Raw genomic sequence first — 52811 nt, 5'->3', positions numbered from 1 at the left:
ACTGGATCGCCCGGTCAAGCCGGGCGATAACAGTGGAGTTTGGGGCTAGCGCCGATGACGAACGCACCAGAAAGCTCCGCCGAAGACTCCCTCATCGCGCACTATTTCAAGCCGCTGGCGACTGATCCCGGCGCGTTGGGGCTGGTCGACGATGCCGCCATCCTGCAGGCGCTCGGCAGCGACATCGTCGTCACCACCGACGCGGTGGTGGAGGGTGTGCATTATCTTGCCAGCGATCCGCCCGATACCATCGCGCGCAAGGCGCTGCGGGTGAACCTGTCCGATCTCGCTGCCAAGGGCGCCGTGCCGGCCGGCTTCGTGCTGACACTGGCGCTGCGCAGCAGGGAAGACGCCTGGCTCAGGCCGTTTGCGGACGCGCTCGGCGAGGATGCGAAAACCTTCGCTTGTCCACTGTTCGGCGGCGATACGGTGTCGACGCCGGGGCCGCAGATGATCTCGATCACCGCCTTTGGCCGCGTGCCGCAGGGGCGGATGGTCGGCCGCGCCGGCGCCCAGCCGGGCGACCGTATTCTGGTGACGGGGACGATCGGCGACGCCGCGCTTGGCCTCGATGTGCTCAAGGGCGGCGCGGTGGCGAATGCGCTGGCCTCCGATCCGCACGCGCGCGAGACGCTGATCTCGCGCTATCGCGTGCCGCAGCCGCGCAATGCTCTCGCGCACGGCGTGCGTGACCATGCAACGGCTGCGATGGATGTCTCCGACGGGCTTGCAGGAGACCTGACCAAGCTCTGTGCGGCGTCAGGCGTCTCGGCCACGATCGAGGTGACCAGCGTGCCGCTCTCGGTCGCTGCCGCCGGCCTGATCGCGGGCAAGGTCGTTTCCGTTGAGACGCTGCTGGCCGGGGGGGACGATTACGAGGTGCTGTGCACCGTTCCGCCGGCGCAAGGCGACGCACTGATTGCCTTGGGGCGGGCGGCCGGCCTTGCCGTCACGGCCATCGGCACGATCGTCGCGGGCCATGAGCGGCCGCGCTTCCTGGACGGGCAGGGCCAGGAGCTGGTCTTGAAGCGACTGTCCTACAGCCACTTCTAGGAATTGCGCCAAACCGGCGTCCGGGCTGCCAAGACCGGCTAAATACCTGCCGAGATCGGCTTTTCGGGCTTATCTGGCGTTGCACCCTCAATTTGATTTTGGCAAGGTCGTGACCGACTAGGGCCGCGCCTTCGGGCAAGGAGCGGCCTTGTTCAAAATCAAGGCGCCGCACCGCACGACGGAAAAACAAAAGGCGCCGGGGGTACGTTCATCAAGGATCTGAGGCAAAAAATCACATGACAGCATTATGGTTGATTGTGCTCTGCGGAGTGCTTTCCGTCGTCTACGCGATCTGGGCGACGTCTTCGGTTTTGAGTGCGGATGCGGGGTCTCCGCGCATGCAGGAAATCGCGGCTGCGGTGGCCGAGGGCGCGCAGGCCTATCTCAAGCGACAGTACATGACGATCGGCATGGTCGGCGTCGTGATTTTCGCCCTGCTGGCCTACTTCCTCGGCATGCTGGTTGCGATCGGCTTCCTGATCGGTGCGGTGTTGTCGGGCGCGGCGGGCTTCATCGGTATGAACGTCTCGGTTCGCGCCAATGTGCGCACCGCGCAGGCGGCGACGACATCGCTTGCCGGCGGCCTCGAGCTCGCCTTCAAGGCGGGCGCCATCACCGGCATGCTAGTCGCGGGTCTCGCACTGCTCGGCGTTACCATCTATTTCGCCTATCTCACGCACGGCATGGGGCTGAAGGCCAACGACCGTGTCGTCGTCGATGCGCTGGTGGCGCTCGGCTTCGGCGCCTCGCTGATCTCGATCTTCGCCCGTCTGGGCGGCGGCATCTTCACCAAGGGTGCTGACGTCGGCGGCGATCTCGTCGGAAAGGTCGAGGCCGGCATTCCTGAGGACGATCCGCGCAACCCGGCGACCATCGCCGACAACGTCGGTGACAATGTCGGTGACTGCGCCGGCATGGCGGCCGACCTGTTTGAGACCTATGCGGTGACTGCGGTCGCCACCATGGTGCTCGCCGCGATCTTCTTCGCGACCTCGCCGCTGCTGGTGAACATGATGACCCTGCCGCTCGCCATTGGCGGCGTCTGCATCATCACCTCGATCATCGGCACCTTCTTCGTCAAGCTCGGCGCCAGCCAGTCGATCATGGGTGCGCTCTACAAGGGCCTGATCGCGACCGGCGTGCTGTCGATCGTGGGCGTTGCCGGCGTCATCTACTGGCTGATCGGTTTCGGCCCGCTGGAAGGCGTGAAGTATACCGGCATGGCGCTGTTCGAGTGCGGCGTCGTCGGCCTCGTCGTTACCGGGCTGATCATCGTGATCACCGAATACTATACCGGCACCGATTATCGCCCGGTCAAGTCGATCGCGGCGTCGTCGGTTACCGGTCACGGCACCAACGTGATCCAGGGCCTGGCGATCTCGATGGAATCCACCGCTGGTCCGGCGCTGGTGATCATCGCCGGCATTCTCGTCACTTACAGCCTTGCCGGCTTGTTCGGCATCGCGATCGCGACCGCCACCATGCTGGCGCTGGCTGGCATGGTCGTCGCGCTCGACGCTTTCGGCCCGGTCACCGACAATGCCGGCGGCATAGCCGAAATGGCCGGTCTTCCGAAGGAAGTCCGCAAGTCCACCGACGCGCTCGACGCGGTCGGCAACACCACCAAGGCGGTCACCAAGGGCTATGCGATCGGCTCCGCCGGTCTCGGCGCGCTGGTGCTGTTCGCGGCTTACAATGAAGACCTCAAATTCTTCATCGCCAACGCCGCGAAGTATCCGTACTTCCAGGGCGTACTGCCCGACTTCTCGCTCAACAATCCTTACGTCGTCGTCGGCCTCTTGTTCGGCGGCCTGCTGCCGTATCTGTTCGGCGCGATGGGCATGACCGCCGTGGGCCGTGCGGCCAGCGCGATCGTCGAGGAAGTGCGGCGCCAGTTCCGCGAGAAGCCCGGCATCATGCAGGGCACGGACAAGCCGGACTACGGCAGGGCCGTCGACCTGCTGACCAAGGCGGCGATCAAAGAAATGATCATTCCGTCGCTGCTGCCGGTGCTGTCGCCGATCTTCGTCTATTTCGTGATCTACGCGATCGCAGGTGGCGGCGCCGTCGGCAAGTCGGCCGCGTTCTCCGCCGTCGGCGCCATGCTGCTCGGCGTGATTGTGACGGGCCTGTTCGTCGCAATCTCCATGACCTCGGGCGGCGGTGCCTGGGACAACGCCAAGAAGTACATCGAGGACGGCCATTACGGCGGCAAGGGCAGTGATGCCCACAAGGCGGCTGTGACCGGTGACACCGTCGGCGATCCCTACAAGGACACGGCAGGTCCCGCGGTGAACCCGATGATCAAGATCACGAACATCGTGGCGCTGCTGCTGCTGGCGATCCTCGCGCACTGAACCAGAGGCAGCTTTCCTGCGACAAACCCGCGGTGCAAACCGCGGGTTTTTGTTATCCGCTTTGCGGGAGCGTCGCCATGAAGTTCGAGACGACCAGATGTATCCGGTGCGGCTGCGACATGTTGGCGGCCGACAGTGTTTGTCCAACTTGCGGCAAGACGCAAAGGGGCTCCCGGCAATCCGGGCCTCGCACAATGTTGGCAGTCGCGCTGGCGGCGGCCGTCCTCTTAGCCTTCAACTGGTTCAAATCCCCAGCGCCACAAGCAGGGCCTACTGCACGTCCATCTGCAGCCCTTCCTTCTGGATGATGCCGGCGAACTTCTTGGTCTCGGCGTCCACGAAGGCGGCAAACTGGTCGGGCGTGCCGTAGTCGGCGCGGGCGCCCATGGCCACGATGTTCTTCTTGATGTCGTCGCGCTCGAGCATCGCCTTCACTTGAAGGTTGAGCGCTTCGACAACGGCGGGCTGCACACCCTTCGGCAGGAACACCGAGAACCACGACGAGACGTCGAAAGCCGCAAGCTCCGGCGCGCTCTCGCGCATGGTCGGCAGGTTCGGCGCAAGGTCGCTACGCTCGGTCGTGGTGACGCAGAGGCCGGTCAGGGTGCCGTTCTGCACCTGCGGCAGGCTCGGATAGAGATTGTCGAACAGGATCTGGATGTCGCCGGCGAGCGCCGCCTGGAGCGCGGGACCGGCGCCGCGGAACGGGATGTGCGTCATCTTCAGGCCGGTGAGCTGCAGGAACCAGGCGCCGGTGAGGTGAGGGCTCTGGCCGACGCCGGAGGAGGCGTAGCTGAGCTTGTCCGGATTGGCCTTGAGATAGGCGACCAGCTCGGCGATCGACTTGATGCCGGTCTTGGGATGCGCCGAGACGATGTTCGGGATCCGGATCATGTTGGAGACCGGCTGGAGCTGGTCCGGCTTGTAGGTGAGGTTCTTGAAGATGCTGTAGGCGATCGCGTTCGGACCGGGATTGCCGATCAGGATGGTGTGGCCGTCCGGCTTGGCGCGGACCACCTCGGCCGTGCCGATCGTGCCGCCGCCGCCGGAACGGTTTTCCACCACGGCCGATTGGCCCCAGGCCGTCTGCAGATGCGCGGCAAGGAGCCGACCCATCACGTCGGTCGAGCCGCCGGCGGCAGCCGGCACGACGAGACGGACGTTTTCGGTGGGCTTCCAGTCCGCCAGGCTCGATCGCGGCAGGATCGCTGCGGCCGAGAGGGCGGCAGCACCGGTGAGCACGCGACGGCGGGACAGCAATTGTTTGGGCACGAATCCACTCCCTGCATCTTGTTTTGCAGGGAGCGTATGGAACAGGACGCGCAACGGCAAGCCGCACGAAGCCGCAGGCTGAAGGCTCAGTTAAAGCTGAGCAGCTTGAAGATCGGCGTGAGGTAGCTCATCTCCTGGCCCGACGTGGGCGTGGTGCGGCTGATGAAGTCGAAGATCTTGCCGTCCTGCAGGCCGTAATTCGCAAGCCGGCGCACGCGCCGGTTCTTGTCGAAATAGACCGCGATGACGCGCTGATCGACCACCTTCTGATTCATGAAGGCGACCATACGCTCCGAGCGCTGTGAGATGTAATAGAACACCTCGCCGTCGAGGGTTGCGACGGTGGAGGGGGTGCCCATCACGATCAGCACCTGGTCCTGGCTCGCGCCAATCGGGATCTGCTCCAGCGCGTTGGGCGGCAGGATGTAACCCTTCTGGAACTGCTCGCCGGTGCAGCCCGCAAGCGCAGCCCCAACCAGGGCCGCGGCCGCGAACAGGCGCAAGCCGCGCCAACGTGCTTGAAGGCCGCGCCGCTTGTCTGCACGCAGGCTGGTCTGGTTCGTTATCGTCATAGCGGAACTGATTCCGTCCCCTTGCGTCGCGCGAGGCGCTGAAGTACCGGGCGTAGGCTCTGAATGCAACACGCGCGCGCCCGCTTGCGGAAACCACAATGCTTTGGCCGTTCAATCACTTCAGGAAACCCCGCCTAGCCTCGCCGGGCACCATTGAAGCCATCTATGGCATGATCGTGACGCAGGCGCGAGAACCCATATTTTACCGAGACTTGGGCGTGCCGGATAGCGTTAACGGGCGTTTCGATCTGTTGCTGCTGCACCTCTGGCTGCTGCTGCGCCGTCTGCGCACGGTTCAGGGCGCCACCGAGCTGTCGCAGGCGCTGTTCGACCGCTTCTGCGAGGATATGGACGACAATCTGCGCGAGATGGGGATAGGCGACCAGACCGTGCCGAAGCGGATGCGGGCCTTCGGCGAGGCGTTTTACGGCCGGGTCCAGGCCTACGATCAGGCCATGGAAAGCGGCGGCGAGGCGCTGGCGTCGGCGATCTGCAAGAATATCTTGAATGGGGCCGGCATGGACCAGGCGCAGCGGCTCGCGGCCTATGCCAGGGCTGCCGAGGCCGACCTCGCCCGGACCGGCGAGGCCGCATTGTTGGCCGCGTCTTTCAAGTTTCCCCCAGCGCTCCCTGAGGATGTCACGCCATGAGCCGACCGATTACCGCATCCGGGCCCGATCCCTGGCAGGTGCCCGTCATCGTTGCACAGATCCCGGACACCGGCCTGCATCGCAAGCTCGAGGCCTCGGCCGCCGAGCGGCAGGCCATGGCTGAGACGGCAGGCTTGCGCGAGGTTGTTTCGGTCCGGGCTGATTTCGATGTCGTGCCGAAAAGCGGCAACCAGATCCAGGTCACGGGGCACGTCCGCGCCCGGATCGGCCAGACCTGTGTGGTCACGCTTGACCCGATGGAGAGCGAGATCGACGAGGAGGTGGACCTGATATTTGCCCCCGAGGCCGAAGTCCGCCGCCTGGCCGAGCTGATGGAGGAGGTGCACGACGATCAGGAGCAGGTCGCCGACCCCCCGGAGGCGATCGTCAATGGCATCATCGACCTCGGCCGGCTCGCCACCGACGCCCTCTTCCTGGCGGTGGATCCCTATCCGCGGAAGCCGGGGGTGGTGTTTGAGCCCGAGGTCGCCGCCCCCGATCCGGAGGATCATCCTTTTGCGGTGCTGAAGGCGCTCCAGGACAAAAAGAAAGACCAATAGGTGCCGTCTTTCCCAGAGGACCGCTTTGCTACGGGGCGCGAGGTGTTTGCGATCGTGGTTTGAAAGGTCGAATTATCTGTTTGATTTTGATGTACTTCTTGTGAATTCGGCCGTCTGCGGCCGGATCGTCCCGAATGCAAAAGGCTGGGGGCAAGAGGTTGTTTCGGGATAACAAAACGCTATTGTCGCGCCCCGGTCCGGGTGCGGCGTGGCGCTTGACCGACCGCCATGTTCGTGGCGAACCCATTTGCGGCCCCGCTCGTTCAAGACCGCACCAGACCAGGTTTCCAGGACTTTTATGCCAAGCAAGGTTCGCATCGCGCTTGACGCCATGGGGGGCGACGCCGGCGCCGCGGTGGTCATCCCAGGCGCCGCCATCTCGCTTGCCAGGCATCGCGAGATCGAATTCCTGCTGATCGGGGACCGCGCCAAGATCGAGCCCGAGCTCGACCGCCACCCCGCGCTGAAGGCCGCCTCGAAGATCATCCATACCGATGTCGCGGTCAGCGGCGAGGAAAAGCCGAGCCAGGCGCTGCGGCGCGGCCGCAGGACCTCCTCCATGTGGCTTGCCATCGATGCTGTGAAAAAGGGCGAGGCGGATGTCGCGGTCTCCGCCGGGAATACCGGCGCGCTGATGGCGATGTCGCGCTTCCACCTGCGCACGCTGCCGGGCGTCGATCGTCCGGCCATCGCCGGCATGTGGCCGACCAGGCGCGGCGATTCCGTGGTCCTCGACCTCGGCGCCAGCATCGGCGGCGATACCCACCATCTGGTGTCGCTCGCCATCATGGGCGCGGCGATGGCCAGCGTGTTGTTCAACAAGAAGCGTCCCACGGTCGGCCTGCTCAATATCGGGGTCGAGGAGATCAAGGGGCACGAGGAGATTCGCGAGGCCGGCGAAATCCTGCGCGCCAGGAACCTCCCCGAGCTCGACTATCTCGGCTTCGTCGAGGGCGACGGCATCGGCAAGGGAGTAGCGGACGTCATCGTCACCGAAGGCTACAGCGGCAACATCGCGCTGAAGGCCGCGGAGGGAACCGCACGGCAGATGGCGGAATTGCTCCGGGACGAGATGAAACGGGGCTGGCTGTCAAAGCTCGGCTATCTCTTTGCACGCAACGCCTTCCAGGCCCTGCGGAACAAGATGGACCCCAACAAATCCAACGGCGGCGTGTTGCTGGGGTTGAACGGGATCGTGGTCAAGAGCCATGGCGGAATCGCTGCCGAAGGCTTTGCCTATGCGATTGATGTTGGCTATGAGATGGTCAAATTCGATCTCCTCAACAAGATCAATCAGATGCTCAACCGCGAAGGTGGTGCACTCAATTCCGTGCAAGCCGCGCAGGAGGCTGTTTCGTGACTCAAATTCGTTCGGTCGTGCTGGGCTGCGGCTCTTATTTGCCGGAGCAGGTGGTGACCAACGCCCAATTGGCGGCGCGCATTGACACGTCCGACGAGTGGATCGTGCAGCGCACCGGCATTCGCGAGCGGCACATCGCGGCCGAGGGCGAGTTCACCTCGCATCTGGCGCTCAAGGCGGCGCAGGCTGCGCTCGCCGACGCCGGCGTGGACGCGCAGTCGATCGACCTGATTGTGCTCGCGACCTCGACCCCTGACAACACTTTCCCCGCCAGCGCGGTCGCCGTGCAGCACGGGCTCGGCATCAACCACGGCGCGGCCTTCGACCTTCAGGCGGTGTGCTCGGGCTTCGTGTTCGGGCTCGCCACCGCCGATAATTTCCTGCGCACGGGCGCCTTCAAGCGCGCGCTGGTGATCGGCGCGGAAACCTTCTCGCGCATCCTCGACTGGACCGATCGCGGCACCTGCGTGCTGTTCGGCGACGGCGCCGGCGCGGTGGTGCTGGAGGCGCAGGAGCAGCCGGGCAATGCCGCGACCGACCGCGGGATCGTGACCACGCATTTGCGCTCCGACGGCCGTCACAAGGCGAAGCTGTTCGTCGACGGCGGCCCGTCCTCGACCCAGACTGTCGGCCATCTGCGCATGGAGGGCCGCGAGGTCTTCAAGCACGCGGTCGGCATGATTACCGACGTGATCGTCGACGCCTTCAAGGCGACCGGGCTCAATGCCGACAGCATCGACTGGTTCGTGCCGCACCAGGCCAACAAGCGAATCATCGACGCGTCCGCGCACAAGCTCCACATCGCGCCGGAGAAGGTGGTGCTGACGGTTGACCTTCACGGCAACACCTCGGCGGCCTCGATCCCGCTGGCGCTGTCGGTGGCGCGCAAGGACGGCCGCATCAAGCGCGGCGACCTGGTTCTGCTGGAAGCCATGGGCGGCGGCTTCACCTGGGGCTCCGCGCTGGTGCGCTGGTAAGCCACAGTCGATAAAATTTTGCCCGAATCAGATCGGATTATCGATGCGCCTGCATTGATGAGCGCTGTTGACCGCCGTATCGTAAGCTCATAATTTCAGACAACAATTGTTCGCCGTGATGTGGGGCAGGGCGATGACCGATCAAAGTAAAACCGTAACGCGTGTCGATCTGTGCGAAGCCGTCTACCAGAAGGTGGGGCTGTCGCGCACGGAATCGTCTGCCTTCGTGGAACTCGTGCTGAAGGAGATCACCGATTGCCTTGAGAAAGGCGAGACGGTGAAGCTGTCCTCGTTCGGCTCCTTCATGGTCCGCAAGAAGGGTCAGCGCATCGGTCGCAACCCGAAGACCGGCACCGAGGTGCCGATCTCGCCGCGCCGGGTCATGGTGTTCAAGCCGTCCGCAATCCTGAAGCAGCGGATCAACGCCCAGCACCGCACCAATGGCGACGCCAGCAAGGCGCAACCCGAGGCGTAATCCGCCTTCCGGATAAGGATTTGGCATTTGGACAAGGCGCCGGATGCGTTCCGAACCATCAGCGAAGTAGCGCAGGAACTCGACATTCCGCAGCACGTGCTGCGGTTCTGGGAGACGCGTTTCTCCCAGATCAAGCCGATGAAGCGCAGCGGCGGCCGCCGCTATTACCGCCCCGACGACGTCGACCTGCTCAAGGGTATCCGCCGTCTCCTCTACGGCGAGGGCTACACCATCCGCGGCGTGCAGCGGATCCTCAAGGAGCACGGCGTCAAATCGGTGCAGGGCCTTGCCGACAGCGCGGCCGCGGTCTCGTTCGGGGCTATCGAGGACGCCGTCGGCGCCAGCCTGATGGAGCCCGAGGAGGAGACCGGCGTCCGCGGCGCCCGCGATAGTGACGACGACGATTACCAGGGCGAGGAGGAGGAGGGCATCGACTTCCGCTTCTCCGAGACCGACGACGAGGAAATCCTCACCACCTTCCGCAAGGGCGGCACCCCCGCCGCGCCCGCAGGCCCCAGCGCCATCGACCGGGAGCGCCTCGGACGGGTGCTCGCCGAACTCATCGCCTGCCGCGAAATGCTGGATCAGGCGCTCAAGGACGCCTGACGCCGGATCTCCTCGGCTTTGGGGGCAGTTCCGGTGCCTTTCGGCAGAGGCACCAAAATCCAAAATGGTGTGACCTCGCCTTGCGCAAACCGGCGATCCTAGCTAATGGAACGACGTTCGGAGCGTGGCGCAGCCCGGTTAGCGCACTAGTCTGGGAGACTAGGGGTCGGAGGTTCAAATCCTCTCGCTCCGACCATTTTTCTAAATTGCATCAAGGTCAGTTCGGCGCCATCGACCTACGGCGCATCGCCTGTTTACAGCCGGTTTACAAATTCCGTTCAGCAAGCGTTCTGGGCACTCGGCAGGGAATATTGCACCTACCGTACCCAGCCACGATCTGTTAAGGCGAGTCAGCGCCACACCGCAATTGCTGATGGTGGAAGCGCTGGGGGGCTACGGCTGCAATGGCAGCGCACAAGTTCGATCACCCGCCGCTACTGGAGCCGGGGCGTCACTTTATGACGCTCCGTGAAATCGAGTCCCTTGCGTTCATCGATTTCATGGCCAAGCACGGCAGAGAAGAGAAAAGCTCTTCTATGCCTTGGAAGAGCTTGCCCAGGAGCTGCTTCGCGTAAAGCTTTCCTGCATAGCGTTCGTTGACGGCAGTTTTCTTTCAGAAAAACCAGATCCCGGAGACGTGGATGTTCTTGTAAATATTGACGACGATGTTATGCAGAACTTGCTCCCAGAGGAAAGAATACTTATCGATGCTTTGAATTTAGAACACCATATTGCATTCGTAGACGATCGCAAAGCAGGTGCCGGCAAGGACTCCCTGGATCAAATAGCTTCTTGGGACGAGCGTCGGCGTAAGTGCCGCCGCGAAGAACAATGCTCCCAACGCCAATCCGACCCCTGAGAGAGATACCACGTACCGCCAGACGATCTGCGCGAGACTCTTGACGATGTTCATTCCGCCACTCTCTCCGATGCTGGCTTATGATCGGGAAGCCCACGGCGGCAATGAACCTGCGCAGACGTGAATTGCGTGCGAGCAAGACCGGCAGCGCGCGAAGCATCCCGCCCAAGGATCATTTCGGACGAATGTCCTTGTAGATGATGCCGTCCTTCATGATCACGACGAATTTGTTCTCCGGGTCGGCGATGAGGCGAATGTCGTCCAAGGGATTGCCGTCGACGAGCAGGAGATCCGCCAACGCCCCTTCTTCGACCACTCCGAGCTTGCCGGGATAGGGATTGCGCGCACCGGAGAGGGCAAGCAACTCTCCGTTTGCTGAAGTCGCCATTGCCAATGCTTCCGCCGGGGTGAACCAACGTGTGAGATCCACGATGCCCTGACCCTGATGCTCAGCCAACGCCTTGGAGAAGAGAATATCAGTCCCGAAGGCCGTCTTGATCTTGTATTTTTTGACAAACCCGTACGTGGTGTCGGTGCCAGCAACCACTTGGCGCATCTGCGCTTGTTGCACGGGAGGAAGCATGGCTGCGCCGCCGAGGTCTACGAATGGCTGTGTGCTCAGCCAGATCTTCTCCTCCGCGAGGAGACGTGCGGTCGGCTCATCCATCAAATGACCATGCTCAATCACCTTGACGCCTGCAGCAACAGAGCGCCGGATGGCGTTTGACGTATAGGCGTGGGTCGCAACATAGGTTCCCCAATCGGTAGCTGCTTCGACGGCCGCCCGCAATTCAGCCTCACTGAAGGTGGTCACATCCAGTGGGCTGAAAGGCGAAGCGACGCCGCCGCCTGCCGTCAGCTTGATTTGCGATGCGCCCTGCATGAGCTGTTCGCGCGTTCGCTTGCGAACCTCGTCGGGGCTGTCGGCGATCATGCTTCCACCGAGCTGCTCGACGCGGCTCGTTCCGCCAAGACTTTGCGGCAGCTCCCAGAGCTCACGGAAGTCGCCATGCCCTCCCGTGACTGTGATGACGGCACCCGACGGATAGATGCGAGGGCCTACCACGATCCCCTCATCGATGGCGCGCTTCAGCGCGAAGGCAGGGCCGCCCATGTCCCTGACGGTGGTGAACCCGCGCATCAGCGTAGCAGTGGCTTCCGCGCCCGCGAGCAGCATCGTGTAACCCAAGTCGCTCGAAAGCATTTGAGCAGGGGTCGGACGAACCATCGTCGCATGCCAATGCATGTCGCTGAGCCCGGGCATCAGCACGCGTCCACCGCTTGCTATAGTGCGGGTGTCCGGGGATCGATCGACCGGATTGGAAGCGATCGCAATACGCTCGATGGTGTTGCCCCGGATGAGGACATTCGATGGAGCGGAGAGCGCCTGACTCTTCCCATCGAAAATGCGCACATTGTCGAAAACTGTCAGGGCAGAGCGCTCCTGCGCCAGCCCAGGACTGAGAGCGGCGCATGACCAAAGAATGGTCGCCGCGCACGCGGCTTTTTGCATCCGCACAACGACTTCGGAGAGCATGTCGTTACCTCCTGCTTTGTGGGCCTAACGGTCACTCTGGCCTCGAATTCAGCCTTATTGATCGCTCAACGGACAGCGGCTGGAGCGAGCTATCCGCCAGTCGCGATTACAAGCGGCACGTGGCCTAGGATGAAGGCAACCGAGGTCATCATCACCGCGCGGAAACGCAAATGTGCGCCCTGGATGGCCGCCTGCTCGAGTGTGGCCTCAAGCTGGACCACCTATGCCTGTTTCGACGCGAGATCCGCTTCGAAGGGACCACGCTCAAGCCGATAGAGCTCATCGCCTTTGCTGATTTCGGCGCCTTCCTCGATCAGGCGCCGTTCTAGTAATGCATGACGCGGGCAACAAGGGTGACCCGATTGATCGCCTCGATCCGCCCGAGAAATTCACTGCTCTCGGTGATCGGCCGCTTGGCCGCCTCCACGATGCCGACCGCGGGTGGCGTGGCCGGAGTCGATTCGGCTTGGGCAGCTCCGCCGGCGACGACCATCAGGAGAGTTGCCCCCAAGAGCCTGATCGAGACACCAGCAAGGGTCATCATCCGCTCCTTGCACCGGACCTGGGGCCAGGTCAGTGCTTCACCGGTGCCTCGCTACTCCCGCCGCATGCGATTGCTGCGTGCGGGTTCGTCGTAGCCCTTGCGGCGGCTGTAGAACATGAGCGCGATCAGGCCGCAGCCGGTCACCAGCATCAGGATTGCAGCGCCTCCCAGGATGACGTTGCGGTAAAGCGGCATGGATGGCGTTGCCTGCCATACGGCCACGCAGTACCAGATTGCCGCGACGAGAAGAGCTGCCAGAAGGGTCCCAACGACCCATCGATTCGTGATGCGCAAAGCTGCCTCCTTCGTCTGATTAGGGCTGGCGCGGGCTTCGTGACAAATCTGCTGTCGGCGGATTGCGCGCGTTGCGATCCTAGTGCCATCGCCATCCGCAGCGGCGACGACCGCGATGCCACCAGCAAACCCAGCGGCGCCGGCGCGGCCGGCCCCATCCCCGACGACGAGACGGCGGTCCCCATTGTGTTTGCATCGGGAGGTCTGGTGGCTCGCTGGGCCGGCCGAGATCGTGAGCGATCGGCATCGCTTCCGCGGCCTCAATGAAACGAACCCCGACGGCGCCGATCGCCACCGCAGCAACGGCATTCTGGGCAAAGCCAAGAAAAGCCCGACGGCTCGGTGTGTCCATCATCTTTCGTCTCCTTTGTCAGGCGGTTCGCCGCGCTGTCTGAAGGGCGTAGAGCAGCCAAGCCACTCCGTGCGAAATCAAATCGACTCCCAGCAGGAATCCGAGCGTCCAGACGCTGATGGCCGGGAAGCCGAACACGATCAGGAAGCCGGCGACCAGCCCGATGACGCCGGAAACCAGCATCAGCCAGCCACCCTGTTGCCAATGTGCAAAGCTGAGCACGCACCGGATGATCCCCGATGCCAGCAGAACCGCCCCAAGCAGCGAGGTCAGGATGAGGGCACCGGCCGCCGGCTGCATAAGCAGCAGCAACCCGAACGCAAGATAAAGTATGCCGAGCAGGATCTGCCAAAGGAATCCGCCCCATCCCTTTGTCCAAAACGCGTGGGTGATCTCGAACGCGCCGACAAGAATTGCGGCAAGCCCGATCAGCTTGACGCTGATGATCGTCGCGAACACGATGTCGCCCAGCGCCAAGACGCCGGCCGCGATCATCACGACACCAAGGAGCGCGCATGTCCACCGGGAGCGAGGACCAAAGGTTCTAACGTGGGGGCTGCTGTCGTATGTGGCCACGCCATCCTCCCGCATTCCGGCGACTAATCCAGTTAGCGCCACGGAACGCTAGTCGCAGCCGCGCAATGCTGACATCCGATGAAACCCTGAATGTGTCAGGAGGAATATGCGCGGTGTCCCGAAGCCTGCTAGAAGTGCTTCCCTGGCGCCGCAGATGCGGGTCCAGGTGGTTCGCGCCGGAACAGATCGTGTGGGAAGGGAGCGCTCGAGGCGGAGGTCAGATGGGCGACTCTGCGAGCAAGCGCTGCGTCGCTCGGCTCTGAGTAGAGAGAGCCCGTTGCATGAATGACCACGAAGGTAATCCACAAAAACCCTCAGATTTGAATGGCAATGTGCGGATTTATCCGTTGACCGCTCGGTGATATGCCATGCGCTGCGATCAGCAAATAAAGCGCACACTTGCACCGGCGCTTGATAAATGAAAGGGCCTGCGAGATGCGGAAGCTTTCGCTATTGGTGATTCTCCTTTCACTTGCAGGAATGCTCCCTTCGAGTGAATCCTTTGGCCAGAGCGCAATTCGGGGTGCCGTTATTGGCGGTGCCGTCGGCGGTCGTCGCGGCGCTGCCATAGGAGCTACGGCCGGAGCGATAGCCGGTGCCCACCGGCGACATCAACATTGGCATCGCTATTATTGGCGAAACGGCAGCTGCTGGTATCGCTCGCATAGTGGAAGGTCGCACCGCGTGTCGAGTCGATACTGCCGCTAGGTGAAGCGGCTCCGCATTATGCTTTCGGCCCGTCGAGCCGCTCGAACAACAGGGAGGATAATCATGATCATTTCGAAAATGGCGCCCGTTCTGGCCTTCACCTTCATTTTGTGTAGCGTCGGCTCTGCGAACGCCAAAACCTATTGTGCTCACTGCATCGGCGGCGCGGAGCGCCTTGCCGCTGACGGGCGCTCGCAGAGATCAATGTCTTGAATCGCGCCGAGCCTGAGAGGCTTTCGTTGCCTGTGAGATACTGCCAATTCGCCTTCCGGACATCCTAGTCATGCGGCGTCGGCTGGGCTGAGGATTCATCCCATGATTCGCCGCGTCGCCTGCCGCCGGGTAAGATGTGAAGTTGGCGTTGCGCCGCATCGCGAGAGCGCGACGAGCGGCATCAATATTCGCCGAACGCGCTTCCAGTTTCCGGACGCGACTTATCTCCTTGTTCAGGCGTTTGAGCGCGCCCGCGAAGACCTGCATCCGCTGCAGTCGGAGCTCGGTGGTTTCCGGAAAGCTTGAGCCGCGTGGTCCGGCCTTGCCTCTCCGTTCACGTTGCTTCTGTCTCACCAGAGTCTGCTCCTTGTCGCGCATCTGCCGCAGGCGGATACGGAGCTTCTCCAGACCTGGCGGATCGAGAGCGTAGATATCCGGATGATGGGAAGCCCGGATCGCACCGTACTCTTCGTGGCTCACCAAACTTCGCTCGAATTTGCATGATATAGCCATGGAGGTCTCCTTCGTCGGCTGCGATCTATCGGCGCCCGCGCGGGCCGAGTGTCAGATTGGTGATCCCCGCTGCAAGGTTCAATCCGATCGACCGCTCGATGGACAGGGGCTGCAGCATGATTGAGCGGCGAGAGCCTCCGATTGAGCACATTTGCTCCGAGGCCGGGACCCATCGCGACGTTGCCGCTCGCGCCGATATAATTTCCCCGCAAGGTGCCCGGTCCGACCCGCGAATTTCGTGCTAGGACGGTCCAGGACAGAGATCCTGCGCTGGTAACGCCCAGGTCGAGACCGACGCGCCTGATCCGGCCCTCATAGATGTACTGCTGGCGTGGCCGCGTCGCGGTGAACACGCAACGAAGCTCCTGCGTCGAGCCCAGGACGAGCCCCACACGCGGTGAACTGACGCAGATGAGTCTGCCCACCCTGAACGGCTCAGCTACGGCGGGCGTGGCAGGCACGTACATGACAGCGGATCCGCAGATGGCCGCGGCAAGCGAGCTAATTCGCATTCAACCCTCCGTTGCCGTGTTCGTGTTGATGGGGGACCCGCTTGTGTCTTGATCCTGGCGGCGAAGCCAAAAGGTGATGCCGAGGCCGATTAGCAAAACGGCGCCCAGCAGGAAGAAGATCACGGATTGCTGAAGCCAGGAGATTGCTGGGACCGTGATGCCCATGGCGACGCCGAGAAAGGCTATTTGCATCGACATCAGACTGACGCCCGCGAGGAATGTCCCGAGGGCAAGCAATGTGAGGAGAACGAGGCTTGTCGCGGGCGTTGGCAGCAACTGCTGAACACCGGACACTAGCATGATGTTCATCGCGACGAGAACGGCGACCCAGTGCAGGGCCTGAGTCCAGATTAGCCGCCAGCGCTCCTCCCTGCCACCGAGGTCGGGCCATTTGTCGATGACACACACCACGCCGATCGCAAGCGCGAGGAACTCCCAATAGCCGACCAGGGGCTGGTGCGACGCATTGGTGTAGGCGACACCCGCAACAGCCAGAACTAGTGCGACGACGTAAGGAAGCTGCTGCCATAAAAAGCGCGTCATCCCCGACGGTGTCGACGGCGTGATCGTTCCGGCGATACGTTCAGCCTCAAGCTTGATCATGCGTCACCTCGAGATTGCGCTGGTCGACCATCCGCCGGGGGGCGTCCCCGAGGTAATCCTCGACGTAGAACCTGATGATCGCCACCCGGCCGACAGCGACTAGCGGCATGGCGAGCGCGATGCCCATTACGCCAAACATGGCACCCAGCAGCACGATTGCCACCAATGTCCAAGCGGGAGGGATTTCGACGGCCTGGCGCTGGATCAGCGGGCCGACTACGTAGCCCTCGATTGACTGGATGATGGTATAGACGGCGACGGCCCAGATCAGCAGCGATGCGCCGAGCGGCATCGCGACGAGCGCGATCGGAATTGCGGCAAGGATCGGTCCGAGATACGGAACGAAGTTCGAGAAGCCCGCCTGCAAGCCAAGCACGAAAGGGCCAGGCAGGCCGATTAAATAGAGCGCTGCCCAGACGCACAGGGTCATTAGGACAACGCGGATCAGTTGCCCCACGAACCACAGTCGCAGGACACTACCCATCTGGTCCATCACTTCGCGCGTCCGAGCGCGACACGATGGCTTCGCGAGCAGAACGATGCTCTCGCGGTGGCTGGTAGGATCGAAAGCAAAGAGAATGCCGAGGAACAGGATCACGAGTGCGCCAGCCAGAAAGCTGGATGCTCCGCCAAGGACGCGCTGGGCGTGGCTGAAGAAGCGGCCTTGATCAGAGACCAACCATTGCGCAAAATCGCGGCCCCACTCCGGACCGAGCAGATCGACGCCGTAGGTCAAGAGATGCTGCTGCAGCACGTCTAACTGGGTGTCCATGACCTTCAGCAGAATGCGCGTTTGTTCCGGAAGTTTTCCTGCCCCCCAGACCAGCGCGAGTCCGACCGCTGTCGTGAGCAGCAGCAGCACGACGGTCAGCCGCCAAATGCGATTGAGTCGAACGACAGGAGCCGTGGCCCTCGCGGCCGCATCCAGGAGAGCCGCGAAGAGGACGCCTGCGAAAATGACGAGGAGGCTGGAGACGGTTTTCCAGGTCAGGAAGAGAGCCACGCAGGTCCCGAGCAGGGCCAGGCCGGTAGCGAGAAGACTGCGCTGCCCGTGTGCCACGACTGCAGCCTCGCGCGGTGCGTTGTCGCGTAGTTGGTCCGGTCCAATCCTCAGCTCGCTCATGGGGTAACTCGCGGGTCGCGAAGCGGTCGGTGTGCCGAGCCTAAGTACGGATACGGCGACTGCCATAATGGGGATGAGAGCCGCCGCGATGCCGCCAGTAGCGATGCTTTGTCGGGTTGGTGTTGGTGTTTGGGGTCGCCGCGCCGGGCCCAGGTGTCGCAGCGGCAGGCTTGGGCGCGGATATGGCGGGGGCGGTCGTTTCTGCCCGGGCGAGGGTCAGCTGCGCGGTAGCAACCGACGCGGCCAGGGCCAAAGCGCCGTAGACGGCTCGTACATTCATGTTCGCCTCCACTTGACCAAGACTTCAGATCGAGATGGCTCCGGTCGCCAGTGCATAGACGCCGGTACAAGCGGCGAGCGCGAGCGCAGTAAAGATGATCGCCTCGAAAGGCTTGAAGACGGCCTCCTTGCGTTCGCGCTTGGCCAGAAAAAACAAAAGCGTTCCCGGGACGTACAATATCGAGGACAGCAGGAGGAACGTGGCGCCGCCCGCGTATATCATGCCCATGGCGTAGACCGTTGCGACGGCCGAGCGGATCCCGTCGACGGCACGGGCGCGCTCCCCTGCATGGTAAGACTGGCCAAGACACGATAGCTTGAGGCCGTATGCCGCGACCAAGAAATACGGGATCAGCGTCATCGCGCTGGTCATCTTCAAGGCGAGGGTGAATGCATATTCGGCGAACCAGGTGACCAGAACGAAGGTCTGGATGACGCAATTGGTGAGCCAGAGCGCGCCGGCAGGAACCTCGTGCTCGTTCACGCGCGCCAGAAACAGGGGCATCGTACGATTGATGGCCGCGGAATGCAGCACCTCCGCCGCGAGCAGCGACCAGGATAAATAGTTGCCAAGGATCGAGATGAGTAGGGCCACGCTGATGAAGATCGCACCCCAGCGCCCGACCATCGCTTCCATCACGCCGGCCATCGACGGTGTCGACAGGTCCGCGAGTTCCTGCCGCGGAAGCACCCCGTAGGACAGCAGCGTCACCATTACGAGAAGGCAGAGAACGGAAAGAAAGCCAGTGACCGTCGCAAACCCGATATCGGAGCGATCACGGGCGTAGCGCGAGTACACGCTGGCGCCCTCAATTCCCACGAAGGCGAACACAGTGAGCAGCATCGTGCTTCGAACCTGTGAGGAAATCGCGGCCACGCCCGGCTGTTCGGTCCCCCAAAAATTCCGGGAAATCAGATCGGGATCGAGAACGATGAACGCCACGCCGATGAAAAGCAGGATCGGGATGATCTTGGCATAGGTCGCAACCGTATTCAGTGTGGCCGCTTCCCTGATGCCTCGCAGCACCAGGAAATGGACGCACCACAGCAGGAGGGATGCTGATGCGATGGCCACCGGCGTCGTTCCGTCGCCGAAGATCGGGAAGAATTGTCCGATTGTCGCCTTGATCAGAATGAGACAGGCGACGTCCGCGATGCAGCATCCGATCCAGTAGCCGGCCGCCGAAGCGAAGCCAATATACTCTCCGAATCCCGCCTTGGCGTATGCATAGATGCCTGCGTCCAGGTCCGGCCTTCGGCGAGACAGCGCCTGAAAAACAAAAGCGAGCATCAGCATGCCAGTGCCCGCGATGCCCCAGGCGATTAACGTTCCGAGGACGCCCGTGGCATGTCCGAATGATGCGGGCAGCGCGAATATCCCGGAGCCAACCATCGATCCGACCACAAGTGCGACGAGCGCACTTCGCGAAAGCTTGGTGTCGACTTGTTTCGATGAAGGAGCCATGACGAGAATGGCTTTCCGCCGGAGATGGAGTGACGCGCCGTCGGAATCGAGCGGGATAGGCGGCCACCCTTTGTCCGGACCTTAGAGCCGACGCTCGCCTCCGGACATCCGGGATTCTCTGTAGAAGAGAAAGCATGGAATCTGCGGACGAGCGTACCGCCGCGTTGAGGTCACTTTGGAATTACCGCGTCCGCTGCCCCCGGAGCGGCAGCGACCAGTATCAGGCCTTCACGGAAAAACTCGCCAGCCTTAGCGAGTTCTGCCGCAATACACCTGGCATGCAGAACGGCTGCGTCCTGGTCCGAGTGCTCATGTCCTGTCCCGTCCGGAGAGAGGCCGTATTTGTCGACGATGTGAAAGAAGTAGCGCATTCCAGACCGAGTAGGCTGGCGCAGCGCCTGCTTCCAGTGACAAACGTGTAAGAATCTAGGCAAAAGGGATGAGGAACGCCGGATGGGCGCTTCCCGTTTCGACAAAGCTGCGGGCCGGCGGCCCGCGAGATAGGTAGTGTATCCCCCGGCAGTAGGGTGATCATCCGATGTTCCCGACAGTGCCGGACCAGTAGCTTGGCTTGTTCCTGCGATCAGACGCGAGGAGGAAGCCATGTCAAACTATGATCCTAATGCGACCATATCGGAAGCCGTTGGCAGCTCGCTCGCGATGGACGCTGGATTGCGCACATACATGCTGCGCATCTACAACTATATGGCCGCAGGTGTATGTCTCACGGCCCTTGCGGCATGGTTGACCTATCAGCTCACGAGCCCGGCATTGCTTCAGAGCCCGCTGATGTGGGTTTTCATCCTGGCGCCGCTCGGGTTGGTGTTTTTCATCGGAGCCCGCATCAATACACTGTCGGCGGAAACGGCACGGCTGCTGTTCTTCGTGTATGCCGCTTTGGTTGGCGTCTCGCTCTCAACGCTCCTGCACGTTTACACCAGCGCTTCGATCACGCGCGTCTTCTTCATCGCAGCCGCAATGTTTGCGGCACTTAGCGTCTTCGGCTATACCACCAGGCGCGATCTGTCCGGGATGGGCAGCTTCCTGTTCATGGGCCTGATCGGCGTCGTCATCGCCAGCGTCGTCAACCTCTTCATGAGATCGACAGGCCTCGAATGGTTGATTTCGATCGTCGGCGTCGGAGTGTTTGCGGGACTGACGGCCTACGATACTCAACGGATCAAGGCGATGTACGACAATAGGGACGACGAGACAGCGACAGGCCGCAAGTCGGTGGTCGCGGCGCTGTCGCTCTATCTGAACTTCATTAATCTATTCATGATGCTCTTGCGGCTGATGGGCGGGCGACGCTAGGCGGCTCAGGCCGCCGGTCGCTCCGCTGTGCTGGCGAGCGCGTCTCGCAGGATCTTCTCCTTGGTCTCGTCCAGAGACGTTTTCAGCACGACCCCGCCAGCGTCCTTGATCTCGTTGAGCACCTTGTCGGCTGTCATGTTCTTGATCAGGACGAAGAGGGCGGCGTTGCCGGGAGAGAGCGAAGCCGAGAGCTCCTTCACGAACGAGTCGTTGATGCCGAAATCCGACAAAGCACCTCCCAGCGCGCCTGAGGCTGCACCCAGTGCCACGCCGATGATCGGATTGAGAAAAAGTACTCCGATCAGGAGCCCCCAAAAACTTCCGGAGATCGCGCCAGTCGCGGTTGTGTTGACGAGCTGGTTGAGCTTCACGGTCCCGGAATCGGTCTTCACGGCAATGACAGCGTCGCTGATGCTGATCAGATACTCTTTTTGCAATTTGAGCAGCCGTTGCCGGACGTCTTCAGCCTTTGCTTCGTTCGGGTACACGATGGCGACCAGATCAGACATGGAGACCTCCTGAGAGTTTCAACCGGGACAGCCTCCGGCGGGAAGGCCGATGCCCACCGCACGGTGCGGGGTCGAGAATAAGCGGCGAGCTGCCGCCGCGGCATCCGAGAAAACCCTCAGGCGCGGGGAGAATGTCCCGGACCTGCCTCGGCTTAATCATGCCGCTTGACCCGGCCTTGGTCTAATTGGCGCCAAACATCAACGCGGCGAGCAGCAATGTGGAAAGCAGGAGGGATATGCCGGCGCTCGACCATTGACGGAGAACGTCGTCGCCCCATTCAACGAGACTGCCAAATCCAAGACAGACGCGCCGGAACGGACCGATGATGCTCATCAGCGTCTTCCAGCCCGCCGAAAGGCCGCCGGGACGGGGCCATGGACTGAGCAGGATGACGAGCGCCCCACCTCCCAGCATCGTTACGCCCAGTTTGACGAGCCCGCCGAATCCGAACAGGTTCGATGCCGCACCAGCTGGGATCGGCAGAAAGGTATCCCAAGGCACGAGTCCAAGCAGAAGCGAACAGAGCGCCAAGGCAAGCGCCGCCAGACCGCTGCTGCGGTGTGGAGTGCGGACAAGGACGATGGATTGATCTGGACGCGCAAGCGCATGCGAGAGGACGACCAGAACATACGCGGTCGTAAACATTCCGCCAGTGTGGAGCACGACGGCCCACCACCACTGTCCCGTCCTCGCCGTTTCCTCAAGCAAGAGCTCCTTCGCAAGCGACGCTCCGCTCGGCTGAATGCCCATCATTGCGATGCCGCCTAATCCGAAGGCAGTGACGCTCAAGGGCAGGGCCCGGGCGACGCCCCGTATCCCGGTGATGCGGTCATGACCCAGCCCGACATAGATCGAACCGACTGCCAGGAACATGGCCGCCTTGGCTGTGGCGTGGGAGGCCGCCTGAAGCACCCCGCCTGCTAGGGCCTGTCCGCTCTCGAGCCGGCCCGAGCTGTCGAGGGCGAGCGGAAACATCAGGAAGAGATATCCGATTTGAGCCAGTGTCGAATATGCCACGAGGAGCTTGAGGCGCTCCTGCCGCAAGGCCACGATGCTTCCGACCAGAATCGCGCCGGCTCCCAACGCTGCGAGAAATTGTGCGGCGGCATACCCGGGCAGGCCCGGCAGAACGTTGAACCAAAGCCGGAGGAGGATGAAGAACGAACCCTTCACGACCAGGCCGGACAGGATCGCGCTCGCTGCGGCCGGCGCGCCAGCGTGAGCGGGTGGCAACCAGAGATGCAGCGGAAAGAGCGCGGTCTTGGCGAGAAGGCCGGTCGTCATCAATGCCGCCGCGAGGAGCGTGACGACCCCTCCAGAAAGGCGCCGAGACAGCAGTTCGATATCCAGCGTGCCGTACACGCCATAGAGCAGGGCCGTACCCATCAGGTAGAGGATCGAACCGAGCAATGCGAAGAGAAGATAACGCAACGCAGCCTGAAGCGTTTCTGCCCCGCCCCTGAGGGAGACCAGCGGCACGGCGGCGAATGTTAGCAATTCCAGCGCCACATAGAGCGTAAAGAGATCACCGCCCACGAAGATCGTGTTCAGCGCCGCCCAGATCGCCAGCAACAGAACCCAGAATGCGAAGGGCGCGCGCGCGTCCGCTGCCGAAGGACGAAATTCTGTCGCAGCATAGAGGGCAACTGCGCAGATCACGATTGCCGTCGTGGCGAGCATCACGACCGAGAAACCGTCCGCGCGCAGCGCCACGCCCAGGGGGGGTGGCCATGCGCCGAGCAGATAGACGAGGACGCCGTCGCCTGCCGGCAAGGCCAGGCCGACTGCTACGACGATTGCCGACCCGATCGGTACTACGGCAAAGGCGACTTGCCGGACGCGGCGGTCGCCGAGAGCGAACGCAAGCAGCACGGCCGCGACGGGTACGACGATTGACAGCACCAGCAAGAAGCCAGACGCGGTCGTTGCCGGTGCGGGGGCAGCGGGCAGCATCAGTCACCGGGTGAATCGGAGTGCAGGCTCGTCGGTGCGGGATTGCCGAGCGTAGTGGAGCCCGCGGTGTCGAACAACCGGAGCAACAAGGCGATCGCCAGGGCAGTTGCGGAAAAGGCGACCACGATGCCCGTGATCACCAGTGCCTGTGGCACCGGGTCGTTGCCAACGCTCGCCCCAGCGCCCCTGCGTCCGACGATGCCGAACAGAAGAAACACGCCGCTGCCGATCAGGTTGAATGCGAGGATCTTGCGGAGCGGTTGCGGGTTCGTAATCAGGCCGTACAGCCCAAGCCCAACCAACGCGGCGGCACACATTCCAAACACTGTTGCGCTGCTCATCATCGTGGACTCCTTTCCGGTGGGCCTGCGAGCAACAGGGCGAGAGTCGCCGCGATTGTCGAAATCATCGCGATCTCGATGCCGAGTATCAGGGGCTTTGCGAACTCATCCGGAAAGGCCAGGAACGCCGACGCGAAAAACAATCCTCCAAGGCCGACGAGAAGAAACAGGCCGGGCCCGGCCATCAGGACAACCCGCAGCCCTCGGCTGCTCACTGGTGGAGTGTCCGTCAATCCGGCCATGATCGCCAGCAGCCACATCGACGCGAGAACAGCGCCACCTTGGAATGCTCCGCCGGGGTGATCGGCCCCTGTCCACAACATGTAGACGCCAACGACAATGCCCGCGGGGGGCAGCAGTCGGGCGAGGAAGGCGAGCACGCCATCTGGATCGGCTTCGTGCCGGGGTCCCGGACGGCCACCCCAAGCCCCGTCCGACGCAAGCGACCAGACGCCAACGATGGCCAGCAGGAGCACGACCTTCTCGAGCATGGTGTCCATCCCGCGGAACGCCATGAGCACGTTGGTGACAGGGTTAGCCAGTCCGGTTGCGCCGGCATTCGAGACGACGGCCAGCGCAAGGGAGGGGGCCGGATCAGGCAGAAGCAGGATTGCGATGCCCAGCGCCGCCGCTGTCAAGGAACACAATATGGCCGCGCTCAGGCGAACGACCTGGCCGGGTCGTTCAGACGTAACCGCCTCGGCATCGCGCAATCGGGCAGCCGCCCCCAACAGAACGACTCCGCCCAGACCTCCGCCGATCGCGGCCTCGGTCAGTGCGACATCGACCGCGTCGAGGCGAACCCAGATCAGCGCAACCAGGAGTCCGTAGGCGACAAATCCCACCGTTGCAGGATAGGTCTCGCGGACCGCGATGGTCCATGTGGCGAGACCCAGCACCACGGCGGCGAGGACGATCTCGAAGGCCGTTGCGATGCTCATCTGGCACCGCTCCGACGTACCGTACGTGCGATCAATTGCGACACCGTGGCGCCAGCAAGAAGCGCGAACACCCAGATGCTGATCAACTTCAACCCTTCCCGCAGGTTTCCTGCTTGGGGAAGCAGCCCGAGCACGACGAAGCCCAGGCCGAGATTGTCGGCCTTGGTCAGGGCGTGCAGCCGGGTCAGAGTGTCGGGAAACCGAAGGAGGCCGACCGTGCCAGCCAAGAAGAAGAACGCGCCCGCCGACACGCACGCAATCGTCACGATGTCTCGTACGAGGTTCACTTGTCCTCCGTTGAAACGGCCCCGTCGCTGTTGAGGCGGGACAGCCCCTTCTTGACGAATGCGATGGACGCGAAAGTGGCGAGCAGCGCCAGAATCAATGCCACGTCGACCGACGCGGGAACGCCTGTCACAGTGCCGAGCAGCAGCAGCACGGCAATGCCCCCGGTGCCGATCAATTGCGCGGCCATCATGCGCTCCGCGTCGGTGGGGCCGCGCAAGATCGATACCAGGCCGAGCGCCAGCAGTGCCAGGATCAGGCCGACCGCTGCGGTCAGGAACTCAGTCATTGTAGAGCGCCCGGACCAGCGCCGCTTCCTCGGCGGCGAGATCGGCGAGGACCGGCTGAGTGATGTCGAGACAATGATAGATGATATGGCCGCTCTCCTCTCCGGCTGGCACCGTCCCGGGCAACAGGCTCGTGAGCGTCGTGAACACGTTCTGCCGTACGCCACGGGATAGCTGGGTCGGATAGGCTAGAAAGCCCGGATGAAGCGGCAAACGCGGATTCAACGCGCGGCCGGCAACGTCCAACCCGGCTACGACCGAGTGATACAGGAAAAGCAGAACCAGGCGGGCAACGGCGGGAAGAGAACGCCGCGCGCTGCTCGGCTCCAGAAAGTAAAGGCTTGTCCAGGTCGCTGCGACAACTGCGGCTGCTGCCGCGGGAATGTCTCCGACCTGAGCGCCCGCGAGCACCAGCCAGAGGCAGCCGAACCCGGCCGCTCGCAAAGCCGCGCTCGACCATCGGCCCCTGGAGGCGTTTCGCGCCGGCTCGTCTGGTCTTCCCGAGTATTCGCTCATGCTCGAAGCCCTCGATCGGCGTCGCATGGCATTGCCGAGCTTCGGGGCGTCCGGAGGGACCGGCTCGGCCTGTTTGATGAGGACGGACCCAGACGGCAGCGTCGCATTGGGGATCTGCAGTTTGAGATCCATCTTCGGCCTTCGGCGTGACCGCGAGTAGCGGTACATCGTCATCCAGAATGGTTCAGAAGGTGCCGCCGAGTCGTTCGTCCGGCGCCACCTTCTTGGATGAGATTTCGCAATCGTGCCGCTCAGCCCGCGCAAGACTAGCGTGACGCCTGGCGCCGGAAGCAGCTTCCGCCTCGTCCGCTCCTGGATGCCCGGCATTGCTCCTCAGTTGAGTAACCACAGTGCGTCATGCCCTGTTTCTTCGAACACCATGATCCAGCCGCGTTGGCCGGAGTAGCCGTTGGCAGAATCGCCAACGTTCCCAGAATTGCGGCTGTGGCTAGGATAAACATTCGCATTTGAATTCTCCTGATCCGGCGGTTTGAGGCACGTTCAAGCGTCATCGTTCAAGTCGGTTTCGCATCAGCCCGGCTACTTGCCGGTCATGCGAAGTACGAGTAGCGGACGGCTCTATTGCAGGGTGCTACTGCTTCACCTGACAATCCCATCATGTGTCGCCAGTCGAACAGGCGATATCGGGTGATTGCCTGACCGGGTTGTCGGGAATCTCCCAAGGCACGAATGCTCGCGCACATGATTACATCCGGATGAACAGGTAGATTTCCCGATGTTTGCGGCGGACCCCTTAGCCGAAAATGCCGGCGGCGAGACCGGGATACCGCGACCTCGGGAAGGCCGATCTACTTGGCGACACACACTTCCGGAACGAAGAGCTCATGTCTACGCGTGGCAGCCATTCCACACCTCGACACGTCATTACTTTTGCGTTCGTGGCGGCGCTCTCGCCTGTGCTGGCAGGCTGCGGAAGAGAGACCGCAGCGGATGACCCGCCGGCGCCACGAATTGTGCGCACAGCGACCGTTGAAAAGCGCAAGATCACCACACCCCTGACGTTCTCCGGGCGGATCGAAGCAGAAGATGAAGTGAATGTTGCGTTCCGGATATCCGGCCGGCTTTTGAGCAATGACAGCAAGGTCGGCGACCGGGTCAAGGCCGGCCAGGTTCTAGCGCGATTGGAGTCCCAGAACGAGCTGAATGCGCTGCGCCAGGCGCAGGCGGCTCTCGCCGCGGCCCAGGGACAAATGACGCAGGCGCGCAATCACTTTGATCGTCAGGAGACGTTGCTGGCGCAGGGTTGGACCACACGTGTCAATTACGATGCCGCGACCCAAGCGCAGCAAACGGCCCGATCGCAGGTCGATGCCGCCGAAGCGGCACTCAGTTCCGCGCATGACTTGGTCGGGTTCACGGAACTGAAGGCCGACGCGCCCGGGGTGATTACTGCGACCGGCCCGGGAGCTGGCGAAGTGGTGCAGGCGGGACAGATGATCGCGAGAATCGCGCGCCAAGATGGTCGCGATGCTGTCTTCGACGTGCCTTCCCAGTTGGTCCGGTCAGCTTCAGCCGAGCCGGAGGTCGATGTCAGCCTTGCGGATGATCCGGCGATTAACGCCAAGGGGCGCGTGCGCGAGGTTGCGGCGCAAGCCAGTGCCGTGACTCGGACCTTCGAGGTCAGGGTCGGCCTGACCGATCCTCCGGCGGCGATGCGCCTTGGGGCGACGGTCGTGGGGCGGGTGAGCACGAGCGCAGGGCCGATGATCGATATACCGGCCTCCGCCCTGACGAGGATGAACCAACGTCCCGCGGTGTGGATCGTCGACCCCACCCTCGGTACGGTCTCGGTGCGCAATGTGGACGTTTTGCGGTTCGATGAAGCCCAAGCGGTGATTGCGCAAGGACTGGATACCGGCGAGGTCATTGTCACCGCCGGGGTGCAGGCACTTCATCCTGGCCAGAAGGTCCGGGTTCTCGGATCAGAGCAATGAGTGGGGTCAATCTTTCCGATTGGGCGCTGAAACACCGCTCGCTCGTCGTCTACATGATGATCATTGCGGTGGTCGCGGGCGGTCTGTTCTATTTCCGCCTGGGTCGGAACGAAGATCCGGCCTTCATCATCAAGACGATGGTCGTTCAAGCCGCTTGGCCGGGGGCCTCCGTAGAGGAGACGATGAAGCAGGTGACGGAGCGCCTCGAACGTCGCCTGCAGGAAACACCGCATCTCGACTTCCTTCGCAGCTTCACGAGGGCAGGTGTCTCGACCGTATTCGTAAATCTAAAAGGTAGTGCCAGCGCGAGAGAGGTCACGGACACTTGGTACCACGTGCGCAAGTCGATCGGTGACATGCGCCATACGCTGCCCGCCGGAGTCATCGGTCCGGGGTTCAACGACGAATTCGGCGATACTTTCGGGATCATCTACGGCTTCACGAGCGACGGTTTTACCCAGCGCGAGCTGCGTGACCAAGTCGAGGAGATCCGCTCAAAGTTGCTGCTGGTTCCCGACGTGTCGAAAATCGAGCTCCTTGGCGAGCAGGACGAAGCGATCTTCGTCGAGTTCTCCACTAAGGAGCTCGCGGCACTCGGAGTCGATCGGTCCGCCCTTATTGCGGCCCTTCAGTCGCAAAACATCGTCCGCCCGGCCGGGACGGTACAGACGAGCGCCGAGAGTATCTCGCTACGAGTGTCCGGCGGCTTTCAGTCCGAGCAGGACATCGCCGGCATCAATTTTTCCGCGGGCGGGCGCATGCTCCGCCTGAGCGACATCGCGCGGGTGCGTCGCGGTTACACAGACCCGCCCCACCCGATGTTTCGAGTCAATGGAAGGCCGGCCATAGGACTCGCAATCGCCATGAGGGATGGCGGGGATATTCTTGCGCTGGGTGCGAACATCACCAAGGCGATGGCGCAGATTACCGCGGGACTCCCGATAGGCATCGAGCCCAGCCTGGTCGCTGACCAGCCCGTCGTGGTGAACCACGCAATTCGAGAATTCATGGTTTCGCTGCTGCAGGCCGTCGCCATCATCATGGTCGTCAGTTTCATCAGCCTGGGCGTGCGCCCGGGCCTGATCATCGCGCTGGCGATACCGTTGACGCTGGCTATCGTTATGCCGATCATGGGACTGCTCAGCATCGATATGCAGCGTATATCGCTCGGTGCGCTGATCATAGCGCTCGCGCTGCTGGTCGACGATGCCATGACCACGACGGACGCGACCCTGACCAAATTGGCGGAAGGTGCGAGCAAGATCGAGGCGGCTACTTTCGCCTACCGGACCCATGCGATGGCGATGCTCGCTGGCACGCTGGTGACCATCGCGGGCTTCATTCCTGTCGGCTTTGCGGCGAGCTCCGCTGGAGAATACACTTTCTCGCTCTTCGCGGTCGTCACCATCGCGCTGCTGGTGTCCTGGATGGTCGCGGTCATTTTCACGCCGCTATTGGGCGCCGCCATCCTTGTCCCGCCCGAGCGGGGCAAGTCGGCGGACCCGGGCAGGATTTTCCGGATATACCGGCATTTTCTGACCTTGGCGATGCGCGCGAAATGGCTCACGATCGCAATTTCCCTGGCGCTCTTCGTCGCGTCGGTCCTTGCAATGCCGCTGATCCCGCGGCAGTTTTTTCCGTCATCGGATCGTCCGGAGCTGCTGGTCGATATCAGCCTGCCGCAGAACGCTTCGATCTACGCGAGCGAAGCAGCGGCGAAGCGCCTGGATGCGGCGCTTGCGACCGACCCCGACGTGGCTCGGTGGAGCACTTATGTCGGACGGGGCGCCATCCGCTTCTACTTGCCCCTCAACGTCCAGCTCCCGAACGATTTCTTCACGCAGATCGTGGTGATCGCGAAGGACGTCGCCGCTCGGGATCGCCTGCATGTGAAGCTAGAAAAAACGCTGGCCGAAGAATTCCCCAAGGCGATCGCGTTCGTCTCGCCGCTCGAGCTCGGGCCGCCGGTCGGTTGGCCGATTCAGTACCGGGTCAGCGGGCCAGACGTCGAACGGGTGCGCGAGATCGCGCTTCAGGTCGGGCAGATCGTCGCGTCCAGTCCGGACACCAAGCAAACGAATTTCGATTGGATGGAGCCCGACCGGCAGGTCCGTATTCGCGTGGACCAGAACGAGGCGCGGCAACTCGGTCTGAGCTCACAGGCGATTGCGACCGTTTTGAACGCCGTCATCACGGGCACGCCTGTCACTCAGGTCCGCGATGATATCTATCTCGTCAACGTGGTGGCGCGCGCGACTGACGAGCAGAGGGTCTCGCTGGACAGTCTGCGCAACCTGCAAGTAGCGCTGGGCGGCGGACAGACCGTTCCTCTCAGTCAATTTGCTTCCTTCGAATATGACCAGGAATTCCCGCTCGTCTGGCGTCGGGACCGCGTTCCGACTTTGACGGTCCAGGCTGCCATCGACGGTAACAAATTGCCGGAAGGCGTTGTCGCCTCGCTGTTGCCGGCCATCGAGAAGTTCCAGAAGACCCTTCCGCCATCGTACAGAGTGGTCGTCGGCGGCACGGTAGAGGAGAGCCAAAAGTCGCAGGCATCCGTGCTGGCGGTCGTTCCAGTGATGCTGTTCGTCATGTTTACGGTCCTCATGGTCCAGCTCCAGAGCTTCCCGAGGCTGTTCATGGTTCTCAGCGTGGCGCCGCTCGGACTGATCGGGGTCGTCGCCGCGTTGATGCTTTCCGGGAGGCCGCTCGGCTTCGTTGCCATCCTGGGTGTCCTTGCGCTCTTGGGTATGATCAGCAAGAACGCGGTCATTCTGATCGGTCAGATCGACGCGGAGCGCGCGATCGGCAAGTCGCCTTGGGAAGCCGCGGTAGACGCTAGCAGCTCCCGGTTCCGGCCGATCATGTTGACAGCGATATCGACTGTCCTTGGGATGATTCCGATTGCGCCGACAGTGTTTTGGGGACCGATGGCATTCGCCATCATGGGTGGCTTGCTGGTTGCGACGGTTCTCACCCTCGTCTTCTTGCCGACGATTTATGTTGCCTGGTTCGGCGCGACCGACTCGGCAATCGACGCGGCGCTGAGCAAGACTCCGGAATCGGGAAAGCAAAGCCGGATAGGGGAATCCTCACCTTCGGCTAGGTAGTCAACCTGATGTGCCGACCGTCGTGCGTCTGTGATGATCGGAGAAGCTATTCCAGTCGCCGTTCGCCCCGACCGCCTGGTGTTGCCATGTGCGACGCAGAAATCGTGTCCCGTCGGGCGTCGCGCGTCGTTCGTCGTGGATAAATGCATAGGATTAGGACGCCTCCATGAGCACAAAAACGGACGTCCAGAGGCTGCCGCTGCGGACCCTGACCGCCATGGTGGTGGGCGGCATGGTCGGCGCCGGCGTGTTCTCGATACCGCGCAACTTCGCGCAGGCGACCGGCATCTACGGGGCGCTCATCGCTTGGGCCATCGCCGGAGCGGGGATGCTCATGCTGTGTTTCGTCTTCCAGACCTTGGCCAACCGCAAGCCCGATCTGGATGCCGGTGTCTACGCATACGCGCGGGCGGGGTTTGGGCCCTACGTCGGCTTCTTTTCCGCGTTCGGCTATTGGGCCAGCGCCTGCGTCGGCAACGTCTCGTACTGGATCCTGATCAAGTCGACGCTCGGCGCGTTCTTTCCGGTTCTGGGGCAGGGCAATACGTTGCCCGCAGTGCTCATCTCCTCGGTCGGTATATGGGCGTTCCATTTTCTGGTGCTGCGCGGCGTGAAGGAAGCAGCCGGAATCAACGCGATCGTCACGGTCGCCAAGATCATCCCGCTGTTGTTGTTCGTGGTGTTATCAATCTTCTTCCTCAAGCCATCGGTGTTCGCAGACAACCTGTGGGGCGGCACCGCGGGTGACTACGGCAACCTGTTCGAGCAGGTCAAGGCGACGATGCTGGTGACCGTCTTCGTATTCTTAGGGATCGAGGGGGCCAGCAACTATTCGCGGTTCGCGGAGAAGCGCGAAGACGTGGGTGTCGCCACCGTCACGGGATTCCTTGGAGTGCTGGCGCTGTTCGCATCGGTGTCGATACTCGCTTACGGCGTCCTGCCACGCGCGGAGATCGCGCAGCTTCGTCAGCCCTCCGTCGGTGGCGTGCTCGAGGCCGCGGTTGGGCAATGGGGTGCGGTGTTCATTGGTGCCGGCGTAATTGTCTCGGTTCTTGGAGCCTATCTGGCGTGGACGATGATGGCTGCCGAGGTGCTTTCCGTTGCAGCGAAGAAGCGGGATATGCCCACCTTCCTGGCGCGAGAGAACGTCAATCAAGTGCCATCGGCGGCGCTGCTGATGACCACGCTGCTGATTCAGGCGGTGATCGTCGCGACGCTGTTCTCCGACGACGCCTTCACGTTCGCGCTGTCGCTATGTAGTCATCTTTCGTTGATTCCCTATTTCTTGTCCGCTGCGTTCGCGTTGATGCTGGTCTATCGCAGGGAGACCTACGAGAAGGATTCACGCGACCTCCGCAAGGATACCATCATCGCGGTTTTGGCGACGATCTACACGATATTCCTATTGTTCGCCGGCGGGACCAAATTCCTGCTGCTCGGCTTCATCATCTACGCACCCGGCACCATCCTGTACTACATCACGCGGAATGAGCAGGGCAAACAACTGTTCACGCCGGCCGAGTGGGTCTTGTTCGCGGTAGCGGTGATCGGATGCGTCGTCGGTATCCATGGCCTCGCCACCGGCTACATCAGCATCTAGCCCCGGTACGAAAGGATCCAGCAATGGCGAATTCCCCAGCTTTCGGCGTTCATTCGGAAGTCGGTCAGCTCCGCAAGGTGATGGTCTGCGCGCCCGGTCGCGCGCATCAGCGGCTCACACCGTCGAACTGCGATCAGCTGCTGTTCGACGATGTTCTCTGGGTGGAGAACGCCAAGCGTGACCATTTCGACTTCGTCACCAAGATGCGCGACCGAGGCGTCGATGTGGTTGAAATGCACAACTTGCTGGCCGAAACGATGTCGGTACCCGAAGGCAAGAAGTGGATTCTCGACAACCAGATTGTGCCGGATCAGGTCGGGCTCGGCTTCATCGACGAACTGAGAAGCTACCTTGCAGGCTTGGACAATCGCAAGCTGGCGGAAACGTTGATCGGTGGCTTGTCCATCCATGACTTTCCCGAGGAGCATGGCGGCCAGGCGATCAAGATAGTCAAGGAGGCGGCTGGCGCCACCGAGTACCTGCTACCGCCACTGCCGAACACGCTCTACACGCGCGACACCACCTGCTGGATCTACGGCGGCGTGACGCTCAATTCGCTTTTTTGGCCGGCAAGGCACGAGGAAACGATCCTCGCGACGGCGATCTACAAGTTCCACCCCGACTTTGCTGGCAAGGTCAATGTGTGGTGGGGCGACCCCACGCACGACCATGGGCTAGCTACGCTGGAGGGTGGTGACGTGATGCCGATCGGCAAAGGAGTTGTGCTGATCGGGATGAGCGAACGCACGTCTCGCCAGGCGATCAGCCAACTCGCGGCGACGCTGTTTCAGAAGAAGGCGGCGGAACGCGTGATCGTCGCGGCGATGCCCAAGATCCGCGCCGCCATGCATCTCGACACCGTATTCACGTTCGCGGACCGCGATTGCGTCCTGACCGCGCCCGACTTCATCAACCAGACGCGCACCTATTCCTATCGCCCGAGCGATCACCCGAGCGGGCTTGAGTTGCACCCCGAGAACAAGCCATTTGTCAGCGTCGTCGAGGAAGCGCTCGGCCTCAAGAAACTTCGCGTAGTCGAGGCTGGTGGAAGCGACTATCAGCGCGAGCGCACACAATGGGACAGCGGCGCCAACCTTGTCTGTGCGTCGCCGGGCGTGGTGTATGCCTACGACCGCAACACCTACACAAACACCCTGCTGCGCAAGGAAGGTATCGAAGTTATCACCATCGTGGGGGCGGAGCTGGGCCGGGGTCGAGGCGGTGGTCACTGCATGACCTGCCCGATAATCCGCGACGCCGTGGACTACTAGCAAGGCAGGGGTAGGGACTCTGGTGCGACGACAAGCTTCGCGGACCTGGAACTCCGGGGCAGCCGCCTCCTCGGCGACTGCCGGAAGTGACACACATGCAAGTGCACGCTTTGAGCAACGCAGGTCTCGGCAGGATCGTCATCAAACTTTCCAATCCGCTGCAACTGTTCAACACACTTGATCCGGCGCCATTTCGCGAGAAGGAGCTCGCAACCGAGGCAGAGCGATACATCGCCGACCAGGCTGAAGATATCGCGAAAGCCGCTCCCATCCAAATCGTGATTCATCTAGCCTGGGCGGGCTCCTTGGATGCGATCGTGCCGGATTTGGCTCCGGCCGTGGCGCAGCATTTCCTGCTGCGCGCTCACGAAAAATCGAGAGAGCTGCAAGTTCTATTCAAGTCAGGGCGCCGCTCGCTGATCGTAGGCGTTGCGATCCTCTCCAGCTGTCTTGCGGTTGGATGGCTGGCGGGCCTGGTCCTTGGAGATGGACCTCTCCCGGACATTCTGAGGGAAAGCTTCTTGATTCTGGGCTGGGTGGCGATCTGGAAGCCGTCAGAAATTTTTCTCTACGGTTGGCCCGCGATCGTGGAGCAGCGGCGGCTTTTCGAACGGCTCTCGGCTGCCGTAGTTGTCGTGGCTGCCGTTTCGGAGCCCGCTTAGTGACGCGGCACGCCGATCAAGGAAGCACCGCTATGAGGACTGCCTGTCGATCTTTTCTGCGCGCCCTTGAGCAATTGCGCACCCATTCGCGTGCTCTCTCTGTCACAGGCGGCCGCAATCTCTGCGAGCATTGTTTGTGCGGGTTGACAATCGATAGGTCAAGCCTATCGTGCTCGCTTGTTGGGGCAGGGCCGACAATCTCGAGGATTCGGATGCGTGTATCTGGATTTCTTTTGCAGATGATTGGACTCTTTGGTTCGACTGCCGCGCTTGCAGCTGACGTGGATCTGAGGGACTTCAAGGCGGATCCGCCGCCGCTCGCTCCGCCTTCTTGGAGTATCGTTGGCTCGGTCTCGCCAACCTTTACTGACAACGCCCTGTTCAGCCGCAACAATCGCAGATCAGATGCCTATTATGAGCCCGATATCAGCGCCAGGCTGGACGGCTATTTGACAGCAGATCTGTCGTATAGACTCTATGCGCGTGCGCAATACGAAGCTTACGCGACGGAGAAGGACAGCAATTTTGGGATCGCGCGCTTGGGTGGGCGGTTGACCGAAAATTGGAACGGCTGGAGATTCTCCGCGATCTACGAGAACCGCTACGACTTCGACGGCGTCTATCGCGACCTCGCGTTCACCTCGCATGACGTGATGGGTTCCGTGGCTCGTGACTTCCAGGTTGCGAATGTAACGCTGTCGCCATTGTGGCTGCTGACTTACCGCTTTTCTGATTTGGCCGAGGCCCGCCGCTGGCGCTTTGATGCCGTTCTTGGCATTGAGGTCAAACTCGATCCGAAATGGTCGATTGTGAGCGCGCCTTTGTTCGAAGCCTACTGGTTCACCGATGGATTGAATTCCGGGCGGCGGGACCAGCTCTATTCGGCCGACATAGGGTTGAAGTATAATTTTGCCAGCAATCTGTCGCTCACCACCACCGTGCTCTACGAAGCGCGGACGTCCAACGTTCCGCCGCGGAACTACAGAGATCTGCGGGTCGGGCCGCGGCTCGATTTTGCCTTTTGAGAGGGTATCTGAGAATGCTTGCGAGACGCCTGTCCGTCCTGCTGGGAATGAGTTTCGGGATCATGGCGGCGAGCGCCGCAGCGGCGGATCCTCGTGACTCCGTCGACCGAAGCCAGCGTATGGACACCGACGCACTGAGGGATGACCTTGGGGAAAACCGACTTCGGGTGCCAGCGCATCCCCTGGTGATTGCGCCGCCGCCACAGAATCCTCCGATCTCTCGGCCGAAGAAGAAGTCGGGTCCTGCCGCCGGTAGTGGTGGATAATCCTTGTTGCGCTGCAGGTCGGCAGCTGTGCGACCTGATGCCGGCTACCTTTCCTCATCTCTCGTCCCGTCGTTTGCAGCTTGAGCCAGTATGCGACGTTGTTCGCATGTCCGAACGACGAATGATCTCGTCATCATTGTCTCTTCTTTTAACAATAACTCGAAAACAAGCGGGACAAACTGGTACGCCGTTAGCTCATGCCAGTCATGCGCAGGTTTCGAAGTATTCGGAATTAACCCCTTGGTTGTATGAAAAACGAGGAGCATGATGTAGATCATCCCTTAGGGATGTTGTGTAGGTCGCGTCGTCTTGGGAGCGCTGAGCTGGTGATTAGCTAGGTCGATCATCACTCGCCCAAAGTTGGCTTTCAAGGCAGGCCAAAAAGGGTGCCTGGAATGAAGCCGTACAGCCCGCGTGCGAGCTTGTTGAATTCACATGGCGCTCCGCAGCGCCTGCCTTTTGGGGAAGCCCGCAATCGCCCTGATCGGGGCCCTTGGGAAGATTTTCTTTTTGTAGTGCGCCCACTGCGGGGGGGTAAATTCGCATACGATGGGATGGATAGTGCCTGCGCGGCGCTTCTGCGACTGCCGTCGGGCAATGTGTCTGGGCTCGGTATCTTTCAATGCTGGTCGAGCGAAGATTCGGAAAGCATTTGCGAGGTGTTGCGGACGTGCGTGGAAGACAAGGTTGAAGTTCGAATTCATCACAGCTTGACGCTTGGCGGGCTGCGACGCGAGGTCGAAACGATCGTGTTCCCCGTTACCGAACCCGAGAAGGGCGTGATCGCTCTGCTCGTTGGTCGACATCGCATTCTTCCTGAGGAATTTGATCAAGACGAGTCAGATGAACCGGCCGGATTAGCTGACGATTTGGCTTCGATGCGGGAGGATATACAGCAGCGGATAGCCTCCGAGCTTCACGATTCGACATGCCAGCATCTTGTCGCCGCGAGTCTTGGGCTGGTGCGTATTCGCACCTGCGTCGGCCCGGCAAATGGTGTGGACAGACTTTGCGAGCTTGTCGATGCATCGATTGACCGTGCTCTGAGAGAGATCCGCTCCCTGACGTATTTGATGCATCCCCAGGACGTGGTGGCAGAGGGATTGAAGGCGACCATCGAGTGCTACGCCTGCGGCTTTGCGGCGCGGACGGCGTTGCGTGTCCAGACTGACGTCGACGCCGGCGTGGATCGGTTGTCATACGAGATACAAAGGTCGTTGCTGCGGGTCATTCAGGAAGGGCTCTCGAACATATTCAGGCACGCAAAGGCGACAGAGGTCAAACTGCTCGCCAAAGTGACAGGCGAGCAGTTTCAGCTGACAATAAGCGACAATGGAAGCGGCTTTCCGGCTCACCGTGCCAATCGGTTCGGAACGACCATGATGGGTGTCGGCATTCCCGCCATGAGATCAAGGCTTGCGCATCTTGGCGGCAGTCTCGAGATCCGATCCAATCCTGAAAGCTCCGGGACGATGTTGTACGCGGTATTCCCGCTGCCGAGTGAGGCAAAGCGGCGCAGGCGGCGCTTGCCCTTGCAATGATATAAACCAAGGCAAGCGCTTGAACAGGTTTATGGACGATCGTCGCCCTCAGATGCGACCTTCGGGTCTGGCACTCGATACGGCGGCGTTCGAAGCAGGAGCGCGTGCTATGAAGCGAATCTTGATCGCGGATGATCATGAGGCCGTCCGTTCCGGTATCCGCGCGGTGCTTGCGCAACGTGCTGATTGGGAAGTTGTGGCGGAGGCGAGCGACGGCAGAAAGGCGGTTGCTGCCGCGATCGAGAGCAAGCCGCACGTTGCCATCCTCGATTTCTCCATGCCGCGCATGACCGGGGTCGAGGTAACCCGGCGGATCAGGGAGTTCTCGCTTCCCATCGAGGTTCTGATATTTACCGTTCACAACTCTGGCCTGTTGGCGCAGCAGGCCTATCTGGCCGGCGCCCGCGCGTTCTTGTCGAAGTCGGATGCGAGCAAGCTGCTGATTGCTGCTGTCGAGTCGCTCCTGGTCCACAAATCATTCGGTATCGGGAGCGGGTTGGACGTTCTCGATGGCCAACCGGGTGGCGGAACTAGGCTGACCCCCCGCGAGCAGCTGGTCGTCAAGCTGGTTGCGGATGGCTATAGCAACAAGGGCATCAGCGCTATCCTGAACCTCAGCGTGAAGACGACAGAGGCTCACCGCGCCGCCGCGATGCGTAAGCTCGGCGTGAATTCGACTGCCGGCCTAGTTCGCTACGCGGTTCGCGCCAAACTGGTTGCCGACTGATCGACCACCATGCGGTGGGGACATCCGCGACCCAGTTTCAGGGTTTTGTCGGATAACTTTCCGAAAGATGGCCGATACAGTCGGCCGACTTGGCTGCCGGTCATCTCCGTTGATCGCCCGATAGGATCTGGGTCAACATGCGGGAGCGCCGCCGTGAAGCGCATCGTTATTGCGGATGATCATGAGGTTGTACGGTCGGGACTGCGCGCGATCGTCCAACTGCGCTCTGATTGGATCGTTTGCGGCGAGGCTTGTGACGGGGAGCAGGCACTAGCTATGGCGGTTGAGACGCGTCCGGACATCCTGATCGCCGACTACTCTATGCCCGTCATGAATGGGCTAGAAGTCAGCCGCCGCCTGGGTGCAATGCACATGTGCGTCGAAGTGTTAATTCTGACGATGCATGAGAGCGAGGAGCTGTTGACGGAGGCTATTCTGGCTGGCGTGCGTGGCTTTCTGTTCAAATCCGACGCGAAGGAGCACCTGTTGTCCGCCATCGACGCTTTGCTCGAACGCAGGCCTTACTTCACGGGCGTGTTGCTTGAGAAGCTTCTACGCAACTATCAGATCAACAAGCAAAATAGATCGAGCGTACTGCTCACATCGCGGGAACAGAGTGTGGTCCAGCTCATCGCGGAGGGACATACGAACAAATCGATCGGTTGCATCTTGAAGCTGAGCGTAAAGACCGTCGAGACGCACCGTGCTGCGGCGATGCGCAAGCTTGGGATGTCCTCTACGGCGGAACTTGTTCGCTACGCGATCCGCAAGAAACTAGTCGAGCCATGAGTGTCGAGGGAGTCGTCTTGTTCGTCATCGACAACCGACGCGCATCCCGTCGTTTGAAACTAGCTTTCAGGCGCGACGTCCGAACAGTGAAGCAGGGCCTGACGCGGGGAGATAAATTGGCAGGGCTGTATTCGATACGACAGGCTTGCGCCGAGTGCGGCAGGCCGATGAGGGTTTTGCCCGACGAACCGGCGAGGGGGCCGCTGCGCTACACCTGCGCAAAATGCGACGACGACCCGTTGCGCGACCCTACGGCGCGCAACTGGGCGGACGGGCCGCTGCGCCCACCGGAGAAGTGAGCACGGCCAGCATTTCGATCTGACGTACGAGGTTATCCAGGCCTGATTGACCGCGCAGGCGCCGAGCCGCGAGACCATCTCGTCGGAACGGTTCATCCTCGGCGGCAGACACCATCGGGGGCATAGCATGCCCGATCGCAACCTCAGAATCGGATTCAGAACGTCGATCAGCGCGATCTTCGTTGGAACCGTACTGTTCGTCGGACTGTCATTGGTCTACCTCAGTTTCGAGCGGATCGATGCCATCACCCGGGCGGCTGCCGCATCCTTCTTGGACACCGTCGCGCAGTTATCGGCCGACAGGATCGATGCTCAGTTCATGGCGGTCCGCGACGGCCTGGACATCCTGCATGATCTGCCTTCGGTCCGATCGGCCGCTGTCCGTGACAACCCCAGGCTCTACGCGCTGCTCGCTTCGATGCTCCGGAATAACCTTCACCTTTACAGTCTGTACGCCGGCTACGACGACGGCAGATTTGTGCAGATGGACTACCTCGAGCGGGGAGGAGAGGCCGCGCGCCTGCGGAGCGAGGCGCCAGAAGGGGCAAAATTCCGCCTGGTCGTGATCTCGGGTCCGGACGGCGCAGACTCGACCATCGATTTCCTGCGCGACGATTTGACGACGATGTCACAGCGGCCAGGCCCTACCGACTACGATCCCCGCCAGCGGCCCTGGTACGCCGGAGCGTTCGAGAAGGACCTGCGGCCGCTGACTGAGCCCTACATCTTTTTCGCTATCGGCCAGCCTGGCTACACGCTTCGGATGCCGATTGCGGGCTCGCCGCGCGGCGTAGTCGCCGGCGACGTCCTGACAGGCGAGGCCGAAGCGCTGCTCCGGAGACAGCAACTGGGGCAATCCGGCACGGTCATCCTGTTCGATGACGAGAACCGCGTGCTGGCCCACCCGCAGATCTCGGAACTCATAGGGCGCACTGGCGGGACGGCCGGTGCGCTCTTGCTGCCGCATCTCGCGGACATCGATGGGATCGGGATCGCGAAAGCGGTAGATGTTTGGAGGATGACGGGCAGCACCCAACAGATATTCCAGGATTCAGGTGGGCGGGCTCATGCCGCCGCATTCCGCACCATCGCTTCGGCCGGGGCGGCCAATCTTCGACTTGCGGTGTCCGCGCCGATCGACGAATTCTACTCGGAGATCGAAGGCGAACGGCGGCGCCTGTTCGTGGCGGCGCTCGGCTTCGTGTTGGCGGTTTTGCCGATGGTGCTCTGGATGGGCGCGATGATGTCGAAGCGGATGAGGGCGCTTGCCATCGAAACCGATCGCATTCGGCACTTTGACGTCGCAGAGAGTCCGCGCATCCGATCGGTGGTGCGCGAGATCGACGATCTCGGCCACTCTGTTGCCGCCATGAAGAATTTGGTCCGCACATTCTCGAGTTTCATTCCGAAGCGCCTGGTCCGCCAACTGGTCGAAAGCGAAGTTCCCATCGAGCTCGGCGGCGAACGCCGGGAACTGACCGTAATGTTCACGGACGTCGAGAACTTCACGGGTCTCACGGAAACGGCCGAGCCCACCAGCGTGATGCGGACGACCTCGCGCTACTTCTCCGTGCTCTCCGAGGAAATCATGGCAAGACAAGGCACCGTCGACAAGTTCATCGGCGATGCCGTCATGGCCTTCTGGAACGCGCCGACTGACGACGAGCGGCACGTCTCCAACGCATGTCACGCGGCGCTTGCCTGCGTCAAAGCTAACGGCCGGCTGAATGCCGAATTCGCGGCCGAAGGTCTGCCTCCGTTTCGGACCCGGTTCGGTCTGCACGTCGGCGACGTTGTAGTCGGCAACATCGGCTCGCGCGACCGCATGAACTACACAGCTGTAGGTGCTTCCGTGAACCTCGCTGCGCGCCTGGAAGGGTTGAACAGGGACTACGGGACCACGATACTGGTTAGCGAGACCATCAAAGCGCGGGTAGAGGAAGAGTTTCTCTTCCGCAGCATCGATCGGATCAGCCCCAAGGGATTTTCCGCGAATTTTCAGGTCTACGAGCTCTTATGTGCAAGAACGGACGTGACGGACCAGCAACTGGCGTTGGTCGCGGATTGGGAGCGCGCATACGCGTCATCGGCTGGTACGAGGAAGCGAAACGATAAAGAGTGGCTGGAAGCCTTCTCGATAGCTCAGTCGACAACGCCCCGCCCGACATCGTTCCAGCTGAATGGTTGGCAAAACAATTGTCGAGAGACTGAGAGACACGAATGAACATCCACGCTGTGATAACTGCACGCTCTACGATGCCGAGCAGACCACGTATCAAGCTGATGATGTGCGCTCGTGTCCCATCTAGCGGAGAAGTCTTGCGGATCAATGGATCGAGCCGCTCGCGCAATTCGCGCGCCGTCGTCTCGGTGTAACCGGTACGCATCTTGCCGGCGTAGAGCAGCTTGCCGTTCTGGCGCCGGCCGACGTAGAGGGAGGCGACCTTGCGCGGGCGCGCCCCAAGCTTCTCCACGAAGGCGACGATTGGGAAGGTCTCGCTCTTCTTGCACTTGAGCTTGACCCAGCTCTCCTGCCGACCCGAGCGGTGCCGTTCGCCCAGCCGTTTGGCGACCAGACCTTCGAGGCCCAGTTTGCACCCCTTGTCGAAGATCACGTTGCCATTGGCCGCAAGGGCCTCGACATACGTGCATGTCTCAGGAGCGTTCTTCAGGAGCCGGTGCAGCAACTGCTTGCGATCTTCATAGGCAGCGCCGCGCAAATCGTAGCCATCGAGGTAAAGGAGATCGAACGCGTGGTAGCGCACACGGGCGCTGCGCCTGGGACCAAGCTCGCGCCTGAGCTGCCGAAAGTCCGGAACGCCGCCGGCGCCGTACACGACAGCCTCACCGTCAATGATCACGCTGTTTGCTTTGAGCAGGTCGGCCGCCGCGGCGATCGACGAGAACTGTTCGGTCCAATCGAAGCCCGCGCGAGAATAGACTGTGATCTCGCCATCTTCCAGGTGCAGCTGCGCGCGGTAACCGTCCGCCTTATCTCGTATACCCAACCGTCGCCTCGGGGCGGACTGTTGCGTAGCGTGAGGTCACAGGGTTCGATGTCACCTGGAAGCGCAGGTCTGCGGGCGCCGACGACGCGCGATACTTCAAAACGAGACTGACGTAACGCCACCGCACACATGCGGATCAACGCGAAGCCGTTGAAGCGTTCCGTCGAGGACGCAGTAACGGGCGCTCCTGTCGTGGATTGAACGAATGAGCACGGGTCCTTGAACCCCCCGCCTTCCGTGCGCTTCCTAGAGCTCCACACGATGCAAGCGGGCTGGGCTACCCGCTTTATCATGATCCTGGGGGGAGGGGACGCCGAACGAAATGACGCTCCGGTATATCATTCAAAGATCTCGATGACTCGAGCGCTAGTTCTCTGGGGCAAGGCGGTCGATCATGCTGGCGAAGCTGGAACCTAATTTCTACCTGCGCCCCGAGTTCGAGTGGAACCTATCGTCTCATCAGATAGTCGCAGCTGACTTCGGCAGTGTGCGGTTTCGCTACAGCAAGGTTCGAGAAAGTTCGAGAGAGGAGGGCTAGGTTTCGCGCGGCAGGTGGGTTCCGACGCTCACGGACAAGGGCGAACAGCGCGCACCGGGCGAAATGGCCGATCCAGACAAATAATCTCAGCGCCCGGGCGAAGAGCAAGCGGGTCCTAGACATCGATACCCTTGCGCACAGGCGAGGCGAAATCGCGAAGCGGGCCGTCAAGAAACCCTGCTGCAGTTCGCTAACCGGGTCGTGAAGACAGCCGCGAGATCAGCCAAAGAGGAACCAAGCTGCGACAGCGATCACCGGAACCACTGCGACAGCGATGAGAAGAACAGGGGCTGGTTCATTCCCCTCGCGCGAATCGTTTGACATGCGTGCACCTGCTACTTGAGACGGTCAGGCCTGAAGACCTTTGCCGGCAAGAGCGCTCGTCCGGCTGGAAAGAAACGGAGGGTGGGGCAACGACGGTCTCGAAGGTTCACATCGGCAACCCGGCACGGCCAGGAACGATCGGTCGGCGTACTGCTTTTCTGTTTGCGGACGGCCCAGACTTCGAAGCCACCGGGCAGTCGCAACGCGCCGCAGAAGGTTTGGCGCCGTCGGAACTGCGGAGTCATGAGGCGGGCAAAGCCCAGCACGAGCGGATGAACGGGCGCGGGCATGTCGCCACTCTCTTTCTTAGCCGTGCTGTTGTGCCTCGCGTCAGTGTTCGGGCTTCTGAACCGGCGTTTTCTACGCTTGCCCGGCACGATCGGATTGACGGTCGTTGCGCTTGTTGCCTCGCTTTTCGCGATCGGCTTAGGTGATCTATTTCCTTGGTTGAACCTACGCCTCGCCCTGCAGGACATTCTGGGGATTCGAGAGCTACCGGACACGCTTTTGAACGGCGTGCTGTGCTTCCTGCTTTTTGCGGGCACTTTGCAGGTCGACGTTTCCGCGCTGTGGTCCCGCAAGATCACCGTGTTCCTTCTAGCGACCGCCGCCGTAGTGATTGCGACGGTGCTGTTCGGATCAGGAATCTACGCCGCTTTCGCCCTGGCGGGGGTGGGGATGCCATTCTCCTGGGCACTGGTGCTCGGGGCCATCCTTGCGCCAACCGATCCTGTTGCCGTCAGTGCCATCCTCGCACGCGTCGGATTGTCCAAGCAGTTGCAGGCCATCATGGCGGGAGAGAGCCTCTTCAACGACGGTGTGGCGGTGGTCCTGTTTCAGGCTGCACTGGCCTACGCGACTGGGAAGCAACCCACATTCGGCTCTATTGGCCTCGATTTCCTGCGTGAGATGGGCGGCGGCGTCATCGTCGGCGCCGCGAGCGGCTGGATCGCTTATCTGGCAATGAAGCGGATCGATGAATACCCGCTCGAAATCACGATCTCCCTGGCTCTGGCGAGTGGTTCTTATGCGCTTGCCAATGCGCTCGGCGCCTCGGGGCCGATCGCCGTGGTCCTTGCCGGCCTTCTGATCGGCAGTCGCGGACGGCGCAAAGCCATGAGCGAAGAAACGCGCCGCAACCTTGCCCTGTTCTGGTCGGTTATCGACGAGATCCTGAACTCTCTGCTGTTCCTGCTGATCGGTTTCGAAATGCTCGGGCTGGCCCGTCTTGGAAGCTCGACCTTGTTGGTCATGGCATTCGCTATTCCCCTCAGCCTTGCCGTTCGCGCTGCAAGCATCGTCGGCACTGCGCTTTGGCTTCATGCCCGGAATCCGAACCGCTGGCCCGCAATTGCCATCCTGACCTGGGGCGGGCTGCGGGGAGGCGTGTCGGTGGCGTTGGCCCTGAGTACTGGCTCGAGCGAATGGAAGAGCGAGCTTCTGGCGATCTGCTACGCGGTTGTCGTGTTCTCGATTGTTGTACAGGGCCTGACGTTGCAGCGGGTGGTCGGGCTGACGCATTTCAAGGACCAGGTTCGGTGAAGCTTCCCGCTCGATGGCGATTGGGTCGAGCTCCCGCCGAGCCGAGCCATTGCAGGGACGCCGCCGCCCCTGCGCGTCGCGCAAATAGCAACCTTGTTTTCGGAGCGTCGTTGGGTTGGCACACACCACCAAGGAGGTTTGAATGAGGAAGACGGCTTTTGCTTTGGCCACGATTGGCGCTTTGGCTCTCGGATCACTGGCGGCGCCAAGTCCGGCAGAGGCGCGGGGCGGCTTCGGTCCGGCGATCGGAGGTTTTGCAGCCGGTGCAGTCATGGGGGGACTTGCAACCGCCGCATATGGCGCGGGTCCCTATGGTTACTACGGCGGTTATGGGCCGTACGCCGCAGTCGGTTACGCGCCGGCGTATGGCGGCTGGGGCTACGATGACGGCTTTGCCCCTGGCTATGGATACACGACCGTCGGCTACGGCTACGGACCTGCCTACTATGGGTACCGTCGTGCGTTCCGTCCTGGCTATGCCTACTACGGCCGGCCGTGGGGTCATCGACACTGGCATCACCATTGGTGAGCGCGTTAAGTGCCCTGGCTTCGACGAGGCCAGGGCACGGCGCTAAAGATGAAGTGCGTTATTTCCGTTCATTCCAACTCGGAGGACGTCATGAAAGCCAAGTTAGCCATCGCTTTTCTGTTGTTCGCGTTTGTCCAGGTCCCGCCGGCCAATGCCAAGGGATGCATCAAGGGCGCCATCGCGGGCGGTGTTGCGGGCCATATGGCGGGGCACGGCAAACTCGGCGCCGCCGCGGGATGCGCGATCGGACACCATGAAGCGAACAAACAGAACTCCAACAACACGAATCCCAACAACTCGAACGCTCAAGCCCCGTCGGGCCAGAAGTAGCAAGCGTGGGCAATCAAGGCGGTGCAGGTCGAGCCGCAGTCGGCTTGGCCTAGCGTCGCAGGAAGCGGCTCCGACTGAGCGCCAGCGCCACGTTCCTGTATCGCTCCGGCAAGTCGCGACAGCGTTTTCCGACCCGGTGTGTTCGATCATACGATCGGGAAAACGTCTGGGGTGCAGCCCGGCAAGATGATCTCGACAACGCAAGCCGGAGTATACGCAATGCGCTTCCTTCCGACGGTAATGCACGGTGTTGCCGACTACGTGGTCGCGCTCGTCGTGCTCGGGTTGCCATACATCTATGGCATGCATGGCACGTCCAAGGCGTTCCTTCTGGTACTTGGGGCGGCGGCGCTGTTTTACAGTCTGCTGACCGAGTACGAACTCGGCCTCCTGCCTGTCATTCCGTTTCGAATCCACCTCGCTCTCGACAAGCTGTTCGCGGCCCTCATGCTTGTTGGCAGTGTGCTCATCCCTTTTCCACAGAATAGTCGGCTTGTGGTCGGCGGCCTCGGTGTGCTCTCCTTCCTGGTCGTCGTCTCGACCAGAAGAAATGGAGGCGAACGAGCCCCGACAAACTTGACCTGATGCAGGAGGACGTAGGGCATCCCGCCCGAGAAGGCTCCCGGATCTTTGCCTCGGCAATATCCAGCCGCTAAAAGACCTGCCGAACCCGACCTGCTCAGCGAAGCCGCCAATAACATCCGCGCCGTCCAAGCTGTTGTTTTGGGTGCCAGGAGTGATTGTCGTCGGCGAGCGGCCGGTTAGGCGCACCGTAAGTAACGGCCGCTAGGTCTTGCTATTCTGCTCCAGATTGGAGGGCTTCGGTTCATCTGCTCTGGCGTTCCCGGTTGCGCGATCGTTTGTGCTTCCGCCTCCCGTTCCGATTGCGCCTTGGGTGACACCGGTCCGATTGGCGGGCGCCGTACCTCCCGGCTGCAGACCCGAGCTAATGCCCGACGAGCCTGTAGGCTTAGTTCCCGTATTTTGCATGCTGCGGCTCGTTGATAGTGCCGTTGCGCACGCGACCGGCGCGATTAATGACATTCTTCGCGGCGCTTGGTCGTTCCTTTTGGAAACCACGTGCATGGTGCGCTGACAGCGGTCTTCAACCTAAGTTAGGATTTGCTCTGGAGCGGTTAGCGGTCTGAGCTTCTGTCGGTCCGGACGTGTTCGCGAATTGAACCTTCGTGACTAATTCGCGTTGGCACGGGAACCGCGCTCCTTAGAAGAAGCTCACGAGAATATCTGCAGGGCGATCGCGGATTGGTTCGCCCCGGCTGATCAAGTCTGACAGCTGCCAACCGTTGAGGACCACATGTTGGTTCAACCCGAGTTCAGAGCGTGGGCCCTCGGCTTCGCAATCGCTGTTCTTGCTCCGCCTGCATGTGCACAGAGCCCGGCGCCCGGTCCCGTTGCGGTCGGCGTCGTCCAAACCACGCGACGCCCGATGACGGAGACTGAACAATTTCTGGGCAGGGTCGAAGCGGTTCGCCACGTTGACGTCGTCGCCCGCGTAACAGCCTTCCTCCAAAAGCGGCTGTTTACGGAGGGCGACGAGGTCAAGAGCGGTGACAAGCTGTATGAACTGGAGAAAGGGCTGTTTCAGGCAGACCTTGCTTCGAAGCAAGCGGCAGTCGCGCAGCTGCAAGCGACATTGGAGAATGCGAAGCTCACCACCGAACGGGCCCGCACCTTGCTCAGCGGCCCCGCTGGCTTGCAGTCCAACTATGACGCAGCGATTGCAAACCAGCGCAGCCTGGAAGCCCAGGTGCAAGCGGCACAGGCACAAGTGGAGGCGTCCCAGATCAATCTCGGCTATACGGATATCAGCTCGCCGATCGAGGGAAAAATCGGGCGCAGCGCGGTGACCGAAGGAAATGTGGTGAGCCCTTCGTCCGGCGTGCTCACGACCATCGTCAGCCAAGACCCCATGTACGTCACCTTTCCGGTGTCGGTGCGGGAAGCGCTGATCCTCCGAGACCGCTATGCGCCGCGAGGCGGCTTCAATGCCGTCGTCATTCGCTTGCAATTGCCGAACGGGCGGATGTACGGCACCACCGGCCAGCTCAATTTCGCCAACAACACGGTCACAGCCAATACCGACACGATTGTCCTGCGGGGTGAGATCGCCAATCCGCCGAACCAGGAGGTCAAGGGCAGCGGAACGCCCATCCGCGAGCTGTTCGATGGCGAGTTCGTCACGGTTCTGCTCGAAGGCGTGCAGCCGATCGAGGTGCTCGCGGTGCCGCGCGCAGCTGTGCTATCCGACCAACAAGGCAGCTACGTTTTTGTTGTCGGCAAAGACGACACGGCAGAGCAGCGCCGAATCCAGCTCGGCCAGTCCACCCCGACGCTGGCCGGCGTCATCACCGGTCTGCAGCAAGGCGACAGCGTCATCGTCGAAGGCTTGCAGCGCGTTCGGGCGGGAGCGAAAGTGGCGCCAGGAGCGCCCAGCGCGCAGCTTCAGGCTCTGATGAAAGGAACTGAACCGGCGGCAGTCGAGGGCAGTAGCGCAGCTGGCGGGAACTCGCCGGGAGCCGGACCTGCTGTAGGAAGTTCGACGACGGTCGGCACTGCGGCCAACCCGGCGCAAAAGGACAGCGCCGGTCCATCGCGCAATCCGGATGGCGGACGCTGACATGATCTCCGCCGTCTTCATCGACCGCCCACGACTTGCCATCGTGATTGCGTTCGTCATCACGATTGCCGGGGCGTTGGCCCTCTCGCGCATCCCGGTTGCACAATTCCCCGACATCGTGCCGCCGCAGGTGACCGTATCCGGCGTCTTTCCCGGTGCTTCCGCCGCGGTTGTCGAGTCGAGCGTTGCTCAGCCGCTCGAAGCCCAGATCGTCGGGGTCGACCAGATGCTCTATATGAGGTCGACCAGCGGCAGCGACGGCAGCTACAGCCTTACGGTATCGTTCGCACTGGGAACCGACCCGAACATCGACACCGTAAATGTCAACAATCGCGTGCAGACGGCGCTGTCCCAGCTGCCCTCCGAGGTGCAGGCGCAGGGATTGACGGTTCAGAAGCGCTCATCCGCGGTTCTGCAGTTCATGGTCCTTTACAGCGAGAACGGCCAGCAGGACCCGCTGTTCATCACCAATTACGCGATCATCAACCTGCTCGATGCCATTTCAAGAACGCCGGGCGTCGGCCAGGCCAATCTGTTCGCTCGCATGAATTATTCGATGCGGATCTGGTTCGACACCCAACGGCTGACCAGCCTGAACCTCGCGCCGAGCGATGTGATCAATGCGATACGCGCACAAAGCGTGCAAGCGCCGGTGGGGCGTATCGGCGCACGTCCCATCAGCGACCAGCAGCAATTCCAGTTCAACGTTCAAACGCAGGGACGTCTCGCTTCCGCCGAGCAATTCGGCGATATCGTGCTGCGGGCCAATCCAGACGGTTCGGTGCTGCGGATACGGGACGTCGCGCGCGTCGAGATAGGTGCGCAGAATCTCGACAGCGAGGCCAGGATCGATGGCAAGCCCGGTGTGCCGATCGGGATTTATCTGGCGCCTGGAGCCAACGCTGTTACGACTGCGAATGCGGTGCAGGCTACCCTGGACCGGCTGTCAGCCCGGTTCCCTGAAGGGCTGAGATATCAGGTGGTGCACGATTCGACGACCTTCGTTCGCGACACGATTGGTGAAGTGCTGCGGACGTTGGCGGAGGCTTTCGTTCTGGTCGTCATCGTTGTCTTCCTGTTTCTCGGCAATCTCCGTGCGACCATCATTCCGGCCGTCGCGGTACCCGTCAGTCTGATCGGTGCTTTTGCCGTTCTTCTCGTTCTCGGTTACTCGGCAAACACAGTGTCGCTGCTTGCACTTGTGCTAGCGATCGGGATCGTCGTCGATGATGCGATCGTCGTCGTCGAAAGCGTCGAGCGCGTGATGGCGGACGAGCCGGAGCTTTCGCCGGCCGAGGCAACGAAGAAAGCTATGGACCAGATCACCGCGCCCATCATCGCGATCAGTCTGGTACTCCTTTCGGTCTTCGTGCCCATCGCATTCATTCCCGGTATTTCAGGGACGCTATTCCGCCAATTCGCGGTGACGATCAGCGCTGCGATGACCATCTCCGCCATCAATGCCCTGACGTTGTCTCCGGCACTCTGCGCGCTGTTTCTGCGCCATACCGGGCCACGCCGCGGGATTATGGGGCGCGTGCTCAGCAGAATTGATTGGGTGAGGGACCGATACGCGGGTGGAGTGCGGTGGCTCCTGCGTATGGCCATTGTCTCTGTCCTCCTTGTCGCACTCGGCGGCGCGGGCGTATTCGGTCTCTCGCTGGTCACGCCGACAGGCTTTCTGCCCGAGGAGGACCAGGGAGCGTTCTTCGTGATGGTGCAGCTGCCGGATGGCGCCTCAGTGCCCCGGACCAGCGAGGTCACGGGCGAAGTCGAGAACAAGCTGCGCCAGCTCGAAGGAGTCGATCATGTCCTGTCGATCATCGGCTTCTCCCTGCTTGATGGCGGCGCGGAGCCGAATGCTGCGCTGCTCGTGGTGCGCCTGAAGCCGTTTGCGGAGAGGGAAGGCGTGGCCCAATCTGCCCAAGCGCTGATCGCGAAGACCTTTGCGGCAGGCAGCCAGATACGGCAGGCCAACGTGCTCGCCTTCAATCTGCCGCCGATCATCGGACTATCGACCAGTGGCGGCTTCGAATACCAGCTGCAAGCGCTGGAGGGCCAGGATCCCACGGCCATGAACGGCGTCATGAACGGTCTGATTGCCGCAGCGAACCAGGACCCGCGCCTGACCCATGTGTTCTCGACCTTTTCGGCGAATAATCCCTCGATCTATCTCGAGATCGACCGCGCCAAGGCCGAGGTCCTCGGGCTTAGCATGAGCGACATATTTACCGCTCTGCAGGCGACGCTCGGAGGGGTCTATGTGAATAACTTCAACCTGTTCGGCCGGACTTGGCAGGTGAACGTGCAAGGCGAGGCGAAGGACCGGGCCGACATTTCCGCGCTCTGGCAGATCTACATCCGCAATGCACGCAACGAGATGGTCCCGCTGCGCTCGATCGCGAGTGCCAAGATCGTACAGGGGCCGCAGGTTATCAGCCGCTACAACAACTATCGTTCGATCACGATCAACGGTTCTCCCGCGGGAGGCGTCTCGACCGGCACAGCGATTACGGCGATGCAGGATATATCGAGCAGGACCTTGCCCGCGGGCTATTCTTACGAATGGACCGGCACGGCGTTCCAGGAGCAGCAGGCGTCTGGGCAGACCGGCGTTGTCCTGAGCTTGGCCGTCCTGTTCGCTTATCTCTTCCTGGTGGCGCTTTACGAAAGTTGGACGATCCCGGTGCCAGTGCTGCTGTCGGTCGTGGTGGGCGTGCTCGGATCCTATGTGGCCCTCATCGTGGCACGGCTCAATGTCGACCTTTATGCCCAAATCGGCCTTGTGGTCCTGATTGCGCTGGCAGCCAAGAACGGCATCCTGATTGTCGAATTCGCCAAGGAGCAACGCGAGGCTGGCGTATCGGTCGTGGACGCGGCTGTTCTCGGCGCGCGCATGCGCTTCCGCGCAGTCATGATGACTTCGATCGCCTTCATTCTCGGGCTGGTTCCACTCGTCTTTGCGACGGGGGCTGCCGAGCTGAGTCGCCGCGCCGTGGGAACGGCGGTGTTCGGTGGGATGCTCGCCGCGAGTTCGATCGGCATCTTCCTGATCCCAATGCTTTACGTGTCCTTTCAGCACATGCGGGAGTGGGCAAAGGCCCGGCTGAGCGGGAACCGGAGTAGGCCGCAGGCAGCCGAATAGGCGGAGATCCGCGTGACCACCTTGTTGGTCGCGCAGTTTCATCATGCACCAGGTGCAACAGCGAGAGTGCAAGCCAATCTCGGTCTCGGGCGATGGTGCGGAGCAGCGCAGCGATTTCATGATCAAACATTGCGAGCCCTCGTGCGCCATGTCGCGCTGGTAGGTCCTGCTCGGATAGCAAGCATGCACTCTCAAGGATTGGCTGTGCATGCGTTCAGGGCACGGGGCGCGGTCCGCCCATCCGTCCCGGAGCGGCCCAGCCTAAGTAGCTTCGCTCGGCCTGGGACCGCCTGCTTGAGGAGAGCGCCAGGTGCTTAAGACGCGTTCTCGCGTTCGCTATCGGGAAATGAACCGATGCACCGCACGCTCGACGCAGAAACGCCCCGGTCCATCCCAGGGCTTTGACCTCTACGATTGATCCTCGATCAGTACTTCGCGATGACCGGGCCGCCCCAGCGGTAGTTCAGGCGGAGCAAGCCAATGTCCACGTCCTGACCGAGGAAGATGTGATCGTGCTCGAGGCCGACCGACCAATTGGGCGCGAAGCTGACTTCAAGACCCGCACCAACCGTGCCGCCCCAGCGGGTTTCACGCGCGGAGGCGAGGAGGCTTCCCACTGGTATGGGCACTGCGCTCGCGGTACCAGCGTAGATGTCGTATCTATCGCCGACCACCGCACCACCGCCCTTTACATAAAACAGCACGCTATTCCAGGCATAGCCGACTTGCCTGGTGATCAGGCCGAAGGAGTCGATGCGGGAGCGGTTACGCTGCTGCGGCCCAAAGGGAATGGTGATGATCGGGCTCAGGTTGTCGCCCGAGAGGTCCGCCCAGTTGCCCTGACCCTCGAGTCCGAAGACCCAATTGGCGGATGCCGAAAGCCAATCTGGCCTCCGACCGTGCCGCCGGTCGCGTTGTGGCAGCCTTCGGGCGTGAGAACTCCCCCGGCCGCGACGAAGTCCCAGCACTTATGAGAGGAGCCACCACCACCGTTTATGCCCAGGTAGAACCGCTCCAGTCGTAGATAGCAGCAATGGGCGCGGGAGCCTTCGTGTACGGACGGGCCGCCAAGTCCGCCGCCGAAGCAGAGATCGTAAGCGCCAGTGCGCTGATAGCGGCAAGCACTAATCTGTCCATGGTCTGTCCCCCGACACAATGCCTATTTCCGCAAAAGCTACAGGTAGTCGATGGGGCAGACTGTCACCCCGAGGGCACACTCTGCTGCAAACCGGGAAGGCCGCACGGTGGCTGCCGCGCGAGAAGGCGGAGCAGCGGACCGATGGTGGTCCCGGCGTCGAACTCGTGTGTGAAGGTCGTCGGCGGGCGTGTGGCAAGCCTCAGAGATGGCCAGCCTCGCCTCGTGATCTCCATCACAGACCAGCCCCTTGCCTTCCGGAAGGCTCCGAATACTCTGGCCACATTGTGATTTGGGGCTGCCGTGGGCGCGCTTCGGTTGTTGGCATTATTGCTTTTTGCGGCTTGGCTGGGCCCCGCTCCCGCGCAGGCCGAACGCCGCGTCGCGCTGGTGATCGGCAACTCCGCCTACAAGAGTGTGCCCCGGCTCGCCAACCCTGTGAACGACGCCACTCTGGTCGGCAACATGTTCAAGAAGGCCGGCTTCGACATTGTTGATACGAAGCTCGATCTGAGCGTCGTCGATATGCGCAAGGCGCTTCGCGAGTTCGGAGCCAAGGCACGCGATGCCGATGTCGCTGTGATCTACTACGCCGGCCACGGTATCGAGCTGGACGGCAACAACTACCTGATCCCCACCGACGCCACGCTGGAGACGGACGCGGACGTGTTCGACGAGACCTTCCCGCTGGACCGCGTGCTGTTTGCCATGGAACCTGCCAAGCAGCTTCGGCTAGTGATCCTCGACGCCTGCCGAGACAATCCGTTCGC

General features: G+C 61.8%; 49 protein-coding genes, 1 tRNA gene and 3 pseudogenes. 31 read left to right on the top strand and 22 right to left on the bottom strand.

The window, feature by feature from the left end; all coding sequences use genetic code 11:
- Positions 1–54 precede the first annotated feature (54 nt).
- Together thiL and IVB47_RS16050 are read left to right on the top strand one after the other, a co-directional pair.
- The gene (gene thiL / locus IVB47_RS16055) at positions 55–1053 is read left to right on the top strand and encodes a thiamine-phosphate kinase (protein ID WP_247462570.1); all 999 of its coding nucleotides are present in this window, start codon (positions 55–57) and stop codon (positions 1051–1053) included.
- 236 nt (positions 1054–1289) lie between these two features.
- Positions 1290–3410, top strand: a complete 2121-nt coding sequence (locus tag IVB47_RS16050) for a sodium-translocating pyrophosphatase (RefSeq protein ID WP_027567258.1) — start codon at positions 1290–1292, stop codon at positions 3408–3410.
- A 270-nt stretch (positions 3411–3680) separates the two neighbouring features.
- On the opposite strand, the gene IVB47_RS16045 is transcribed toward IVB47_RS16050, so the two are convergent.
- Together IVB47_RS16045 and IVB47_RS16040 are read right to left on the bottom strand one after the other, a co-directional pair.
- A complete protein-coding gene (locus tag IVB47_RS16045; RefSeq protein WP_027567257.1) occupies positions 3681–4682 on the bottom strand; it encodes a tripartite tricarboxylate transporter substrate binding protein in 1002 nt (333 codons plus the stop codon).
- 86 nt (positions 4683–4768) lie between these two features.
- Positions 4769–5254: an outer membrane protein assembly factor BamE gene (locus IVB47_RS16040; RefSeq protein ID WP_027567256.1), complete on the bottom strand. Its 486-nt coding sequence runs from the start codon at positions 5252–5254 to the stop codon at positions 4769–4771.
- 98 nt (positions 5255–5352) lie between these two features.
- Between IVB47_RS16040 and IVB47_RS16035 the strand changes: the two genes are divergently transcribed.
- The 7 genes from IVB47_RS16035 to IVB47_RS16005 all read left to right on the top strand — a co-directional run bounded on the left by IVB47_RS16035 (position 5353) and on the right by IVB47_RS16005 (position 10078).
- On the top strand, positions 5353–5904 hold the full coding sequence (locus tag IVB47_RS16035; RefSeq protein WP_247462568.1) for a ubiquinol-cytochrome C chaperone family protein: 552 nt from the start codon (positions 5353–5355) through the stop codon (positions 5902–5904).
- Positions 5901–6464, top strand: coding sequence for a DUF177 domain-containing protein (locus IVB47_RS16030; protein WP_247462566.1), 564 nt, complete (start codon positions 5901–5903; stop codon positions 6462–6464). The genes IVB47_RS16035 and IVB47_RS16030 overlap by 4 nt, the downstream gene beginning before the upstream one ends.
- A gap of 298 nt (positions 6465–6762) precedes the next feature.
- Positions 6763–7824 (top strand): phosphate acyltransferase PlsX, encoded by a 1062-nt coding sequence (gene plsX, locus IVB47_RS16025; RefSeq protein ID WP_247462565.1) that lies wholly within the window; start codon positions 6763–6765, stop codon positions 7822–7824.
- A complete protein-coding gene (locus IVB47_RS16020) occupies positions 7821–8801 on the top strand; it encodes a beta-ketoacyl-ACP synthase III (protein WP_026233249.1) in 981 nt (326 codons plus the stop codon). Before plsX ends, IVB47_RS16020 begins: the two co-directional genes overlap by 4 nt.
- Before the next feature lie 133 nt (positions 8802–8934).
- A complete protein-coding gene (locus tag IVB47_RS16015; protein WP_018456841.1) occupies positions 8935–9276 on the top strand; it encodes an integration host factor subunit alpha in 342 nt (113 codons plus the stop codon).
- A 27-nt stretch (positions 9277–9303) separates the two neighbouring features.
- A complete protein-coding gene (locus IVB47_RS16010; protein WP_007611070.1) occupies positions 9304–9882 on the top strand; it encodes a MerR family transcriptional regulator in 579 nt (192 codons plus the stop codon).
- A 118-nt stretch (positions 9883–10000) separates the two neighbouring features.
- A tRNA-Pro gene (locus IVB47_RS16005) sits at positions 10001–10078 on the top strand.
- Between the two features lie 522 nt (positions 10079–10600).
- Here IVB47_RS16005 and IVB47_RS16000 read toward each other — a convergent pair.
- Positions 10601–10795, bottom strand: coding sequence for a hypothetical protein (locus IVB47_RS16000; protein WP_346730801.1), 195 nt, complete (start codon positions 10793–10795; stop codon positions 10601–10603).
- A gap of 118 nt (positions 10796–10913) precedes the next feature.
- The gene (locus IVB47_RS15995; RefSeq protein WP_247462562.1) at positions 10914–12278 is read right to left on the bottom strand and encodes an amidohydrolase family protein; all 1365 of its coding nucleotides are present in this window, start codon (positions 12276–12278) and stop codon (positions 10914–10916) included.
- Between the two features lie 170 nt (positions 12279–12448).
- Between IVB47_RS15995 and IVB47_RS15990 the strand changes: the two genes are divergently transcribed.
- Entirely contained in the window at positions 12449–12607 is a 159-nt protein-coding gene (locus IVB47_RS15990) for a hypothetical protein (RefSeq protein WP_247462560.1), read from the top strand.
- Here IVB47_RS15990 and IVB47_RS15985 read toward each other — a convergent pair.
- From IVB47_RS15985 to IVB47_RS15975, 3 genes are all read right to left on the bottom strand, one after another.
- Positions 12604–12819, bottom strand: a complete 216-nt coding sequence (locus IVB47_RS15985; RefSeq protein WP_247462558.1) for a hypothetical protein — start codon at positions 12817–12819, stop codon at positions 12604–12606. The two genes, IVB47_RS15990 and IVB47_RS15985, sit on opposite strands and share 4 nt — an antisense overlap.
- A gap of 54 nt (positions 12820–12873) precedes the next feature.
- A complete protein-coding gene (locus IVB47_RS15980) occupies positions 12874–13116 on the bottom strand; it encodes a hypothetical protein (RefSeq protein ID WP_247462556.1) in 243 nt (80 codons plus the stop codon).
- Between the two features lie 370 nt (positions 13117–13486).
- Entirely contained in the window at positions 13487–14059 is a 573-nt protein-coding gene (locus IVB47_RS15975) for an HdeD family acid-resistance protein (RefSeq protein WP_256467861.1), read from the bottom strand.
- A gap of 756 nt (positions 14060–14815) precedes the next feature.
- Between IVB47_RS15975 and IVB47_RS15970 the strand changes: the two genes are divergently transcribed.
- Entirely contained in the window at positions 14816–14965 is a 150-nt protein-coding gene (locus tag IVB47_RS15970) for a hypothetical protein (protein ID WP_247462552.1), read from the top strand.
- Between the two features lie 102 nt (positions 14966–15067).
- Positions 15068–15271, top strand: a complete 204-nt coding sequence (locus tag IVB47_RS15965; protein WP_247462550.1) for a hypothetical protein — start codon at positions 15068–15070, stop codon at positions 15269–15271.
- 232 nt (positions 15272–15503) lie between these two features.
- Here IVB47_RS15965 and IVB47_RS35385 read toward each other — a convergent pair whose 3' ends face one another.
- The 5 genes and pseudogenes from IVB47_RS35385 to IVB47_RS15945 all read right to left on the bottom strand — a co-directional run bounded on the left by IVB47_RS35385 (position 15504) and on the right by IVB47_RS15945 (position 19460).
- The gene (locus tag IVB47_RS35385; protein ID WP_253075191.1) at positions 15504–15596 is read right to left on the bottom strand and encodes a DUF992 domain-containing protein; all 93 of its coding nucleotides are present in this window, start codon (positions 15594–15596) and stop codon (positions 15504–15506) included.
- Positions 15597–15684: 88 nt separating this feature from the next.
- Positions 15685–15945 (bottom strand): annotated as a pseudogene (locus IVB47_RS35380) (DUF992 domain-containing protein); the annotation flags it as partial.
- Between the two features lie 45 nt (positions 15946–15990).
- Positions 15991–16593, bottom strand: coding sequence for a hypothetical protein (locus tag IVB47_RS15955; protein ID WP_247397236.1), 603 nt, complete (start codon positions 16591–16593; stop codon positions 15991–15993).
- A complete protein-coding gene (locus tag IVB47_RS15950) occupies positions 16580–17716 on the bottom strand; it encodes an AI-2E family transporter (protein WP_247462548.1) in 1137 nt (378 codons plus the stop codon). Before IVB47_RS15950 ends, IVB47_RS15955 begins: the two co-directional genes overlap by 14 nt.
- Positions 17717–18020: 304 nt before the next feature.
- Positions 18021–19460, bottom strand: coding sequence for a basic amino acid/polyamine antiporter (locus IVB47_RS15945; protein ID WP_247462546.1), 1440 nt, complete (start codon positions 19458–19460; stop codon positions 18021–18023).
- Positions 19461–20063: 603 nt separating this feature from the next.
- On the opposite strand from IVB47_RS15945, the gene IVB47_RS15940 reads away from it, so the two are divergent.
- On the top strand, positions 20064–20774 hold the full coding sequence (locus IVB47_RS15940; protein ID WP_247462544.1) for a Bax inhibitor-1/YccA family protein: 711 nt from the start codon (positions 20064–20066) through the stop codon (positions 20772–20774).
- A gap of 5 nt (positions 20775–20779) precedes the next feature.
- Here the strand turns inward: IVB47_RS15940 and IVB47_RS15935 are convergent, their stop codons facing one another.
- The 8 genes from IVB47_RS15935 to IVB47_RS15900 all read right to left on the bottom strand — a co-directional run bounded on the left by IVB47_RS15935 (position 20780) and on the right by IVB47_RS15900 (position 26068).
- The gene (locus tag IVB47_RS15935; protein WP_247397250.1) at positions 20780–21283 is read right to left on the bottom strand and encodes a DUF1269 domain-containing protein; all 504 of its coding nucleotides are present in this window, start codon (positions 21281–21283) and stop codon (positions 20780–20782) included.
- 181 nt (positions 21284–21464) lie between these two features.
- Entirely contained in the window at positions 21465–23237 is a 1773-nt protein-coding gene (locus tag IVB47_RS15930; RefSeq protein ID WP_247462543.1) for a proton-conducting transporter membrane subunit, read from the bottom strand.
- Entirely contained in the window at positions 23237–23578 is a 342-nt protein-coding gene (locus tag IVB47_RS15925; RefSeq protein ID WP_247463185.1) for an NADH-quinone oxidoreductase subunit K, read from the bottom strand. The genes IVB47_RS15930 and IVB47_RS15925 overlap by 1 nt, the downstream gene beginning before the upstream one ends.
- Complete coding sequence (locus IVB47_RS15920; protein ID WP_247462541.1) at positions 23578–24519, bottom strand: hydrogenase subunit MbhD domain-containing protein; 942 nt, start codon at positions 24517–24519, stop codon at positions 23578–23580. The genes IVB47_RS15925 and IVB47_RS15920 overlap by 1 nt, the downstream gene beginning before the upstream one ends.
- The gene (locus IVB47_RS15915) at positions 24516–24806 is read right to left on the bottom strand and encodes a monovalent cation/H(+) antiporter subunit G (RefSeq protein ID WP_247397259.1); all 291 of its coding nucleotides are present in this window, start codon (positions 24804–24806) and stop codon (positions 24516–24518) included. Before IVB47_RS15915 ends, IVB47_RS15920 begins: the two co-directional genes overlap by 4 nt.
- Positions 24803–25093, bottom strand: a complete 291-nt coding sequence (locus tag IVB47_RS15910; protein WP_247356195.1) for a monovalent cation/H+ antiporter complex subunit F — start codon at positions 25091–25093, stop codon at positions 24803–24805. The genes IVB47_RS15915 and IVB47_RS15910 overlap by 4 nt, the downstream gene beginning before the upstream one ends.
- Positions 25086–25781: a Na+/H+ antiporter subunit E gene (locus tag IVB47_RS15905; RefSeq protein ID WP_247462539.1), complete on the bottom strand. Its 696-nt coding sequence runs from the start codon at positions 25779–25781 to the stop codon at positions 25086–25088. Before IVB47_RS15905 ends, IVB47_RS15910 begins: the two co-directional genes overlap by 8 nt.
- A gap of 92 nt (positions 25782–25873) precedes the next feature.
- Positions 25874–26068 carry a DUF3551 domain-containing protein gene (locus IVB47_RS15900; protein WP_247356387.1) on the bottom strand — a complete coding sequence of 65 codons (195 nt, stop codon included), beginning with the start codon at positions 26066–26068 and terminating at the stop codon, positions 25874–25876.
- Positions 26069–26452: 384 nt separating this feature from the next.
- On the opposite strand from IVB47_RS15900, the gene IVB47_RS15895 reads away from it, so the two are divergent.
- The 11 genes from IVB47_RS15895 to IVB47_RS15845 all read left to right on the top strand — a co-directional run bounded on the left by IVB47_RS15895 (position 26453) and on the right by IVB47_RS15845 (position 41076).
- The gene (locus IVB47_RS15895; RefSeq protein ID WP_247435160.1) at positions 26453–27562 is read left to right on the top strand and encodes an efflux RND transporter periplasmic adaptor subunit; all 1110 of its coding nucleotides are present in this window, start codon (positions 26453–26455) and stop codon (positions 27560–27562) included.
- Positions 27559–30672, top strand: a complete 3114-nt coding sequence (locus IVB47_RS15890) for an efflux RND transporter permease subunit (protein ID WP_247462538.1) — start codon at positions 27559–27561, stop codon at positions 30670–30672. The genes IVB47_RS15895 and IVB47_RS15890 overlap by 4 nt, the downstream gene beginning before the upstream one ends.
- A 166-nt stretch (positions 30673–30838) precedes the next feature.
- The gene (locus IVB47_RS15885) at positions 30839–32272 is read left to right on the top strand and encodes a basic amino acid/polyamine antiporter (protein ID WP_247462536.1); all 1434 of its coding nucleotides are present in this window, start codon (positions 30839–30841) and stop codon (positions 32270–32272) included.
- Between the two features lie 23 nt (positions 32273–32295).
- Entirely contained in the window at positions 32296–33543 is a 1248-nt protein-coding gene (gene arcA, locus IVB47_RS15880) for an arginine deiminase (protein WP_247462534.1), read from the top strand.
- A 95-nt stretch (positions 33544–33638) separates the two neighbouring features.
- Positions 33639–34205 carry a hypothetical protein gene (locus IVB47_RS15875; protein WP_247397274.1) on the top strand — a complete coding sequence of 189 codons (567 nt, stop codon included), beginning with the start codon at positions 33639–33641 and terminating at the stop codon, positions 34203–34205.
- A gap of 212 nt (positions 34206–34417) precedes the next feature.
- Positions 34418–35230, top strand: a complete 813-nt coding sequence (locus IVB47_RS15870; RefSeq protein ID WP_247462532.1) for an outer membrane beta-barrel protein — start codon at positions 34418–34420, stop codon at positions 35228–35230.
- Positions 35231–35891: 661 nt separating this feature from the next.
- On the top strand, positions 35892–37037 hold the full coding sequence (locus IVB47_RS15865; protein WP_247462530.1) for an ATP-binding protein: 1146 nt from the start codon (positions 35892–35894) through the stop codon (positions 37035–37037).
- 109 nt (positions 37038–37146) lie between these two features.
- Positions 37147–37764, top strand: coding sequence for a response regulator transcription factor (locus tag IVB47_RS15860; protein ID WP_247462528.1), 618 nt, complete (start codon positions 37147–37149; stop codon positions 37762–37764).
- Positions 37765–37917: 153 nt separating this feature from the next.
- Positions 37918–38553: a response regulator transcription factor gene (locus IVB47_RS15855; protein ID WP_247462527.1), complete on the top strand. Its 636-nt coding sequence runs from the start codon at positions 37918–37920 to the stop codon at positions 38551–38553.
- A 17-nt stretch (positions 38554–38570) separates the two neighbouring features.
- On the top strand, positions 38571–38852 hold the full coding sequence (locus tag IVB47_RS15850; RefSeq protein WP_247462525.1) for a hypothetical protein: 282 nt from the start codon (positions 38571–38573) through the stop codon (positions 38850–38852).
- Between the two features lie 127 nt (positions 38853–38979).
- A complete protein-coding gene (locus IVB47_RS15845; RefSeq protein ID WP_247462523.1) occupies positions 38980–41076 on the top strand; it encodes an adenylate/guanylate cyclase domain-containing protein in 2097 nt (698 codons plus the stop codon).
- Positions 41077–41212: 136 nt separating this feature from the next.
- Here the strand turns inward: IVB47_RS15845 and IVB47_RS15840 are convergent.
- Positions 41213–41860, bottom strand: a pseudogene (locus IVB47_RS15840) (DNA ligase D); the annotation flags it as partial.
- A 1150-nt stretch (positions 41861–43010) separates the two neighbouring features.
- Between IVB47_RS15840 and IVB47_RS15835 the strand changes: the two are divergent.
- From IVB47_RS15835 to IVB47_RS15810, 6 genes are all read left to right on the top strand, one after another.
- Entirely contained in the window at positions 43011–44264 is a 1254-nt protein-coding gene (locus IVB47_RS15835; RefSeq protein WP_247462521.1) for a sodium:proton antiporter, read from the top strand.
- 142 nt (positions 44265–44406) lie between these two features.
- The gene (locus IVB47_RS15830; protein ID WP_247462519.1) at positions 44407–44793 is read left to right on the top strand and encodes a hypothetical protein; all 387 of its coding nucleotides are present in this window, start codon (positions 44407–44409) and stop codon (positions 44791–44793) included.
- Between the two features lie 90 nt (positions 44794–44883).
- Entirely contained in the window at positions 44884–45123 is a 240-nt protein-coding gene (locus IVB47_RS15825) for a hypothetical protein (protein WP_247398136.1), read from the top strand.
- Between the two features lie 219 nt (positions 45124–45342).
- Positions 45343–45708, top strand: a complete 366-nt coding sequence (locus tag IVB47_RS15820) for a hypothetical protein (protein WP_247356218.1) — start codon at positions 45343–45345, stop codon at positions 45706–45708.
- A 775-nt stretch (positions 45709–46483) separates the two neighbouring features.
- Entirely contained in the window at positions 46484–47761 is a 1278-nt protein-coding gene (locus IVB47_RS15815) for an efflux RND transporter periplasmic adaptor subunit (protein ID WP_247463183.1), read from the top strand.
- Position 47762: 1 nt separating this feature from the next.
- Positions 47763–50906, top strand: a complete 3144-nt coding sequence (locus tag IVB47_RS15810) for a multidrug efflux RND transporter permease subunit (protein ID WP_247462516.1) — start codon at positions 47763–47765, stop codon at positions 50904–50906.
- Positions 50907–51331: 425 nt separating this feature from the next.
- Here the strand turns inward: IVB47_RS15810 and IVB47_RS15805 are convergent.
- Positions 51332–52043, bottom strand: a pseudogene (locus IVB47_RS15805) (outer membrane beta-barrel protein).
- A gap of 301 nt (positions 52044–52344) precedes the next feature.
- Between IVB47_RS15805 and IVB47_RS15800 the strand changes: the two are divergent.
- On the top strand, positions 52345–52811 hold a 467-nt coding region (locus IVB47_RS15800), incomplete at its 3' end, for a caspase family protein (protein WP_247462514.1).

Source organism: Bradyrhizobium sp. 62, from assembly GCF_023073035.1.
Classification (GTDB): Bacteria; Pseudomonadota; Alphaproteobacteria; order Rhizobiales; family Xanthobacteraceae; genus Bradyrhizobium.
This window is presented reverse-complemented; position numbering and strand designations above follow the sequence as displayed.

Excerpts from the sequence above, each read along its gene's own strand:
- IVB47_RS15925 (WP_247463185.1), bottom strand. The coding sequence starts at position 23,578 with ATGAGCAGCGCAACAGTGTTTGGAATGTGTGCCGCCGCGTTGGTTGGG.
- IVB47_RS16050 (WP_027567258.1), top strand. The coding sequence starts at position 1,290 with ATGACAGCATTATGGTTGATTGTGCTCTGCGGAGTGCTTTCCGTCGTC.
- IVB47_RS15970 (WP_247462552.1), top strand. The coding sequence starts at position 14,816 with ATGATCATTTCGAAAATGGCGCCCGTTCTGGCCTTCACCTTCATTTTG.
- IVB47_RS15860 (WP_247462528.1), top strand. The coding sequence starts at position 37,147 with ATGAAGCGAATCTTGATCGCGGATGATCATGAGGCCGTCCGTTCCGGT.
- IVB47_RS15870 (WP_247462532.1), top strand. The coding sequence starts at position 34,418 with ATGCGTGTATCTGGATTTCTTTTGCAGATGATTGGACTCTTTGGTTCG.
- IVB47_RS15865 (WP_247462530.1), top strand. The coding sequence starts at position 35,892 with ATGAAGCCGTACAGCCCGCGTGCGAGCTTGTTGAATTCACATGGCGCT.
- IVB47_RS15990 (WP_247462560.1), top strand. The coding sequence starts at position 12,449 with ATGTGCGCCCTGGATGGCCGCCTGCTCGAGTGTGGCCTCAAGCTGGAC.
- IVB47_RS15940 (WP_247462544.1), top strand. The coding sequence starts at position 20,064 with ATGTCAAACTATGATCCTAATGCGACCATATCGGAAGCCGTTGGCAGC.
- IVB47_RS15945 (WP_247462546.1), bottom strand. The coding sequence starts at position 19,460 with ATGGCTCCTTCATCGAAACAAGTCGACACCAAGCTTTCGCGAAGTGCG.
- IVB47_RS16035 (WP_247462568.1), top strand. The coding sequence starts at position 5,353 with ATGCTTTGGCCGTTCAATCACTTCAGGAAACCCCGCCTAGCCTCGCCG.
- IVB47_RS16030 (WP_247462566.1), top strand. The coding sequence starts at position 5,901 with ATGAGCCGACCGATTACCGCATCCGGGCCCGATCCCTGGCAGGTGCCC.
- arcA (WP_247462534.1), top strand. The coding sequence starts at position 32,296 with ATGGCGAATTCCCCAGCTTTCGGCGTTCATTCGGAAGTCGGTCAGCTC.
- IVB47_RS15810 (WP_247462516.1), top strand. The coding sequence starts at position 47,763 with ATGATCTCCGCCGTCTTCATCGACCGCCCACGACTTGCCATCGTGATT.
- IVB47_RS15895 (WP_247435160.1), top strand. The coding sequence starts at position 26,453 with ATGTCTACGCGTGGCAGCCATTCCACACCTCGACACGTCATTACTTTT.
- thiL (WP_247462570.1), top strand. The coding sequence starts at position 55 with ATGACGAACGCACCAGAAAGCTCCGCCGAAGACTCCCTCATCGCGCAC.
- IVB47_RS15950 (WP_247462548.1), bottom strand. The coding sequence starts at position 17,716 with ATGAGCGAGCTGAGGATTGGACCGGACCAACTACGCGACAACGCACCG.
- IVB47_RS15900 (WP_247356387.1), bottom strand. The coding sequence starts at position 26,068 with ATGTTTATCCTAGCCACAGCCGCAATTCTGGGAACGTTGGCGATTCTG.
- IVB47_RS16000 (WP_346730801.1), bottom strand. The coding sequence starts at position 10,795 with ATGAACATCGTCAAGAGTCTCGCGCAGATCGTCTGGCGGTACGTGGTA.
- IVB47_RS15910 (WP_247356195.1), bottom strand. The coding sequence starts at position 25,093 with ATGACTGAGTTCCTGACCGCAGCGGTCGGCCTGATCCTGGCACTGCTG.
- IVB47_RS15835 (WP_247462521.1), top strand. The coding sequence starts at position 43,011 with ATGTCGCCACTCTCTTTCTTAGCCGTGCTGTTGTGCCTCGCGTCAGTG.
- IVB47_RS15975 (WP_256467861.1), bottom strand. The coding sequence starts at position 14,059 with ATGCGGGAGGATGGCGTGGCCACATACGACAGCAGCCCCCACGTTAGA.
- IVB47_RS15965 (WP_247462550.1), top strand. The coding sequence starts at position 15,068 with ATGATTCGCCGCGTCGCCTGCCGCCGGGTAAGATGTGAAGTTGGCGTT.
- plsX (WP_247462565.1), top strand. The coding sequence starts at position 6,763 with ATGCCAAGCAAGGTTCGCATCGCGCTTGACGCCATGGGGGGCGACGCC.
- IVB47_RS16040 (WP_027567256.1), bottom strand. The coding sequence starts at position 5,254 with ATGACGATAACGAACCAGACCAGCCTGCGTGCAGACAAGCGGCGCGGC.
- IVB47_RS15890 (WP_247462538.1), top strand. The coding sequence starts at position 27,559 with ATGAGTGGGGTCAATCTTTCCGATTGGGCGCTGAAACACCGCTCGCTC.
- IVB47_RS15845 (WP_247462523.1), top strand. The coding sequence starts at position 38,980 with ATGCCCGATCGCAACCTCAGAATCGGATTCAGAACGTCGATCAGCGCG.
- IVB47_RS15885 (WP_247462536.1), top strand. The coding sequence starts at position 30,839 with ATGAGCACAAAAACGGACGTCCAGAGGCTGCCGCTGCGGACCCTGACC.
- IVB47_RS16015 (WP_018456841.1), top strand. The coding sequence starts at position 8,935 with ATGACCGATCAAAGTAAAACCGTAACGCGTGTCGATCTGTGCGAAGCC.
- IVB47_RS15820 (WP_247356218.1), top strand. The coding sequence starts at position 45,343 with ATGCGCTTCCTTCCGACGGTAATGCACGGTGTTGCCGACTACGTGGTC.
- IVB47_RS15825 (WP_247398136.1), top strand. The coding sequence starts at position 44,884 with ATGAAAGCCAAGTTAGCCATCGCTTTTCTGTTGTTCGCGTTTGTCCAG.
- IVB47_RS15830 (WP_247462519.1), top strand. The coding sequence starts at position 44,407 with ATGAGGAAGACGGCTTTTGCTTTGGCCACGATTGGCGCTTTGGCTCTC.
- IVB47_RS15985 (WP_247462558.1), bottom strand. The coding sequence starts at position 12,819 with ATGACCCTTGCTGGTGTCTCGATCAGGCTCTTGGGGGCAACTCTCCTG.
- IVB47_RS35385 (WP_253075191.1), bottom strand. The coding sequence starts at position 15,596 with ATGCTGCAGCCCCTGTCCATCGAGCGGTCGATCGGATTGAACCTTGCA.
- IVB47_RS15935 (WP_247397250.1), bottom strand. The coding sequence starts at position 21,283 with ATGTCTGATCTGGTCGCCATCGTGTACCCGAACGAAGCAAAGGCTGAA.
- IVB47_RS15875 (WP_247397274.1), top strand. The coding sequence starts at position 33,639 with ATGCAAGTGCACGCTTTGAGCAACGCAGGTCTCGGCAGGATCGTCATC.
- IVB47_RS15995 (WP_247462562.1), bottom strand. The coding sequence starts at position 12,278 with ATGCTCTCCGAAGTCGTTGTGCGGATGCAAAAAGCCGCGTGCGCGGCG.
- IVB47_RS15930 (WP_247462543.1), bottom strand. The coding sequence starts at position 23,237 with ATGCTGCCCGCTGCCCCCGCACCGGCAACGACCGCGTCTGGCTTCTTG.
- IVB47_RS15955 (WP_247397236.1), bottom strand. The coding sequence starts at position 16,593 with ATGATCAAGCTTGAGGCTGAACGTATCGCCGGAACGATCACGCCGTCG.
- IVB47_RS15905 (WP_247462539.1), bottom strand. The coding sequence starts at position 25,781 with ATGACGATGTACCGCTACTCGCGGTCACGCCGAAGGCCGAAGATGGAT.
- IVB47_RS15920 (WP_247462541.1), bottom strand. The coding sequence starts at position 24,519 with ATGAGCATCGCAACGGCCTTCGAGATCGTCCTCGCCGCCGTGGTGCTG.